Here is a 57671-nt window from a genome sequence, read left to right as displayed (position 1 = left end):
TGGTAATTAGTAATAACACCCAGATCCCCGACTTCTGCGTTCAAGTCACAATTTATTGACAGGATAATAAAAGGAAATTGGGGATCTGATGACTCTTAATTATTACTGCTCAAATTCTCATTAATTAACTGTTGAAATTCCTCTAAAGAATTGATGCTAATGCTGGGTAAAAGTAAGGTTTCTAATACAGACATATCATCAATTTGATTGATAGATTTGACGAGGTCATCTGGTAAAATATCAAAACGATTTTGCAGAATTTTGATAATATCTTGTTTGCGTGTTTCTTTTGCTCCTATTTGCTGACCAATTTGTTGCCCAATTTGTTGACCAATTTGTTGACCAATTTGTTGACCTCTTTCTAGTGCCATTTCTTCTATTGTGCTTAAAAAAGGCATATTGCGCTCCTTTTCGTATTGATTAAGTTTATTTTTAAATTCCAGTTCTAGTTGTGTTGGTAAAGTCATCATTTTATCAAGAAACTTACCTAAATTAATGATATCAAATTTAGTTAAGCCCCTTTCATACAAACTTCTGACTAAATTCCATTTCCATTGTTCTCTTTGGGTTAAATTGCTAGTAGTAGCTTTGGTTTTTAAATGCGCCATGACTACTGTAGCAAAAACATTATCACTAGCTTCTAATTGCTCCCACTGATAATCTAAGAGTTTCACGTTACTGAAAGTCATTTTAACTTGGCTTTCTCCCATGCCGTATTCATAAGAATTGGGTCGCCAAGTTTTACTCTCATCTCCTAGTATAGCTAAACTGATGACGGGTTTATGATATAAATCAAAGGCGCGATAGTTATAGATAAACATTCGCTGGGAAAATTCTTTATCATATTGGCTTTGTACCTCAATATGAATCAAAATCCAAACTTCTTGGTTATCTAGTAACCAAACCTTATACAATTTATCAGCATAGCGTTTTTCTGTTTGGGAAGATGCTGTAATTTGCTCTAATTCTTTATCGAGGGAAATGGGGGTTTTTTGCCAATTAATTTGTTGATGAAGATGGGGGTAAAAGAAAGATACAAAAGATTCAAAGTATTCTGATATTGCTTCTTTCCATGTTTCGTCATAATTAGCGGTAGTTTCATTCATTCAAGCACCTGGGAAAAATCTATTACTTACTAAGTATTTACTAAATATTAGGATCTATACCATGAGAACGTAATATTTCTTCTAAACGTTGCGATCGCAATCTTTCAGATTCAGCTTTTTTCCTTTCAAATTCAGCTTTTTTCCTTTCAAATTCTGCCCGTTCCCTTTCCTGTTGCAGTAGTTCTTCTGCTGTTAAATATCTCTTTCGTTGTTCATCATACCAATATAACCATTCTCTGGTAATTCCTTGATATTTTCCTTCTTCTCTACCTATTCCTAAATTCAATTCTGATAACCATACTGCTTCACCTGGCAATAATTGATATTTGCCATTTTCTAATTTATAAACCTCTAACTTTTGTTTCCTTTTTCTTAATGGGTTATAAATCACATAATATAAAATTCCTAATTCTGCATATTCTTGTTTCTTTTGGGTATATTCTCCCCTTCTAGTTTGAGATACTACTTCTAACACCATGATTGGTAGTTTTTGTTCTTCCCATAACACATAGGATAAACGTAAATCTGAGTCAATAATTCTCGGTACACCAATACTCAGAAATCCATCTGGTACTATTGCTGGTTTATCTGGATCATAATATATTCCCATATCTACGCCAAAAAACCAATCCATTCTTTCTGACCAAATTAAGGCGAGTATGGTTTTTAGTAACCCTGGTATTAAGTCTTGTAATTCGTTATCCACTGGTGTATCGTCTGAATCTGGTAAGTCTTCAGCAGAGGGTAAACATTGCCGAGTATCATATTTTAATAACATATCTTCTCAAACCAATCAATGTTTCTTTTTTACAATATAACATATATAATACATCAAGAATCATTGAATGCAGATAAACACAGATAAAGATGAATAATTAATTCAATGTCCAAAATATAAAATTTTCCTTAATTTTAAATTATATGTAATTAGCATTACAAATCTATCTGGGGCATGATTTATAATTATCCCCAGTTAGAATATTTTTATGAAAAAACTCAAAATCATGAAAACTAAAATTTCTGTCATTTTAACAATTGTAGCGGCTGTTTTTGGTGTGAATAGTGCCGTTTATGCACAATCAACTGAGCAAGTTAATCAAGGAAATTTTACTTTAAAAAGTGATTCTTTAGTTGATGTTAATGATCGTCGTGCAGAAAATGATTTTAGCAGATTTTTTAATCAACAAAATAATCAAGGTACGGAAAATAATACTTCTGAAGAATTGCCCTTGAGTGAATCAATCACAATTCCTGCTACTCTTATTTTTCTGCAACCAGCAAATCAAAATTTGAATGAAAATGATGGTCTGCAACTACAGTTAGATTTAAGTGATAACCAATAGGAATAATTGGTAATGGGTAATGGGTAAAAACTGTCACCTGTCACCTGTCACCTAATTTCTGACTCCCAAAAGATAATTTGGCAACATTTTGCAGTAAAATTAATACTTTGGAGAGAAGAGGTTTTTTTAATGACTCGTGTCATCATTGTGCGTCATGGTCAAAGTACCTATAATATTGAAAGACGTATCCAAGGACGTACTGATGCGTCAACTTTAACGAAAAAAGGTCAAGACGATGCTAGGAAAACGGGTAAAGCTCTGAGTAATATAGCATTTAAGGCTATTTACACCAGTCCCCTGAACCGCGCTAAAACAACAGCAGAAATTATTTGCAGTGAGTTAGTGGAAAAGTTTGGGGAAATACAAGTTTCCGAAAATTTAGTAGAAGTAGACTTACCGTTATGGGCGGGAATGTTATCTGTTGATGTCAAAGAGAAATTCCCTGATGATTATAGTATATGGAAAAAACGTCCCCATGAATTGCGGATGATGATTAATGATGCAGATGGGACAAGAGAACATTTTCCAGTTTTAGCTTTATACGCACAAGCACAGCAGTTTTGGCAAGAAATTTTACCCCGTCATCAAGGGGAAACTATTCTTATAGTTGGACATAATGGTATTAACCGAGCTTTAATTAGTACGGCTTTGGGTATTCCTCCTAGTGGTTATCATGGACTACAACAGTCTAACTGTAACATTAGTGTGTTAAATTTTGCTGGTGGTTTGGGTGAACCTGTGCAGTTAGAATCAATGAATCAAACGCAACACCTGGGAGATACTTTACCGAGTTTACGCCCCAATCATCAAGGATTTAGGTTATTATTAGTACGTCACGGCGAAACCGAATGGAATCGTCAAGGTAAGTTTCAAGGGCAAATTGATGTACCTTTGAATGATAATGGCAGAAGCCAAGCGGGAAAAGCTGGGGAGTTTCTCAAAGATGTGACATTTGATTTTGCTTTTAGTAGCACTATGGCACGTCCCAAAGAAACCGCAGAAATTATTCTTAAACACCATTCTCAGATTAATTTGCAGTTATTGGACGGTTTAAGAGAAATTAGTCACGGAACCTGGGAAGGTAAATTTGAATCAGAAATAGAACAGCAATTTCCCGGAGAGTTGGAACGTTGGCGCACTGTTCCGGCTGAGGTGCAAATGCCAGAAGGGGAAAATTTACAACAGGTACATGAACGCAGTGTAGCGGCTTGGCAGTCAATATTAGCAACTGCTGAGAAAAATCAGTTACAAACGGGCTTAGTGGTTGCCCACGATGCGACTAATAAAACTTTGCTTTGTCATATTCTAGGATTATCACTGGAAAATTTCTGGAATTTCCGTCAAGGTAATGGGGCTGTAAGTGTCATTGATTACCCTAATGGTGCTGGTGGTTTACCCGTATTGCAAGCAATGAATATTACTGGTCATTTAAGTGGTGGTGTGTTAGATAAGACAGCCGCAGGAGCATTATAATTGCGCTGATTAGCATATCTGGGGCGGGCAAGATGCCCACCCCACATTATATTCTTCCCTAATCACCAACTACCAATTAGAACAGATATTTTAAGTATTAAAACAGACATGATAAATGAACTTCTACAACAAGTAAGGGTAATTGATCCGGTTTCGGAAACTGACCAAATAGCCGATGTATTAATTGTTGAGGGTGAAATTAAAGCGATCGCTCCCCAAATTTCCGATATTAGCGCCGATACTGTTATTAAAGATTGTCGGGGTTTAGTTGTAGGTACTGGTTTAGTTGATTTATATAGTCATTCCAGCGAACCAGGGTTTGAAGAAAGAGAAACTTTGGTTTCTTTGCTGCAAGCTGCATCTGCTGGTGGTTTTACGAGGGTAACAGTATTACCAGACACAAATCCAGCTATTGATAATCCCGCTTTAGTGACACAGTTACAGCAAAAAAGAGTAGAGAAAGGTTCACCCCATCTTCAGGTTTGGGGGGGAATGACTTTAGATTTAGCTGGTAAACAGTTAACTGAGTTTGCGGATTTAGTTACTACTGGGGTTGTGGGTTTTACGGATGGGAAACCTTGGGAAAATTTGGGTATAGTCAGACGGGTTTTAGAATATCTGCAACCTTTTGGTAAAGTTGTGGCGTTTTCTCCCTGCGATCGCTCTTTGTCTTTAAATGGTACAATCCGAGAAGGTGCGGAGGCGTTGCGTATCGGTTTACCCCATGTTCCTCCTAGTGCGGAAACAAGTGCGATCGCTGCTTTATTGGAATTAGTCGCGGAAATTAGGACACCTGTACATATTATGCGGGTTTCTACTTCCCGGAGTGTGGAATTAATTGCTACTGCAAAATTTCAGGGTTTACCAGTGACAGCTAGTACCACTTGGATGCACCTGTTATTGAACACCGCAGATATTAAGAGTTATCATACTAGCTTGCATTTAGAACCACCTTTAGGTAATGCTACTGATGTGAAAGCTTTGCGTGCTGGTGTGCGTGGAGGTGTAATAGATGCGATCGCCATTGATCATGCAGCTTATACTTACGAAGAGAAAGTACAAGCTTTTAGTGAATCACCACCAGGAGCAATAGGATTAGAATTAGCATTACCCTTACTATGGGAAAATCTCGTAGAAACTGGAGAATTTACAGCTTTAGAATTATGGCAAGTTTTGAGTAATAAACCAGCAGCTTGTTTACAACAACAAATCAAACCGATTAAACCAGGGGAAAAAGCAGAGTTAACATTATTTGATCCTGAAAAAATCTGGAGAGTTAGTCGAGAAAGTCTTTATTCACAAGCTGATAATACACCTTGGTTTGGCAAAGATATTAAAGGTAGAGTTTTACAAACTTGGTGTTAATAGGGAACTACCAGATTATTTACTTTTGTAAAGTTTGATATTTCGACTTATGGGGGTATGAAGAGGGTTGAAATACCCTTATCTTATGGTTTTGGGGATTTGTAACGAAATGTAAAGCAATGTATTACTTTTGTCGCTAAGAGCTAGAAAGACCTATATTCAGCAATCTTGGGTAATTTGCAAAAAATATTAGTTTTTTGGGTTGACATCTTAGAGTTTTTGTTTTATAGTGTATTTATTGGCTGGAAACAGCAAACAGCACCTTGAAAATTAAATACTGATTAACCTTGTTACATTACCGTTTCCGTAGCTTGGCGCAAACGCCTTTTGAAAGCTAACTGTATCAAGGTCTCGATGACTATAGGGTTTTTCATAACCAATTCCCCGCAAGGGGATGGAAACAAACATAGTCTACCACACCCTACGACACAGGTATAAAAAATGTTTTTCATAACCAATTCCCCGCAAGGGGATGGAAACATTCCCACATTTCAAGTAAACCTTGATAGCTGACATTAATAGGTTTTTCATAACCAATTCCCCGCAAGGGGATGGAAACTGAATCGCTTTTCAATCTTGGTGAGTGCGATCGCCAAATTGTTTTTCATAACCAATTCCCCGCAAGGGGATGGAAACTCAGATGGTTTTAGATTTTAAATTGAGATTAGATGTTTCAAGTTTTTCATAACCAATTCCCCGCAAGGGGATGGAAACTTTAACCCTGTTTTAACATGAGTGTACCAGCCAGACTTTTTGTTATGATCCCGTTTTTCATAACCAATTCCCCGCAAGGGGATGGAAACTTTAACCCTGTTTTAACATGAGTGTACCAGCCAGACTTTTTGTTATGATCCCGTTTTTCATAACCAATTCCCCGCAAGGGGATGGAAACAAGTCTTTGATGTGTTCTGAGCTCTCTCCGTATACCTCAACCATGTTTTTCATAACCAATTCCCCGCAAGGGGATGGAAACAATACTCCTTCTACAACTTCAACTAACTCATCTGATTTGAGTTTTTCATAACCAATTCCCCGCAAAGGGATGGAAACCAGCAGACAGTTCCAGACAGGTGTCTGTAAGGGTCATCAGTTTTTCATAACCAATTCCGCGTAAGGGGATGGAAACTTGGCAAAGTCTTGATTCTGCTCAGAAGTTTTTCACAACCAATTACCCAGAAGAGCATGAAAACAAACCCCCGATCGCAACAATTAAAACAAATGCGATCGCGCTATTTTCCATAATTCCCAGCAAGGGGCTAAATATATTACAAATACGGGATTTCTTAAAGAAACCCCATATCTATCAGTAGTTATAAACTTGCAAATTTAAGTTAATTCTAACCAACCTTGATAACCGGTCACAATGCGATCGCCATCTTTGAGAATATGAACTTCTATTTGATCACTCGCCCAACTAATTTGATCTTTAAATTCTGGGTTAAAAACATGAACTTTTTGATTTCTGGAAGAAACCGGAGACAAAGGAGAATTAATAGCTAAAGACTGGACAAAAGGACCATCTATTAAAATATCTAATTCTGCTAATAATTCCTGAGAACCAGGAGGTGCAGATTCAGATTGTAATTCTTTTAAAGTAAAACCAGTAAAAGCCATCACATTTAAACCAGCGGCTTTAACTTTATGTGCTAAACTAGCTAATGCGGAAGCTTGCCAAAATGGTTCTCCACCAGAAAAAGTTACACCTGTATTATGGGGGTTTTTAATAATATCTTCAGCTAGTTTATCAATCGCAACTAATTGATTTATTTCAAATTCCCAAGATGCGGGATTAAAACAACCTTCACACTCACGCGGACAACCTTGCACCCAAACCACAGCGCGACAACCAGGACCATTCACTTCTGATTTATCAACATAACCCATGATGTTAAGATAACCATCGGGAATTTGTTTCAGTGCTGATAAGATTTCTGTTGTTGTTTTTGTTGTTGCCATATTTATTTAACTCGTGAAAAATATAACTGTAAGCAAGTAGGTAATAGGTAATAGGTAATAGGTAATAGGTAATAGGTAATAGGTAATAGGTAATAGGTAATAGGTAATAGGTAATAGGTAATAGGTAATAGGTAATAGGTAATAGGTAATAGGAAAAAATAAAATTGATTACCCAGTCACCAGTCCCCAGTCACCAGTCCCCAGTCCCCAGTCACCAGTCCCCAGTCCCCAGTCACCAGTCACCGTTTGTATTGCCATCCTTCCCTGATATTCTTGTCTAAATTGTGTAATTCCTTCAATAATATTTGGTAAATCAATTGTCTCTAGAGGACGATTAATTTGCTGTAGTTTATTTGACGAAACAGCATCCAGTTTAACGGCAACAATATCCGCTATTGATAAAGCTTGACGGACTAATTTATCACCTAACAATGTGCTATTAGTTAATACTTTAGTTAATACTACTGCTGGTTCTTTAAAGATTTCTTTTGTAGCTGTGAGAATTTCAGCTAAATTTAATGCTAAAGTAGGTTCACCACTACCACTAAAAGTTACTACATCTAATGGTATTTGTCGGAGTGCGATCGCTTGCAATTCTGAGATAATTTGGCTAGTAGGTATAAACATCTGTCGCTGAGTTGTTTGGTGTTGAATATTCCCTAACTGACAATAAACGCAGTTAAAGGAACAGGTAGATATTATCCCTATAGGATCAATACCAAGCGATCGCCCAAATCTCCACGATTTTACCAGTCCATAAACTGCGGTACAGTGAGGTTTTTCTACAGATAGTGACTCACTCATAACTACCTCACAACTTAGCCTAATTTGATATAGCAGGTGACAGTTTACAAATCAAATTACAAGTCAAAATTCATGCGTTCAAAAGTTGAAAGTTTTACCTATTGATAAATCAAGAGGATTGAACGATGTCTAAAGACTTACGCTTCACAAAAAGACTGTTTCAACCAATCTTATTGAGAATTTATCATTAGTTTGTGAGGAAGTTGTGAGGTAAATTTTCTTATCTTTTGGTAGTGAATACAGTTGTAAACATCATCACCATACCACCTAAAAGAATAGCGATCGCTAATCCTCCTGTGAGCAAATCTAACGTATTATTATCTATGTTCATTGTTTAATCAGTCCCAAATTTACTAAAAATTTACTAAAAATTTACTGTAATTTTCTGAGTAAATTACTATTTTTACAAATGCAATTATATCATATCTTGTGAAATACTTATCATATCTGTTGGGGGTGGTAATTGGTAATGGGTAATTGGTAATTGTAAGAAGGCAATTATAGCTGTAGTTAAGAATTTTCTTAATTGTAGAAAAAAATCATAGTTACGAATAAAAAAAATGATTACCTGGAAATTTATGTAAAGAAAAACCAGCATTTGTATGTTCTTGCCATGATTCTAATTCATAATCAGTAAATGCTGGATCTTGTAAACCGCCAAAAACACTCATAGGAAAATCAAAAGCTGGTTTTGTTGGTCATAATAGGGTTTGGGTGCTGTTAAATAATATTTTTTAAACATATTAACTGATAATCCCATAAAATGACTATACTATGGGCTAATACCAGTGTTTATCATTCAGGTTGGTGTGAGGAGTATTTGATGGGTGTTTACATTATTCGTCCTAAGACAACATCAGTAGCGCGTTCTTTAAAATTAGCATCGAGAAAATTTACGGCTGAAAGTCGTCCTTCACAAGTTGCAGAAGTGGTGAATTTTTGGCGAGAAGATTCTGTATATCAAGAAATTAGCAGTTATTTAGAAGATACAAACAAAGTTACCCAATCTTCAACATATTCAAACATCACAGGTTCTAAAGTTGTTGATATACCTGATGAAGATATTGAACAGCTATGTCAAGATTTACCTAATGCTTTAATTTTACGCGATTTCCCAATAGGGTTAATTCAGCCAGAACGAAATATAACAGGAAAAAAAGGCACAGTAGATGTAGATGATCTTTGGCATTTAGAAGCTATATCTCTGATTACCGCACGTCAGCAAGGATTTACAGGTACAGGTAAAGGAATAACTGTTGCTGTTCTTGATTCTGGTATAGATGCCAACCATCCAGAAATCAAAGATAAAATAATTGAATCTTATCGTTTAAATCCCAGAACACAGGAAATTCAAACCGTACCATTTGAAGATACAGTTGGACATGGTACTCATGTTGCAGGTTTAATTTGTGGAAATCAAGTTGGTGTTGCACCAGAAGCGCAAATCATCAACAGTATTATGTTTCCTAATGGTGTATGTAATCTCTCAGATTGGATATCTTGGTTTAATTGGTTAGCATTACAACCAGAAATCAATATAGTGAATATTTCTGCGGGTGAACTTTCTTTACCAGCAGGTTATTTTGAGCTATTTAATTCTTTAATTGATGATTTAATAGCTGTAGGTTTACTTCCCATTTGTGCTGTAGGTAATGAAGGATTTAACCGTTCTCGTACACCTGGTAACTGTAAAGGTTCACTTTCGGTAGGTGCTATCAATAATAAAAATAAAGTTGCATACTTTAGCGGTAACACTACCATTACCATCACAAATGACTCCCAATCTTATAATGTTCCTTATGTAGTTGCACCGGGAGAAAGCGTTTATTCATCTGTCTTGGGTGGAGGTTATGAAGCGTGGAATGGTACATCTATGGCCACACCGATTGTTTCTGGTGTAGCGGCTTTAGTATTAGAGAAGTATAATAAAAATATCTCAGTGCTAAATTTATTAGATGAAATTTTGACGAATTGTAAAGATTTAGGACTGGATAAAGAACGCCAAGGTAAAGGTTTAGTTCAAGTACCAAAAGCACTATATGAACCTTAAAGAACACCACATTGCTAAAATTGACCCTTTGCTAGAAGAAGCTTTAATGAATGCAAGGGGTGATGAAAAAATGCGGGTAGTTATGACCTTGGGTGATGACAATCAACTCAGGAATAATCAAGGTGTTTTAAATTTAAAACCTGCTGATTTTCCATCATCTACAGCCTACAGAAATGCGTTAATTGAACAGCGTAAAATTCAAATTTCTCAAGTTATAGGTGACACAGTTCAAGAACTACAAAAAATATCTTTAACGACCCAAGGCGGCACAATGAGCCGTGTTTTAGTTGTTGAAGGTTCAGCAACGGATATATTACGCTCATTAGAATTATCTGGAGTTAATCATGTTAGTTTAGATCAATTAATAGGATTACCAGAAATTGCCCCAGATGAAGCAGTTAATCATTTTGCAGAATTGTATATAAAAATTTTAAGAATTGAGTTAGATGAAAAAACCAAAAAATTAATTTATCAAGCTTCTAAACAGTACATTCTTAACTATCAAAAGCGATATAATCGGTTGCGAGTTTTGGGAATGTCGCAACCTGTTAATTTAGATGATATTTATACAGAAGTTCAATGTTTACAACCTGATGAGATTGGAAAATTTGAATCATTAACAGCATTAGAAAAAAATTATCGTCAAAATGGTAGTCATAGATTGACTAATGAAAAATCTGCAAGACAAGATGGAATGATAATTGCTAATCAATATGCACATTTAATGATTTTGGGACAACCGGGTGCAGGTAAATCTACTTTTTTAAGGAAAATAGGACTAGAAGCACTTAAAGGTAAATCTGGACAAATTCAGGGTGAATGTAGTCCTGTTTTACTAGAATTGAAACAATTTACTACAGATAAAGTTGATATTTACAATATTATTCAGCAAGAATTTATATCTTGTAATTTACCATTAGCAAAAGAATTTACTAATCAATTATTAAGGCAAGGTCAATTATTACTACTGTTAGATGGTTTAGACGAAGTACCAAATAGAAATTTTGAATTAGTGATTGATGGGATACAAAATTTTGTTAAGCAATACAAGCAAAATAAATTTGTGATTTCTTGTCGTACTGCTGCTTATCGACAGAAGTTCACTAACTTCAAAGAATTTATTATTGCGGATTTTAATGAGCAACAAATTCAACAATTTATTAATAACTGGTTTTATTCGGAAGTAGATAAAAAATTAGTAACTCCCCAAAAATGCTGGAATAAAATTAAAAGTGAAGATACTACTAAGGAATTAGCAAGAACTCCCTTATTATTAACTTTTCTTTGCTTAGAATATGATGAATCTCAAGATTTACCGAAAAAACGATCTACATTATATGGTAATGCTTTAGATATTTTATTGAGAAGATGGGCATCTGAAAAAAGATTACCAACTGAGCAGATTTATCGTCAACTGGGGATTGATTTAGAAAAACTTATGTTAGCTGAGATTGCTTATCATAATTTTGCAGCAGATAAACTTTTCTTTTCTCGACAAAAGGTTTTAATTCATATAAAAAAATTCCTATCTAGTAATGATAATGCACCTAAATATTTAGATGCAAGTAAAGTATTGGATGCTATTGCTATTGAACAGGGCATTTTAGTAGAACGAGCTAGAAATGTATTTTCATTTTCTCATCTGACCCTACAGGAATATTTAACAGCCCAATATATTGATGATCATGGTTTAGTTGAAAAATTAGTCACTGAACATCTGACAGATAAACGCTGGAAAGAGGTGTTTTTATTAGTGGCTGGGGTTATGCGTGGTGGTGCTGATGATTTGTTGTTATTAATGGAAAAGCAAGCACAAAAATACATCAACACCCCAAAATTAGAAGGTTTATTAAATTGGGCGGAACAAGTCACTGTAGGTTCTCAAGGTAATTATAAACCAGTAGGTAAACGTGCAGTTGCGATCGCCAACGCCCTTGCCAACGCCAATACACTTGCCAATGCCAATGCTCTTACTCATGCCAACATCAACTTTTACGATCTCTCCCACGCCCTTGTCTACGATATCGCCAACACCTACGCTAACAACTATGATTTAGTAAACACACTTATCTACGCCTACACCCTAACTTACAGTTATGCCTACTTTATTGAGTATATATACGAGTTAAAAAAGTTGGAAATTTACAATCAAAGTATCAATTTAAGTGTATTACTTACTCGACTAGAAGCACTAAAAGCTAAAATTCCTGATGAAAAAAAAACCAGAAAGATACATCGAGCCTTTGCTGACAAGTTTATAGAAACCATGCTGGATGGTTTTAATTTTACATCAGAAATTGTTGATTTATCTAAGGAAGAAATAACAGCACTAGAATATTATTTCTACGCTAATTATCTAATTATTCAATGTAAAGATGCTGCGGTGCGGGTGTCCCGTGAAACCTGGGAAGCAATAGAGGGGCGGATGTTGTTACCTCCTGGTAATTGAGTCACAATCATAGAATTCTTAGCCTTACTATCCCTCAACAGCAAGTTAGAGATATGATCAATATGTTTTGCAAATGTATAATCTGTGTCTAAATTCAAATCACTAGAATTATTTACAGGTGCTGGAGGTTTGGCGATGGGATGCGATCGCGCTGGCTTCCATCATCAAGCACTTGTGGAACGAGATAAACATAGTTTTTACACCATCCGCGAAAATCAACAACGAGGGATGCAACTTGTGAGTGACTGGTGTATCCATCAAATGGATGTGGCTGATTTTGACTACTCTAATGTGAGAGGAGAAATAGACCTTTTAGCAGGTGGTCCACCTTGTCAACCTTTTTCTATTGGTGGCAACCATAATGGTTATTTAGATAAACGGGATATGTTCCCTGAATTTTTCCGCGCTGTGCGAGAATTACGTCCCAAAGCTTTTTTAATAGAAAATGTCCGTGGTTTAGTACGGCGTAATTTTATTAATTATTTTGAATATATTCTTTTACAGTTAAATTATCCTGAACTGCAACCAAAATCTGATGAATCTTGGAATGATCATTTCCTCAGACTTCAACAACATCAGCGCAGTAATATCAAGAATAAACTTAGTTATCAGGTGACGTGGCAGTTATTAAATGCGGCTGATTATGGTGTACCACAGAAACGGGAACGAGTGTTTATTGTTGGTTTCCGTTCTGATTTAAAAATTAACTGGTCTTTTCCTGAACCAACTCATACAGAAGAAGCGTTAATTTGGGATAAATGGGTGACAGGTGAATATTGGGAACGTCATGGTATTGCTAAATTATATCGCCCAGAAATGCCCAAAAAAATACGCAGTAGCTATCAACGGAAAGGAGCAAGTTTACTTGGTAGTATAACTTCACCTTGGCTTACTGTGCGAGATGCTATAGCCGACTTACCACCACCTGAAAATACTAATTTAGCAGTAGAAATCCCTAATCATATTTATATCCCAGGTGCTAAAAGTTATCCAGGTCACACTGGTAGTCCTTGGGATGAACCAGCCAAAACCCTCAAAGCAGGTGTACATGGTGTTCCTGGTGGTGAAAATATGCTTGCTTTTCCTGATGGACAAGTCCGTTATGTTACAGTACGTGAGGCAGCAAGATTACAAACTTTCCCTGATGATTACTACTTTCCTTGCGCTTGGGGTGAGTCCATGCGTCAAATAGGTAATGCTGTACCTGTTAAACTCGCTGAGATTATCGCTACTAGCATCCGCACCAATTTACAAACTGTTGACTCTCAATGGAAAATTGAAACTGCTGTCTAGTTATGTTTATTTACAAGTATTCATGCCATTAGAAGTTTTTCAAGCACCTCCAACTCTACGGGATCAATTAATTGAGTTTCAAGCTAGACAGCATTGTTATCCACTAACTGAACTGGAAGAACTCAAAGAAGAATTAGCTGGTTATGTTGGTGTTTATTTACTTTATTACAGAAGAGAATTTCCCCTCTACTCAACCATAACTTACGCCAATCAAAATTCTTGTTGTCTACCTATTTATATTGGCAAAGCGGAAAATCCAGGAAAGCGTACTGGAAAAGGAACTATTACAGGTGGTTTAATTGGTCGTTTAAGAGAACATAGAAATTCTATTCGTCAAGTTAATAATTTGGATGTTGCTGATTTTAATTTTACAGTAGTAGCAATGTCTGTAGATTTAGTAGCTTGGGGTGAGTCTGTTTTGATTAGACATTTTCAACCTGTTTGGTGCAGTATCATTTCTGGTTTTGGCATTCATGCACCCGGTAAAGGAAGGGGTTTACAAATGCGATCGCTTTGGGATGAAATACACTCAGGAAGATCCTTTGCTACAACCTTACCACCTAATCCTATTACTATTTCTAGTCTACAACCACAGGTAAATCAACATTGTCAAAATCTTTGTTTGCGCTTGGGATGTCCATGTTTAGGTGAAAGGGGATAGAAAGTTGCTCCTATAAATACCTAACATCCTTCCCTGCAAGTGAAGGTGAGAAAATTAAAGCCTCTCTCCTACGATGAGAGAGGTTTTGAAAGAGGTCTTAATTTTTCCCTAATTCCTTACCAAATAAAGTTCTATACATCAACCGATAAATATCTGTATTATCCACCGTTCCATTTAACAGCCCAGCATTAAAACCATGCGCTTTCGCTATTATTCCTCCAGCATTATCACCAAAACCAGACCATGATATAGCAAAGGGAAAACGTCTACCCTGTTTATCAGGTGCAGAAATAAAAGGTAACGTACTTGTTCCTTCTTTCCCATCCCAAGGTGCGCCATTTTTACCTTTTTCTGGTAATGGTTTATTAAAAGGAAAATCTTTTTCTGTTGCTCCCACCAATTCTAACCCACCAGCATCACTATCAGCCGCAGTTACTAATAAAGTATTCGGGTTTTTCTCAATAAATTTCATTGCCACACCAACAGCATCATCAGCACGTTTTAAGGCAGTGAGACAACCAATGGCATTATTATAATTACCGAAATTATCGCTGCCTTCTTCCTCTAAAACAATCAAGAAATTTTTACCCTTTTGCGATAAAATCTTTAACGTTACATCCAACTGTTCCCCTACCGTCGGTGCAGTAGCAACATATAACGGTAAATTACGTTGTTTCAAGTTTTCTTCTGTTTCATCATTGTAGGTATCATCAGCCGCAAAAATTCCCAACACCTTTTTAGTATTTGTTGGTAACTTCAATAATTCATCACGAGTGTAAACAACGGTGTAACCTTTCTTTTTCGCTATTTCTACTAAATTTAACCCATCAGTTCTTTGACTTTGGGATGCGGTAGAATGTCTTCCCGCTACTCCTTTGGGAAGATACCACATTTCCCCACCACCTAAAATTACATCTGCACCAGATTCTACTATTTGTTTAGTAATATCTGCAAAATTGCGACGACTGGAAGATTTTGCTAAAAATGCACCTGTTCCCGGTTCATGAATCATCCCAGAATTAATAATAGCCGTTCCTTTGCCCGCTTTTATGGCTTCTTCCATAATTGTTTGTGGTTTTCCAGAAAGCGCCACCACTGGTTTACCGTTTTCATCCAACCCAAAAGAGTCAGCATTTACCTTTACCCCAGTAGCATGAGTTACCGCCCCACCATTGGAAGTTCCAGATAATTGATTTTTCATGTGTCCCAGGTAAACAGCCAAATTTGACATTTGATCCCAATTTAATCTGCCATCTGGTCCAGTGTAGAGTATTCTAGTTGCGCCCCAGTGCGCTGCACTCGTACCATCTGGATGGATAAAGATCACATTACCTTGGCTAGAAGTATTATTGGCTAAGATATGTGGTGTATAACTAAGGACAGATATCACCGCCAAAAGTAAGAAACCAATAACTTTTTGATTCAATCGTCGTAACATTGCTTTACATTTAAACTATAGGTACAATCAAACGTAAGAAGTCAAAAATCTTAAGGGCGAAGCATTCGGGCAACAAATTATCAATTTTCTGACCAGGCTATTTTCCTGTAAGGGCGAAGCATTCGGGCAACAAATTATCAATTTTCTGACCAGGCTATTTTCCTTTAAGGGCGAAGCATTCGGGCAACAAATTATCAATTTTCTGACCAGGCTATTTTCCGAATGCTTCGCCCCTACGTCGCTCGTACAGGTCTTTTGACAATACATACTTTAATCGGTAATTGTTAAGAAATGGTAATTAAGCTGTTGGACATTTAACTTACATACTATCTAAAATTAAAATGCAGACAATTGAAAAAAAGTCAAGTAAAAAAACCTGGGCAAAAGCCATATCCCAACCGGCAAAAGAATTTCCCCCCACTCAATTACCAATAATTGCGGGTAAAATTCCTGAAGGGTTACGTGGTACACTTTACCGCAATGGTGCAGCAAGATTACAACGGGGGGGTGTATCCGTAGGACATTGGTTTGATGGAGATGGGGCTATTTTAGCAGTTCATTTTACCGATGCAGGTGCTACGGGAATTTATCGCTATGTGCAGACTGCTGGTTATCAAGAAGAAACCACTGCGGGTAAATACCTATATGGTAATTATGGCATGACTGCACCTGGTCCGATTTGGAATCAATGGCAAAAACCAGTGAAAAACGCTGCAAATACTTCGGTTTTGGCATTACCGGAGCAACTTTTAGCACTTTGGGAAGGTGATAACCCCTATGCTTTAGATTTAGAAACTTTAGAAACCAAAGGTTTAAATAATTTAGGTGGTTTAACTAAAGGACAACCTTATTCTGCTCATCCTAAAGTTGACTATCAAACGGGAGAAATATTTAATTTTGGCATGACTCCTGGACTTAATGCCATATTGCATATTTATAAAAGTGATTTTACTGGTAGAATTATTCAACAAGCAAAGTTTACGTTAGCAGGTTTTCCGATCATCCATGATTTTGTTTTAGCAGGACAATATTTAATATTTTTTGCTCCGGCGGTATGGTTAAATATTTGGCCTGTTTTATTTGGGGTGAGTAGCTACAGTGATTCTTTAACGTGGCAACCAGAAAAGGGAAATCAGATTATAGTTATTGATAGAGAAAATTTATCTTTAGTCAGTCGGGGAGAAACAGAACCTTGGTTTCAGTGGCATTTTAGTAATGGATATGTTGATGATAGTGGTACTGTAATTGTTGATTTTGCTAAATATGATGATTTTCAAACTAACGAATATTTGCGAGAAGTAGCGACAGGAGAAACTCACACCTTTGCTAAAACTTCCTTGACACGGGTAAAACTAAATCCGCAAACTGGCAAAGTACAAGAAATTGCAACTTTATTAAATAGAACTTGTGAATTTCCTAATGTTCCAGTTAAAAATGTCGGTAATTTCTCTCGTTATAGCTATATGTCTATTTTTCGGGAAGGAACAGATACAGAAGGTGAGATATTAAATAGTATTGCTCGTTTTGATCATGAAAATGGAAATTTAACAGAAGCAAACTTAGGTGAAAATTTTTATCCTTCTGAACCTCTTTATATTGAAGATACTCAAAACTCTCAGCAAAGTTGGGTGTTGACAGTGGTTTATGATGGTAATAGTGATAGTAGCGAAGTTTGGATATTTGATGGCGATCGCCTCAATGAAGAACCTGTTTGTCAACTTGGTTTACCCAGCGTTATCCCCCATAGTTTCCACGGTACTTGGAAACCTGGTGACTGGTGACTGGTGACTGGTGACTGGGGAAGAAATATTTACCTCCTGCCTTCTGCCTCCTGCCCTCTGCCTCCTGCCTCCTTGAACTCCTGAAAACTCAATGTTTCAACTACAACACACCCAAAACACAAAACCAGGATGGTCTTTGGATGAACGAGATCCAAAGTTCATCGAAAATATCATGCCTATATTGGGCATTTTATACAACTACTATTTTCGCGTCCAAACCAGTGGCTGGGAAAATATTCCAGAGGGAAAAGTTCTGTTTGTCGGTTCTCACAATGGCGGTTTGGCATCCCCGGATACATCCATGATGCTGTACGACTGGTTACGTCGCTTTGGTACACAAAGACCTATTTACGGTTTGATGCACCCCAAAGTTTGGGAAGTTTTTCCCCCAGCAGCGGAAATGGCGATGAAAGGTGGTGCTATTATGGCACATCCAAAAATGGCTTATGCTGCTTTTAAGGCTGGTGCGAGTGTGTTAGTTTATCCTGGTGGTGCGGAAGATGTGTTTCGACCCCATCAAATGCGGGATAAAATCTATTTTGCAGAACGTCGCGGTTTTATTAAGTTAGCACTGCGGGAAAATGTGCCTATTGTTCCCGCTATTTCCTGGGGGGCGCATGATACCCTGATAGTTTTGGCTGATTTGTATAAAATTATGCAGCAATTCCATCAATGGGGAATGCCTTGGTTGTTTGATGTTGATCCGTTGGTATTTCCTGTTTATTTAGGTTTACCTTGGGGTTTAGCAGTAGGACCATTGCCGAATATTCCTTTGCCAGCGCGTATTCATACCAGAGTTTGTCCACCTATTGTCTTTGAACGCTATGGAAAAGAAGCAGCAAGCGATCGCAAATATGTGAATGAATGCTATGAATTAGTCAGAAGCAAAATGCAGGAAGAACTAGATAATTTAATCAAAGAAGCAAATAAATAAGGAGTCAGGAGTCAGAAGATAAATATTTCTTCCCCAGTCACCAGTCACCAGTTACCAGTTACCCTATAGGATAATTTCCAGGGTTAACAGCATGAATAAACTCACTACCAGAATGTGGTCTACCTCTTTTATAGGCTGCTTCTTCTGGTTTTCCCCAACCCATCTGTAAAATTAATTCCAAAAAATTCGCATTTTCCCACTTTAAAAAACTTGCCCATTCTGTCCTTTGGGCTATTCTTTCTACATCTAAAGTATTAATTTTTTCGTGTTGTCTACCATTACTCAAACTTAAATATAAATCCATATCTGTTGTAACTTGATCCCAAAATTCCAACATAGAATTTTTCGCAGCTTTCAATATTTCCAAATCAGTATTTAACGCTATTAACTGCGCGTCAACCTCTGGATAATGGAAAGTTTTACCCTTCACAGTCAAATCTTTCCAAACAATTCCAGAAACTTGATTTTCGCGTTGATATTCATGAATAGAAGCTTTAAAATCTTGATAGGCAGTGAATTTTTGTAGCCCTTCCGTTGGGATAAACTGGTCTATAACTGGATTACCTGAAACCGTCACATCCAACTTTAGGCGTTCTCCTTTCAAGCAAGCTTGCCGTTCTGCTGCTAAAATTTGAATGAGTTCCAGCGTAGTATAAACTTTGTTCATTAGTTATTGGTTATTAGTTATTGGTCATTAATTATTAGTCATTAGTAATTTAACTATTATGTCTTGGTAAAAATAAAAATGCAGTATCAGAACCAACTAAAAATCCAAATCTGAATATAAAACAAGTATATCGAAATTTTTACAGAGTAGTCTTGAGACAACTTTTGATATTAGCCTGAGAATTAATTCTCAGACCGTGGTACAATTACAAAATGTCTAGAGTTTACTGGCTCAACTCACTGCTATACTCATTAAATGAACGCTGTTTGAACTCAATAGACTGATCACGAGGTAACAAATTAAATACCTCCCTAAATTTATCATCTATTTCTTCAAAAGGTACTTGACCTTTTTTATTCAAAACAACTTTTCCCGACTGATCAAAAAGAACAACCTGCGGTACAACACCAGAATAATAATATCCTGGTTCTGTGGGTTCATAACTGTCTTTCACAGGAATAGTATCAACACTTACAGGAATAATTTCCGCAGCACGTCCATAAAATGCTTGAGTCTGGGAAATATACACCGCATACTGTTTACAATCGCTGCTATCATCCACATAAAAAGCCAGCATTGCGGGTTTATGTTCTGCTAAAGTCTGTCCTAAGGTTAGTTTGGAAGGAACAAGAGAACCATTCCCCGCAAAAACCACGAAAATATTACCTTCGTATCTGTCATCCTTCATACCTGCAAAAGCTGGTTGTATACCTACAATAAATAGGCAAAGCAGCAATAATAGGCATTTTGACAGCAACCGTCGCCAGTTAGCAGTTATGTTAGTTTGTAAAAAAAGCCAATTTATGCTACTCATCAACAAAAACCTTACTTAACACTTTTGCCTAGATTTATCCTAGATATATAATTACATCTGAGTGCTATTTTTTCACCATAACTTTTAGTAGTATTAACTTTAGCAACAATTGAAAATTCTAAACTACACAAAAAAATCACTCTTAAACCCTCTTAACTTTGCGTTCTTTGCGTACTTTGCGGTTTGTTATAAAGCTGAATACTGCTAACTAACTACTGATAGCTATAAATGACTGGTATTTTTTACCAATATTAGCTAAACTGACAAAATTAATTTTGTAAATAAAGACATTACTTAACAACTGCTGTGGGAAAGAAAATACAACTTATAGATAGAGTCAAACTGGGTTTAGCAGTATCCATTGCTAAAAGTGTGACATTTTTAGTACGTTCTTTACGTCTTGGTGCTGCTAGTGTATTACCAGGTTCTATTGCGCGACGCATCGAACCCAGACTTTTACAATTATTGAGTCAACAAGTTAAAAACGGTGTAATTTTAATTGCAGGTACAAACGGAAAAACCACAACCGCCCTGTTATTATGCACAATTTTAGAACGCACAGGTTACAAAATTGCCCATAATTCTACGGGTGCAAATTTAGAGAATGGTTTAGCGACTGCTTTAATAGAAAATTCCAGTTTATTAGGTGCTTTAAATGTTGACTATGCAATTTTAGAAGTTGATGAAAATATCGTTCCCAAGGTTTTAAAACCTTTACAACCAAAAATTATTATCTGTTTAAATTTATTCCGGGATCAACTTGATAGATATGGAGAAGTGGACATTATCAGTAAAAAATGGACACAGGTAATTTCAACCTTACCAGAAGAAACTGTAGTTATTCCCAATGCTGATGATCCAACTTTATCTTATTTGGGTCAACAGTTAAATCAAAAAGTGCTATTTTTTGGATTAAATGAACCAGAGAATTATTTAGAATCAATTCCTCATGCAGTAGATTCTATTTATTGTCCCAGATGTGGACATTCCTTAGATTATCAAGGGGTTTATTTATCCCATTTAGGAGATTTCACCTGTCCTAGTTGTGGGTTTAGTAAGAGTCAACCCAGTTTAGAAAGTAGTGAATGGTCACAAATTCTCGTAGGTTTATACAATAAATATAATACTTTAGCTGCTGCTACTGCTGCAAAAGAATTAGGAGTTGAGGAAACCAAAATTAGAGAAGCAATTAATAATTTTCAAGCAGCTTTTGGACGTGCAGAAGATTTGGTAATAGATGGTAAAAAAGTGAGGATTTTGTTATCTAAAAACCCTGTAGGAACAAATGAAACTATTAGGGTAGTTACTCAAAGTACAGATAAAACTACATTAATGGTTTTGAACGATCGCACACCTGACGGAACAGATGTATCTTGGATCTGGGATGTGGATACAGAAAAATTAGTAGAAAGAGGTGGAACATTGATAGTGAGTGGCGATCGCGTGTATGATATGGCGTTACGATTACGTTATAGCGAGAAATCTATTGACAGTAAAATTAACTTAATTGTTGAATCAGATTTAAAGAAAGCTATCACCATTGCTTTAGAACATACACCGAAAAATGAAACTTTGCACATTCTTCCTACCTATTCAGCAATGTTAGAAGTGCGGGAAGTTTTGACTGGGAGGAAAATACTTTAACAATTGATAATTGACAATTGACAATTGAAGGTTTACATCAAATACAATAGATCCCCAACTTATTGAATAAAGTCGGGGATCTAAATAAATTTACACTAAATAACTGGTATTTGGCACAATTTGAAAGAAAGCATATTCATACCAAGCATTCCAAATAAAACTTCTAATCCAACGTTGATATTTTTCAGGAGATAATTCATAATTAAACTCTCCCTCAGAAATATCAATAGAAGATAAATGAGAATTACAACCGCAACCGTGATGATAGGTAAAACCGTATTTTGAAGCAATACTTTGTACCTTCATTTGCACTGCAAAAACTTTACCTGAATGTAAAATTGCATCCCAAGAACGTTTATGTTCAATATCTCGTTTGTCAAATCTTAAAGCGCGTTCTTCAAATACATAATCTCGGTAAATTGGTGCTAAATGCACATGATAAAAACTCGCAGGTAAATCATATCCAAACTCATTAAAAAGGTCAATTCCAATTAAAGCAACCTTCACTTCATTGCTGTATTCTAAACCTTTCGATTTTACATTTTTGAGAATTTGTTGAAAATCTGGATATTGATCCTTTAAAAAATCATTTCCGTAAAATTCCAAAGTTTCATAAGCTAACTTTCCAAACAATTGAGAAAACGCAGATTTAAAACTAGCTAATTCTGGACGTTCATGAAATAAATCAACATCTCCTTGTTCTAGTTTATATTGAAATAACTGCGCCATTTTTACATAAACATCTGGATTTTTAAAACCTATATTTGCTTTTCTAGCAGCGATATTTTGCCAAATAGGAGGTAGTTGAGAAACAGAAACCGCATTTTCACCAGCAATTACAGTTAAATTGGGAGTTTCAATTAGTTTCATGGATGATTTACCTTTGAGGAGAATTAACAAGATAAGTAAGTATTCAGCTATAGTAACTGTTGATATCCAGATCCCCGACTACTGCGATCAATTCACAATTTATTGACAAGATTATAAAAGAAATCGGGGATCTTATCACTCTATTCCTGAATACTTACCAAGATGATTTGTGATTATGGTGACAAAATGCTCAAAAAAACTGTTACGTAAAATACTAAATTCACCCAAATACTAATTATGACAGGGTGTAAAACAATAAAAAAGGTCATATTGTAAATTAAATTAACCACTGAATATGAATTTTTACCCAATCATGCAATATTTATGTTATAATTTTTCAAGTCTAGAACAATAATATTATTAATCAAAATAGAAGCTAAACAAAATAAAAGCAAAGGAGTAAATAATGACTACTAAACTTATTGCAAAAGTCACCTCAGAAGGAAAACTAGAAATTCCCCCAGAAATCTTACAGCAGTTGCAACCTAATTCAGAATATGAAATTTCTGTCACAGAAAATGAAATTAAGTTGATAAAAACCCAGAAAAAGCTAACACTAGATGAGTTATTTCAAATAGTTGATGAATCTGAACCTGATCCAGAACAACCAACCTTAGAAGAAATTAGTGAAATAGTTAAAGAGGTGAGAAAAGAACTGTGGGGTAAAAAATGAAAGTCGTCGTAGATGTTAATGTTTTGATATCAGCTTTATTATGGGGAGGAACACCTCGCAAAACTCTTATTTTAGCACAAAATAATCAAATTTCAATTTTTGCGTCTCCAGACTTGTTTCAAGAATTAGAAACTACTTTAAAACGGACTAAATTTCAAGCCAAAATAAAATCACTGGGATTAACTGTAGAAGATATATTAGATGCTACTACAGAGGTTTTACAAACGTGTCCTAATATTTCCCTAGATATAGATATATCCCAACTAAGAGATATGAAAGACTATCATATCTTAGCTGCTGCTGTATCTGCTCAAGCTGAAGTTTTAATTACAGGTGATCAAGACTTATTAGTATTGAATAAATTTGCAGAAATATTAATTATGACACCTGCGGATTTTCTAAATACTTATTTCACATCTTCATGAATAAGAAAAATCAAACTTAATTCCTCTGCCTCCTCTGCGTCTGGATCGGTTCGTTCCTATCATACCCTATAAACACCAAACAAATTATCTAAAAAATATTGAAAACTCCCAAAAATGAGTTAACATAAAACGCAAAATAAACATAACTGTAAAACGATGGAAATAATAATTGGTTGGTTATATCCCAAATTAATGAGTACCTACGGAGACAGAGGAAACGTCATCACCATAGAAAAACGCGCTCAATGGCGGGGATATGATGTTAAAGTATTACCATTAGATCAAAATGCCACCGCAGATGATATAAAATCAGTAGATATAATTGTTGGTGGAGGAGCGCAAGATCGTCAGCAAGAAATAGTCATGCGTGACTTACAAGGTGCAAAAGCTGACGCAATGCGAGATAAAATTGAAAACGGTACACCAGGAGTTTTCACCTGTGGTTCTCCCCAACTTTTAGGACATTATTACGAACCTGGTTTTGGACAAAGAATAGAAGGTTTAGGAATATTAGACTTAGTTTCCATTCATCCAGGAGAAAATACTAAACGTTGTATAGGTAACTTAGTTATAGAAGTTACCGCTTCCCGACTCGCGCAAGAACTAGAAGCAATGATAGGGACAAAACCTTATTTAGTCGGGTTTGAAAACCACGGAGGAAGAACAAAATTAGGGAAAGTAGAAGCTTTAGGAAAAGTAGTTTATGGTTTAGGTAATAATGGAGAAGATGGTACAGAAGGAGCATTTTATAAAAATGCGATCGCTACCTATTCACATGGTCCTTTATTACCAAAAAATCCTTTTGTTGCAGATTGGTTAATTCAAACAGCGTTAAAGTTGAAATATCAACAAGAAATTACACTGACACCTTTAAATGATACCTTAGCAATGCAAGGTAGAGAAGCAATGTTTAATCGGTTGAAAGTAAATTTACCAACTGTTGCTAAACTTAAAGTTTAATATCATTAATGACTAATGATTAAAGACTACTAACGGTTGTTTTGGGTTTGGTTTTGTAACAAAGGACGCACAATCAAATAACCCGCACTAAACCCACCAATCATAATAAACACAATAGTAAAAAACAACCACCAACCATTCAACCCCCTAGACTCAGACTCTAGGGGTAAATAATAATGTACTTCTTGTTCTTCTATATACATTGGTTCTGATACCGGAAAATTCATATCCATCACAGGTACAGAAATAACTTCACGACGGACTTTTTTTGGTGGTTTGGAAGTTGGTTGACGTGGGGGAGGTGCTGTTTTTACTGTCTTCTTTTTAGGAACTTTACCTTCAGTATTTTTACGAACTTTATCTTGAGCTTTAGGCGTATTTATTACAGTTACATTAGGTCTAGGTGCAGCTTGATTATTTGGTCTATTATTTTGTGTATTATTTTGTGTATTATTTTGTGTATTGTTTACATAAGCATGATTTTGAGGAGTAGAGTGAGAAATTGGCGTACTAGGTTGAGTTTGAGAACTTGGTGCATGAGAACTTGGTGCAGAAGAGTCAATTAACTTTTGCAGTTCTAAACAAGACTGAACAAGTTTGTTAATTTCTTGACGTAGTTGCTGATTTTCCTGAGATAATTTTTGATTGTGGTTAGTGACTACATCTAACTTAGCTTGTACTGCTTGTAACTCTGCAACTAATTCCCGGTATACCGAAACAGGTACAGACGGGGAATATCTGGGAGTCGGTGGTTTAGTATGAACATTAGGGGTAGTTGCTCTCATCTGCATATTGGTATAAAAATTAGGTTTTTAGATTCACAAAATATACTATCAGAGTAAAGTTATCCCGGAGAGGAAGTTTCAACCAATTTTTAACGTTTTTCCAACAACGGGAAAAAATGTCCCACAGGTCCACTTCCCTTCCCAATATCCAAAGAATAAGTAAGTGCAGTTGTCACATATTCCTTAGCTTCTTGTACTGCATTCCATAAATCTTTACCCAAAGCTAAATTAGCAGTAATCGCAGCAGATAAAGTACAACCAGTACCATGAGTATTTTTCGTTTCTACCTGTTTCGTCCTCAAAACTTCCAACCTTTCCCCATCAAACCAAACATCCACCCCTCTCAACTCTCCAGACATTCCCCCACCCTTGACTAAAACCGCTTTTGTACCTAAATTTTTATGTATAATTTCGGCAGCAGTTTGCATATCCTCCAAAGAAACAATTTCCAACCCGCTTAAAATCTGCGCTTCATAACGATTTGGTGTAATAATAGCCGCTTGGGGAATCAATTCATCACGTAAAGTTTTCACCGCATCATCATCAATCAACTGCGCTCCTGTCCGTGATACCATCACAGGATCTACCACCAAATTATTAATTTGTAAAGTTCTGACTTCCTGCGCTACAGTTGAAATAATTTCTTGATTTAGCAACATTCCTGTTTTTGCAGCTTGCACACCAATATCTTCAACTACCGCCCGAATTTGTGCTATAACAGCCTCTGAAGGCATGGCATCAACCCGGATCACATCTAGAGTATTTTGGGCTGTAATACAAGTAATAGCACTTGTACCGTGAACACAGTGAAAAGCAAAAGTTCTTAAATCTGTTTGAATACCCGCACCACCACCACTATCCGAACCAGCTATAGTTAAAGCTACAGGTATAAATTTTTGATTTGTTTTTTTATTGGTAGTCATTAACATTAACTCTCAATTTTAACAACATTAGACATCTCCGTAAATTACATAAGCATAACCTGAAACCCTTGGTAGGGACAATTCATGAATTGTCCCTACATCTTTTTCGGACAAGTCTATTAACAATATAAAAATTTACTCATTTGCAGAATGTAAATTTCCCAGAAATCCCTGCAAAAATTTAGCCCATTCTGCTGCTAAAGGAATTTCTGTAAAGGGAACTCGTACTGATTTAGCAGATTCAGAAAATACAAATTCTAACTCAATCACACGACCTTTTAAGGGAGGATTTTCCATTTCCACTTGTTTATCATTTACCAACAAGCTGATTTTTTCAACATCTAATAAACTAAAAGTTTGCAGTTGAATAGGTCCTTTAGTAGTAGGTTTTCCCCAAGTGATATCATTACCTTTTTGAGCGAGTACAGCATAAATATCATACTTAGCCCGTTCAAACTGTTCTGCCCAAATTTTATAAGCTTCTAGTTTCTGATATTCCTGGGAACCTTGCCAGGCTAACCAGAAAAATGCGCCTAACAAAGGCAACCATAAAAGACCACGTTCCATAATTCGTAATTGGTAATTAGTAATTCGTAATTTTTTCTAGATTTTTTCTAGTCTCCACTGTCCCAAAAATACCACTATATGAGTTATCGTAGTGTGCAAACTGACAAAAAGCGATGAGTTGATATGAGAAGACTTATATTATTGTGCTTGTTTGTCATCGGCTTGGTTGCTGCCGTATTCGGATACCTGAATTTTCAGGGATTGGCAACCAAAGGTGAATTTGAGACAATATTACTGGATTTTCGGGAAGATTTACCAGCAACAGTCATAAAGCAAGACTTACAAGCGATCGCTCAACAATATAACGTTACACCCCTACTGGATAACCAATTTTCAGAGGCTGATAATGTGTATATTATCAAAGGCGATCGCCAACGGTTAAAAGACCTGAGAAAATCAGCTTATGCCCAAAACACAGAATTTATCGAGCCTAACTATATTTATCAAGCAGTTCCCATTGGTGAAACAGCCTGGTTAGGAGACTTTCTCCGTCCTCAAGATGGCGATGAAGAACCAAGCACCTCCTTAACAGGTCCCAACGACCAATATTACAGCAAACAATGGAATTTGCACAAAATTGGCGTAGAAGGTGCATGGACACGCACCAAAGGCAGCGGTGTAACAGTTGCAGTCATTGACACAGGTATCACCAAAGTCCGGGACTTGTATGAAACCAAAATAGTCAAAGGTTACGACTTTGTAAACGACACCGAAACCGCCCAAGACGACAACGGACATGGAACTCATGTAGCTGGTACAGTCGCCCAAGCCACCAACAATAAATATGGTGTAGCTGGAGTTGCCTACGAAGCAAGTCTCATGCCCTTAAAAGTATTAGGTGCTGATGGTGGTGGAACAGTAGCCGACATTGCCGAAGCCATCAAATTTGCCGCCAACAACGGCGCAGATGTCATTAACATGAGCTTAGGTGGTGGTGGCGAAAGCCAGTTAATGAAAGAAGCCATTGAATACGCCTACAGAAAAGGTGTGGTCATCGTTGCCGCCGCAGGTAACGAAAGCACCGACGGTTCTAGTTATCCCGCCCGTTATCCTCACGTCATTGGTGTTTCCGCCTTTGGACCCGACGGGGAAAAAGCAGACTATTCTAACTTTGGTGCAGGAGTAGACATTTCCGCCCCTGGTGGCAGTGATGCAGGTGCAATACTCCAAGAAACCATCAACGAAAACGGCGAAGGCGTATTTTTAGGACTGCAAGGTACAAGTATGGCCGCCCCCCACGTCGCAGGGGTAGCAGCATTAGTCAAAGCAGCCGGAGTTACAGACCCAGAGGAAATTTTAAAAGTCCTCAAACAGTCAGCTAGAGTCATACCAGAGGACGCATTAAACTATTATGGCGCTGGACAACTTAACGCCGAAGCCGCAGTTAAACTTGCTAGTGAAGGACAAATTAGCTTTAACGACTTTTTCCGGTGGTTAAGGGATAACGGCTACATCAACCCCGGCTTTTGGATAGATGGTGGCGTTGTTGCCCTACTACCGAAAATTTTAATGGTAGTAGGTTCTTATCTCCTCGCTTGGTTTTTACGGGTTTACTTCCCCTTCTCCTGGAGTTGGTCCTTATCCAGTGGTTTAATATTTGGTAGTTCTGGTTTATTCTTCCTCAGAGGAATTTATATCTTTGACCTTCCCCAGTGGCCATTCCGGGTTTTAGGTAGTTCTATTCCCGAACTAGGCAACAGTATACAAGGAACAGGTGCTTTAAATCCCCTCTTTGCCAGTGTATTAATTCCCATGCTTTTAATAGCATTGCTATTAGGACATCCCAACTGGAAATGGTTTGCCATAGGTTCTAGCCTTGGTGTAGCAGCCTGTTTAATAGTCAGTGCCATTTATGACCCCGCAGTTTGGGGTCTAGGAGATGGTACATTAGCCCGCATTTTCTTACTTGTCAATGCCCTACTGTGCTACGGACTAGCCCGTTTAGCATTGAAAAACGACGAACAACCAGCTTAGGAAGAGGTGACAGGTGACAGGTGACAGGTGACAGTGAAGAAAAACTTTCTATGATTTCTGACTCCTGACTCCTTGATCTCCTGACTCCTTGATCTCCTGACTCCTTGATCTCCTGACTCCTTGGTTTCCTGAACTCCTATGATCACAATTACAGGCAAAATAGAACGCCGAAATATTGGTCTCGGCGCTTGGGCTTTTGTTACAGATGATGGTGTTACTTACGAAATTCCTAAAAGTGCTGACAAAAATTTGCTCAAGTCAGGTCAAAAAGTTTCAATTACAGGAAAAATACGCGATGACATCATGACCACCGCTATGATTGGTCCTGTTTTACAGGTAGAATCTTTTGAAATAATTAATTCTGACTAGCTGCTGTGTCCAAAACCGCCTGAAGACGACTTCTAAACTCGCCTTTGGGATGTCCACCTTTGACTTCACCAACTATTTGAAATTCACCTTCGGGAGAATTGCATATAATATAGGTAGGCCATCCCATCTCCGATTTATCAGGATACTGGGTGAGCAGAATTTTCCGATATTTACGATAAGTTGCCGTATCCTGCATTTTCACATCAATAAATTGCAAACCTAGTTCCTCTGACACCTTTTTGTCATAAAAAGACATTTTGTGGCAGATGCCGCAATCTTCAGAAGAGAACTTAATCACTGCTAAACTCATTGGTCTCTGGGATTTTCTTAATGTTATAGCCGTGGACAGAGTGGTTAGGACATCAATTTATCATGAAAGAGGGCAACCACAGGGGGTTTGCCCTTACTGAATCTTGCTACAAGTACAACTTAATGAGATTTTAGAATACAGTATGAATCAGGTTTTTCGTAAAGCTTGGTTATTTTGGGCAAAACTTGTCCCATTTGATGTTTGAAGAAAATCATTACAACTGTTCCCTTTTCCCTGTTCCCTGTTCGCTGTTCACTGCCTCTACCGATCATGTTGGCAATCAAACCGGATTCCTCTTATGTCATAAAATGTTAACAGATATCTAGAAAATCACACAGGCATGAATTATATAAAAATTATTAAGATTCCTATTATATATCGCTATAATCATTCTGAACTTGGGCTGAAGCTGAAAATAAAATCACAGGAATTACAAAATTAGGCTTGGCATTTGGCAGCAAACAGGAGTAAACTGGAAGCCAACACTGAGTAGACAAAAGAAGAGAAAAGCACTTGTGGCGGACAACTCGCTTTTGTCTACAAAAAACCCCCAATCGGTGTTAACCAACTAGGGGAGATTAGTTATCAGGGTGCATCTACCAATTTAATGTTCCCAGGTACAGAACCATCGTCCGGATAAATTTGTTCCTGGAAGTTTGTTTTTATTTTTGAATAAAAAACCCCCAGTGGTGTTAGCCAACTAGGGGAGATTAGTTATCAGGGTGCATCTACTAATTTGGTTCTTCTTGGTTTTCACACCATCCTCCGGAACAATTGAAGTGCATCATTATTATTTATTGTTTATAAATTCTGGTTTGATGGGTTCTGAAACCAATAAAAAACCCCCAATTGATGTTAGCCAACCAGGGGAAATTAGTTATCAGGGTGCATCTACTAATTTGTATCTTCTTGGTTTTCATGTCAGACTCCGGAAAATTTGGTTGGTTTTTCATGATTGATATTTGGTAATTAAATAAAAAACCCCTAGCGGTGTTAGCCAACCAGGGGAGATTAGTTATCAGGGTGCATCTACTGGTTAAATGTTCATTGGTTTTAATATTATTTCCGGAAAATTGGGTTGTATTTACATGATTGATCCTTGTCAACCAAATAAAAAACCCCCATTGGTGTGAACCAAATAGGGGAGATTAATTATCAGGGTGCATCTACCATCTAAACGTTCTCATTTAATGCACTATGCTCCGGATAAATTTCAACAAATGTAGGTGCTTGTCACTTACCGAAAAAATCCATAAGGCTAGTAGCTGGGTAGGGGAGTTAGTTATCAGGATTTGATTTTCTATACAGTTGAGCAGAAATTCTTGGGTCAAACATTGCTTTTTTTGCCAAAATTGAAAAGAAAACCCCCAGTAGGTGTTAACCTACCAGGGGAGTTGAAGATCAAGGTGCATCTACCAATAAAGTGTTCTAGTTGGAAGTAATCCAATCCGGATAAAGTTGTACCAGCACTTTAAGGCGAAACAACCCGAAAACAGAAACATTGCTCGGCAAGATGCTTCTAAAGTATCAGTTAGAGAGAAAACACTAGAAACTTTTACGGTGAAAACCGGATTTTAGGAGGCAAACAGGAGAAGTTGTGACCCAGGAATTTCACATTTCCGTGACTCCAGTAGGGCAAAATGACTACTTGGTGCGGACGGAACAAGTCGCACCTGGGGTGCCATTGGCAGAAGAACTGGTGAGTTGGCCTGTGGCTGAGTGGTTAGCGGCCGCAGGACATTTAATGAATGACCCTTTACAGTCAGTGCTACAGGGGGATGCTATAGCCAGAAACTCTGTAAACTTGGTGGCACTGGGTCAACAATTATATAATGCACTGTTTCAAGGCACTCTCAGAGATAGTTGGATTACTGCCCAAGGCATTGCCCAGAACCAACAACAGGTACTGCGCTTGCGTTTGGGATTAAAAGATACTCGGTTAGCGCGGTTGCCGTGGGAAGTGATGCACGCAGGCGATCGCCCCTTAGCCACCGGTCCTTATATCGCTTTTTCCCGTTATCAAAGTGGAATTCCTTCCACATCAAGATTACCAACACGCAACCTACCCACACCACAGGACGAAAGCGGAATAAGAGTGTTAATGGTGATTTCTTCTCCTACAGATCAAGTCCGTCTGGATTTGCTCAAACAAGAAGCAATCAAACTACAAGAAGAAATGCATCGCCAAGTCCCCCGCTCTGTGGAAAATGGTATTTATCTGCCAGAAATTGAATTGACTGTCTTGGATCAACCAGGAAGAGAAGAGTTAACCCAAGCTTTAGAACAGGGAAGATATCATGTTCTTCACTACTCTGGTCATAGTAATGTGGGTGCTAATGGGGGGGAAATATATTTAGTTAGTCGCAGAACTGGGTTAACAGAAACTCTCAGTGGTGATGATTTAGCCGGGTTGCTGGTGAATAATAATATCCAAATGGCAGTGTTTAACTCTTGTTTGGGAGCATATAGAGCAAAGTCTGATGGTTCTGGGGATACAGGAGAACGTAACTTAACGGAAAGTTTGGTGAAAAGAGGGATTAGTAGCGTTTTGGCAATGTCAGAACGGATTCCCGATGAAGTGGCGCTGACGCTGACACAGTTGTTTTACCGCAACTTAAGCCAAGGCTATCCTTTGGATCTGTGTGTGAGTCGGGTGCGTCAGGGCTTAATTTCTGCCTATGGTTCTCACCAGATGTACTGGGTATTACCGATGTTGTATTTGCATCGGGAATTTGAGGGTTTTCTGAGACCTCAACTAGGTTTATCTGCTAGTTCGGAGTTCCTCAACGACTATCAGCCTCCTGTGGGAGCATCTACTAATGCCATGTATGCGGCGGCGATAGATGATTTGGAAATACCTTTAACTCTGGAAGAGATGATGTCCTCTGAGTTGGCAAGAGAGCCTTCTGAGTTAGATTGGCTGGAGGATGATACTTGGGGGGATCTCATGGATGAAATAGATTATGATCACCCCGGTTATGATGAGGATTCAACGATTGTTGCGGATTTATTTCGCCAGTTGGGGAATCAACAAGCGCCAACTGACGAAACGCCCATGAAGGCGGAACTAGAGACACCAGTCTCCGAAAATCATCTTCATGAACAGCAACCTGCAAAAGAGGAAGAGGAATTTGATTTTTGGGGAGATAAACCAACTCCAACAACGCCCAATAATGCGCCCAATAATGTTGAAGGTAATCAGGTAAATTATCAACAGATACCTTTACCATCTTTTCGGCAACCACGTCGCCGTCGGCCATGGCCAATTTTAGGCATTTTGGGCGCAAGTGCTTTGGCTGTGATCATTGGTTTAAGTTGGTGGTGGAATCAGCGCCAGTCTGTAGTTCCTAAAATTCCAGTTATTCCTACTCCGACTGTTCCTGAGCCAAAAACAACACCCTTTGATTTAAAAAAATCATCAACAGGTATTGTTACTGCTAAAGCTACAGCAGAACTGAGCCAAGGTAATTTACAGGCTGGGCTAGACGCTGTGGCAGAATTACTCCATCGTGGGGCTTTAGAATCAGCAGATACGGCTTTAGCACTGATTCCTGCTAAACAAAGCGAAGATCCGTCTGTGAATTTTTTCCGTGGACGATTGGCTTGGCAATTTGCCCAAACGAGAAATACAAAATACAGTATTGATGATGCCCGTCGTTATTGGGAAATTGCTGTGCGGGATCGCCCTGATTCGGTTCTGTATAACAATGCTTTGGGATTTGCTTACTATGCAGAGGGAAATTTGAATCGGGCTAATGATGCGTGGTTTAAGTCTGTGAATTTAGCACTTAAAGATCAGAATACAACCTTGATTGCAACTCCAGACGCTAATACTATCATGCCTTCAGAGGCTTTAACAGCTTATGCAGGATTAGCTTTGGGTTTATATAAATCTGCAAATAATCAATCTGCTGATAAACAAGGACAATATATTAAAGAAGCAATTAAACTGCGTCAAATGGTAATTCAGAATGAACCTGTTAAGTTTACAGTGGATAAATTAGCGCAAAATTGGCTGTGGACAGATCAGGCGATCGCAGATTGGCGATCGCTTCTTCAGGAACAAGAAAAGAGGTGATTGGTGATTGGTGACTGGTGATTGGTGACATAACTCATTGGAAACAAGTAGAGCTTGATTTACAGCTTTAGACAACGAATCTGGTTAGATATATAAACAACGCTCTGAGAAGTTAGGAATTGAAAAAAATGAAAAAAGTAGAAGCCATTATTCGTCCATTTAAGCTGGATGAGGTCAAAATTGCCTTGGTTAATGCGGGAATTGTGGGAATGACAATTTCGGAAGTCCGTGGTTTTGGACGGCAAAAAGGTCAAACTGAACGCTATCGGGGTTCAGAATATACCGTTGAGTTCTTACAAAAACTGAAGTTGGAAATTGTTGTAGAAGATAACCAAGTCGATATGGTGGTTGATAAAATTATCTCCGCCGCCCGTACTGGTGAAATCGGTGATGGTAAAATTTTCATTTCCCCTGTTGAGCAGGTTGTACGGATTCGGACTGGGGAAAAGAACACCGAAGCTGTGTAAGTTTTGAAGGTGTATAAATTGGGCGTTGTTGAATTTTCTTGTTCAACAGCGCCTTTTATTGCCTTTTATTGTTTGGTTGTGCTATACTGAGAAAGTTATAGATTACGTAACGCATAACATCTACCTTTATTTACAATATGTCTCCGTCAGAAAATTATCCTAAATATCGAGATAAAAAGACGGAACAATTTGTTTTGGGTGAGAGAGTAAAAGAGTTTCAAGCTTTTGCTAAACAAGCATATAAACGGCTTGATATTTTAGAGGCAGCAACTAGCAAAAAGGATCTAATGTTACTAACCAGTAATCATTTTGAGTCCTTAGAAGGTGATAGAAAAGGTCAATACAGTATTCGCATTAATAACCAATGGCGAATTTGTTTTAACTGGCCAGACGATGAACCAAAACCTTTCAATATAGAAATTACAGATTATCACTGAAGGAGAATTATATGGCACGTCCACCCATTCATCCTGGAGAAATTTTAGCTGACGAACTGCATGAATTAGGAATAAGTGCAAGTGAATTAGCTCGTTTGCTTCATGTCCCAAAAAATAGAATTACCGAAATAATTAATGGTAAAAGATCAATTACTGCTGATACCGCTTTACGCTTAGGTCAATTTTTTGGGACAAGTGCTGAATTTTGGATGAATTTGCAGAAAAATTATGAACTCAGACTAGCTGAACAAAAAATTGGTCAAGAAATTAAAGCAACTATTTCTCCTTGGATATCCACTGGGAATATGCAAGTTATAGCGTAAAACTTGGAACATTCCAATTTTGAAACAATAACCGCAGCAACACCAAAAACTCTCTGAAAATCTCTTGTCTTCGCTTCCTTCGTTTCTACCCTATGCCTTCGGCAAGTTACGCGAACGGGAACACCTTTAGTGAACGTGGTTCGTTAAAATTGTCCTCAATAGAAAACGAATAACCCAAAAAAATCCTTACTCGACCAACTTCATCAACTGAGGAACTAAATTTTTCAAAGCATTACCCCGATGACTAATTGACTTTTTTAATTCTGGTGACATTTCGGCAAAAGTCAACTGTTTTTCTGGGACATAAAAAATCGGATCATAACCAAAACCACCTTCTCCACGAATTTCATAGAGAATTTCACCTTTACAAATACCCTCAGATTGTAAAACTATTTCTCCTTGAGGATTCGCAACTGCTATTGCACAGATAAACTGAGCTTGACGATTTTTGGTATCTCCTAATTCCCGTAATAATCGCCCAATTCTTTCTGCGTCACTATTACCATAACGGGCAGAATATACACCGGGTGCGCCATTGAGTGTATCTACAGCTAAACCAGAATCATCAGCGATCGCCCATTTTCCTGTAGCTTTGGCAATTTCTGAAGCTTTTAAACAAGCATTTTCTGCAAAAGTTTCTCCAGTTTCATCAACATCTAAATCTGCTGGTTTTAAGGTTAATTCCCAACCAGAATCAGCTAAATAAGCTTGCATTTCCCGCAATTTACCGGGGTTTCCTGTAGCTACTACGAGTGTTTTAGTCATTGGTTATTAGGGAATAGGGAATGGGGAATAGGGAATGGGGAATAGGGAATAGGGAACAGAGTTTTTGACTTTTGACTTTTGACTTGATTCTTCCCAGTCACCAGTCCCCAGTCCCCTAATTTGATTCTGCCCAAGTTTTAGCCCAATTTAGGGTTTGATGGACTTGTTCTAAAGTTGGTGCTTCGCAATAAAGGCGTAATACTGGTTCAGTGCCACTAAACCTAATCATTAACCAACTTTGATCAGCAAGACGGAATTTATAACCATCTATTGTATTACAATCAATGACTTTTTTACCTGCTATTTCTGTTAAAGGTTGGGTTTGTAATTGTTGTAATAATTTTCCTCTTACTTCCATACTCGCTAAGGGTAAATCTATCCGATCATAAGCTGAGGAAAAATTAGTTCTTTTCTGCAATTGTTGATAATAATCACCTAAATCTAAACCCGATTCTACTACTGCTTCTAATACATACAATGCTGATAGTAAAGCATCTCTTTCAGGAATATGGCTACCATAACCAATACCACCTGATTCTTCACCACCTAATAATACTTCTGTGGCTAACATTCTATCGGCAATGTATTTATAACCAACGGCGGTTTCAAATACAGGTAAATTCAATAAGTTCGCAACACGGGGAATTAAATCAGAACCGCTAACGGTTTTAACGATTTCCCCTGTAAAATTGCGTCTGGTTTTGAGGTGATCTATTAAGATGGGAATTAAGATTTGCGAACTGAGGAAATTAGCATTTTTATCTACTGCGGCAATGCGATCGCAATCTCCATCAAATACTAAACCTACTGTTAAACCTGAGTTATTATTGTTATTTTCTTCCCCATGATTTTTGATTTCTGTAAATAAAAGGGAAAGATATTTTGGTAAAGGTTCGGGCGCACCTCCTGCAAATAAAGGATCTCGGTTGCTGTTAATTTCTTTAACTTTTTCACCTAATAATCTACCCAAACCACTAGCAGCCGCACCGTGCATGACATCGGCAAATAATGTTAATTTACCTGATGATATTGCTTGACGAATTTTGTCAATATTTACTTTTTTTTCTAATGCTTGACAATAACTAGGCCAGGGATCAAATGTCTCTTCTTTGCCCGGAGTTGTTGCGGTTGGTACTGCTTCTGTTAATAGTGCTTCTATTTCTTTGGTAACTTCTGGAGGCACAGAACCACCAAAAGCACTCTTGACTTTTAAACCTAAATATGCGCCAGGATTATGACTAGCGGTGATGACTAAAGCGCCTAAAGCATTGAGGTCTTTTGCAGCCCAACTAAAAGCGGGAGTGGGTGCGTAGGTTTCGCTAAACAGGACATCAAAACCAACGGCTTTGACAGCATCAGCGACAACACGGGCAAAATTTTCTGCCATAAAACGGCGATCGTAACCGACAATGATGGTACGGCTACTGACTGTGGAATAGTAGGTATTATATAATACTTTAGCGGCGACTGGGGCAACTATAGCTAGGCGTTCAAAGGTAAATTCATCACCGATAACACCCCGCCAGCCATCAGTACCAAACTTTATGGGGTTAGTTAAAATGGGCATGGAGATATCCTAAAAATTTCTAACAGAGGATTGTAGCATTTATAGCGGTGATTGGTGATTGGTGATTGGTGATTGGTAATTGGTAATTGGTAATTGGTAAAATATAATTCCCCCTGTCACCTGTCACCTGTCAACTGTCAACTGTCAACTGTCACCTGTCACCTGTCAGCGAGGGAAGCTATAGCTAATGGTAAAATACGGTGTTCCTGAATTTGGATTCTGGCGTGTAGGGTTTCTGCTGTATCATCTGGTAATACTGGGACTGCGGCCTGCATGATAATTGGTCCGCTATCCATTTCTAAACGCAGTAAATGTACAGTACAACCAGTTATTTTCACTCCGGTTTCTAATGCTTGTTCTACAGCCCGCACACCTTTGAAACTCGGTAACAAGCTGGGATGAATATTAATAATTTTATCAGGAAAAGCGTCAATTAATTCCTGTGTTACCAAACGCATCCAGCCAGCCATAATCACTAATTCTACATCATGTTGATTAAAAGTTTTGACAATTTCTCTGTCTAAATCTTCGCGCTTTTTATAGTCACGATGATTTAATAATACAGCCTTTACTCCGTGATTTGCTGCCCTTTCTGCGGCTTTTGCTGTGGGATTATTGTAAATTAAAACTTGAATTTGGGCGTTGAGTTTCCCTGCTTGGATAGCTTGGGCAACTACTTCAAAATTGCTACCATTTCCTGAAGCCATTACTCCCAGTTTCAAAACGTTGCTAGGTTGTGAATTTTCCAGAGAAATATCAGGAGAAACTAGACTAGGTGTGCCATCAATGGGGTAATATTGACTCATAAACTCTCATAAAATTATGAATATACTGTGAATGTCTAAGATTATCATGAAACCATCCCGTTTTTCTCCTTCGGAACTACTAGATAATGATACTGCTGCGGCTTGGGTTTTTCTCACTCCAGCACTGATTTTATTAGGTTTATTTATAATTTGGCCTATTGCCTATTTGTTTTATCTCAGTTTTACTGCTGGTAGTTTTACTTCATCTGGTATTTATTGGGTAGGTTTTAAAAATTATTGGCGGTTGTTGCTAAACTCTGATTTTTGGCAAGTTCTGTTTAATACCGTTTATTTTACTTTTGGTAGTCTTATTCCCAGTTTGGTGATTCCTTTGGGATTAGCGGTATTATTAGATCGTTCTTTAGCTTTGCGGGGACTTTTGCGAAGTGCCTATTTTCTCCCTTCTATTATCTCACTGGTTGCGGCTGGTTTAGGTTTTCGTTGGTTGTTTCAAAATACTGGTCCTGTAAATGGATTTTTAGATTTTTTTGGTGTTGCACCCATATCTTGGTTAGGTGATACTTTTTGGGCAATGCCTGTGATAATTTTATTTAGTATTTGGAAACAAATCGGGTTTAATATGGTGGTTTTTTTGGCTGGGTTGCAAGCTATTCCTCCCAGTCTTTATGAAGCAGCAGAATTAGATGGTGCAAATGGTTGGCAGAAATTTTGGCATATTACTTTACCAGGATTAAGACCTACTTTAATCTTTGCGACTGTCACCACGGGAATTTTTACATTACGAAGTTTTGAACCTGTTTATGTGATTACAGGAGGCGGTCCTTTAAATTCTACTAATTTGTTAGTTTATTACACTTATCAAGAAGCTTTTGGTCAATTTGATTTTGGTTACGCCGCCGCAGTTGCTACTGTGTTATTAGTGGTGACTTTGGTGTTAGTTTATTTGCAGTTACAAACCTGGGGAGATAATTGATAATTGACAATTGACAATTGACAATTGATAATTGATGATTCATAATTCATGATTATCAATTACTACCCAATCACCAATCACCAATCACCAATCACCAATCACCAGTCACCAATCACCAATCACCAGTCACCAATCACCAATCACCTTTAAAACTCTTTTTTCAAGAAGATCAAAATGGCGATCGCCAACAACATGAAACTGTAAAGTAAGCCATAACCAGCATTACTTAATAGTGTCATAGTATCCGGTATTGCTTGCAGTCCATAAACGGCATCATTTTTTAAATCTAAGCGAGATAAATCTGGGAGTATGAGATATAAACCTTGGGTAATTCTTTCTACCGCAGGGTTTTCACTGAGGCGACCTAATGCGACTAAATCTTTGGTAATATTGCCCATTAAATAGACGGCAAATGTTAAAGCTGTGGCTATTAAGGAACTGGTAAAAACTCCTAATGTGACAGCTACAGCCGTAATTAAACTTAATTGTAAAAATAAGAAAAGTATGGCTAAAAGAATGCTGGGTAGGGGATAGGACATTTTACCAAGTTGCAAAAATACCAAATAAATAAATGTCATAGATGCTAGAAGTACACCCAACACACCTGATAAACCTAAGTATTTACTGGTGATAAATTCACTGCGGCTGATAGGTTTAGCAATTAACATGAAAATAGTCCGTTTTTCAATTTCTTTGTTGACAAGTCCTGTGCCAATAAAGACTGCAACAATTAAACCAATGATATTCATTACTGCTAAACCCACATCTAAAAAGATTTTGTCTTGGGTTGTAGCTGCAAATTCAAAAATTGCCCGGTTAGCAACAGCAAGGATAATTGCATAAAAACCGATAATGTAGAGGATGCGATCGCGTATCACTTCTTGAAATACGTTTTTTGCCATTACAAATGTTCTGACTGCGTTCATATTTTTTGGTAATTGGTAATTGGTAAGTGATAACTAAATCTACTGTTGTGGTGGTGGTGAACCAAGGAAAAATCTGCTGTTGCGTTCGCATTTAATTGCTGCTACCGCATTTTTATTTTCTAGACTTTTAACAGTTGATACTGGCTGAATTTGACAAGATTTTTGCAGATAAAATCCCCTACCATTAGCAGTTGGTCCTTGCCAAATACTCAGAATATCTAATCTATAACCAGATTTGATATTGACTACACGCGGTTCTATTTTCCATAGTCCTTTTTCTTCGTATTCGCCGAGGTTTTGGTTAATCATTCTTTTACCCAAATTGCCTACTTGTTGGTTAGCTTCTAGTAACCATCTTTCTACTTCTGACCAAGTTCTTCTGGATATTTGTTCTTCTATTAGCGGTTGAATTTTATTTAAAATCATATTACCGTTTTCTGGTCTTTTTGATTTTGGTTCTAGTTTAATTACAAAGGCGCTGCGTTGAAAATTATCTGCGGATAAACTGGGATATTCTTTTAACCATTTATCTATAACAAAGTAAAACTGAATCCAGCAACTTATCAACATCGACCAAGCAAGTAAAATAATGATTTTTTGGCGTGCTTCTAACTTGGGAAGGGTAGCTTTTGTTGATGTACCTGTTCCTGAGAAAAATTCTGGGATGGCGGTAATTATAGCTGCAATTGTCGGCCAAAGAACTATAGTTCTAGGTGTAACTACATTTTCCTGATGTCCAAAAGCAAATATACTGACTAAAAACCCAGTGATTAATGCACCTACTGGCATAAAAGTTCCTGGAACTCTTGCAGGACCATCGGTGGTATACCAAGCTGTACCTGCAATTAAAAATCCCCAACCTGTTAAGGCAATTATATCTTTGATTAGTCCTGTGGCAAAATATGAATTTACCCACGCGAAAAGGCTTAAATAGATAAATGTCTGCCAAGAAAAAGCTTTGGGAGGCATGACAAGTTTTTGAATGCCCAAAAATAAATCTTGAACAAATTTAAATAGCTGTATTACTTCTTTAAACAATGATGAATTCATATTTGCACCTATTTTTAGCTATTTTTACCTGGCTGATGTTTTCACTTAGTTTCTCAATTTCTCAATTTAATTCCTAATCACAAAACCACGAATGACTAAAATTAATGAAATAGCGGTATAACTCAAGGAATTGGCGATTAAAGTAGTAGTAATTAAGCTGGTATTTTGTAATTTAATTCTTTCGCTAATAAGGATTTTTTGGCGCTGAGTGGTGTCTGTGCTTTCTTGTTTTTTACCCCCTTCATCTAAGGTAATAATCAACAGTTTTAACAATGCAAACTTGACTAAAAATGTACCAAAGAAAACCAGAAAGCCAATGAGAATTAGAGAATTCTGTATGCTGGCGCTTTTAAAGGTATTAAAAAATATATAACTAATCAATTCTGACTTGATACCTACAGCTAATATTGGTTCGACCATAAAAAATACATTCCAGCCAATGACACTGGAAAAAACGTTCATAGCTATGGCGTAAAAAATGCTGGTTTTTTTGTCAAATTTGAGTGATCTATTGAGAACGTACCCTTCTAGGGGAATGGCAATTAGTAAAAATAAAGTTTCAAACAAAATTGCCCCAAGGGGTAAAATTCTCGGTAATGTTAATTCGTCTGACATAAAGCTTCTATAAATGATAAAGTTTGAGATTTTTCAGGACGCAGGAGATAGGAGGCAGAAGGCAGGAGGAAACCACGTTTAAAAACGTAGGATTGAGTATAACATTGAATGAATCAATTTCTTGATATACCATGAAAGTATAACTGAGATTATACGGATGATGGGGGAAATTATCTCATTTTTCTGAGCATTTTTTCTCTAATTGTGCCAGGGAGTGGAAGTCGTGGCTACACAGACAAAATTTATCTACGTGGGTTTTAGGTTTTGACTACTGACTGCTGACTGTTGGTGAATTAGTTGGTAATACGTCCTGAGGTTCGGTAAGATCAGAAACAGCCACGTTACAGCTTTTCTAAAGTTTTCCAAAAATGACAAGAAATGGCATCGGTATTCGCACAGCACAAGCGCGTTCTGAACGCCTCACGGGTCAAATTCATGTTTATGATGGTGCGGGTAAAGGTAAGTCCCAAGCAGCTTTAGGGGTGGTTCTGCGCTCTATTGGGCTAGGTATCAATGCTGAGAGTAATTTTGATCGTGTGTTACTGTTGCGGTTTTTAAAGGGTCCAGAACGTGATTATGATGAGGATGGAGCGATCGCCGCTTTGCAGCGTGGTTTTCCCCATTTAATTGATCAGGTTCGCACTGGTAGAGCGGAATATTTCGGCCATGATGAAATTACCCCTTTTGATCGCGCAGAAGCAGCACGGGGTTGGGATGTAGCTAAAGGTGCGATCGCCTCTGGTTTATATTCTGTTGTGGTTTTAGATGAAATTAACCCTGTTTTAGATTTGGGTTTGCTTCCTGTGGATGAGGTGGTAAACACTTTAAAATCTAAACCCCAGGAATTAGAAATTATTACCACAGGTCGGGCAGCACCGCAACAATTACTGGATATTGCCGATCTGCACTCGGAAATGAAACCCCAACACCACCCCACAGCCAAAGAATTATTGATTGAAGGTATAGAAATTTATACTGGCGCTGGCAAAGGTAAATCTACTAGTGCTTTAGGCAAGGCTTTACAGGCAATAGGTAGGGGGATTAATCATCCTGGTTCTACCCGTGTATTAATTATGCAGTGGTTGAAGGGTGGTAGTGGATATACTGAAGATGCAGCGATCGCCGCTTTGCAGCAGTCTTATCCTGAAGTAGTGGATCATTTACGCTGTGGAAGGGATGCGATCGTGTGGCGTAATTCTCGGCAAGAATTAGATTATGTAGAAGCGGAAAGAGGTTGGGAAATTGCCAAAACAGCGATCGCTTCTGGTGTGTATAAAACTATCATCCTCGATGAACTTAATCCCACCGTTGATTTAGAATTACTCCCTGTTGAACCAATTGTACAGGCTTTGCTGCGTAAACCAAAAGACACAGAGGTAATTATTACTGGGCGTTGTCAAAATCAACCTGCATACTTTGATTTAGCAAGTATTCATTCTGAGGTTTATTGTCATAAACATTACGCTAATCAAGGTGTGGAATTGAAGCGGGGGGTTGATTTTTAAGAAGTTTTATTCATGTAGGGATAATTCATGAATTACCCCTACATAAAATTATATTTTTGTGTATTTTTCCTCCTCCTTAGCGCCTCTGCGCCTCTGCGTGAGAAAAAACATCCCTTTCCTGATATCCTAAAACCGAGAAAAATAAAAATACAGGAAAATGGAAAATTTCTAGGAGTTACTTCAGCCCGGAGAGTGTCAATAGAAGTTGAGACTGCGCTTTGTTCCCACAACATAATTATTGCCATTAGGTATGATAGTCAACATACCACTTTTCAAAGTATTTCCTTTTTGTAGTTGCTGTTTAAGCACAGTTGCAGATGAAACACCAGCGGGAATTGTAATTTTTCCATAACGCTCTTGAGTGCTTTCGTTTGTCTCAACAATGAATAATTTGTAGATAATTTCTTGTGCTGTCTTTGTGTTACCTTTACGAGTAAAGATAAAACCTGGTTTGTCAGTTTGTGGTGATTTCTCTACTGTTACTTCTGTCAAAGATGGTAATAGTCCCAGTGCGACTTTGAGACGAACGGGATCGATGCGAGTTACTATAGCGTTTTGTCTGTTGGCAATAGATATCTTATCAATACCGTGATAACTGGCAAAACTGGTGAAATAAAACCTGCCGTCACTGTCCCAAGCATTGTATCCTGTATGGCGGTTACTCAGAGCAAGTTTGGGGTCTAAGTCTGACAAACTGGCTAATTTCCGGGTAGTTTTGGTAGTAAGGTCAAATTCATACAGCAAATTAGGCTTTTTTGAGTCAGGGGGTATGGGTCCCAAGCTACTGGTAACAAGATATGCATTTTTACCATCAGCACTTACATTAAAAGAAAAAATTTCAGCAGGAACAGTTTTTACTTGACCAAGATAAGACCAAGATGGTTTAGAGTCATCAAATCGGTAAATGTTACCCCGATCATCAGAGAAAAAACATTGCTGCTGATGCGGTAAACATTGTCCTAATTCAATAGCTCGTGGCTCCTGCAATTTCCAGTTTTTTAATTCTCCAAAACCACTAAGAGGATCGTAATAGTAAATATGACCATAGATAGACGGGTCATAATTTCCCCAAGACTGGTTTCCTGTGCTGAAATACAGCCGACTCCGGGAGTCTACCCACATCACCCGACCTGTATACGGGTACTTTTTGTCATAATTTGATGGTCGTCCCAAGTTTTTTGTACGACCTGTGGTGATGTCGTATTTGTAGATATCGGCAGTAGGAACTGCTGCTCCATAAAGTACATTGAGTTGAGGATCAACAGTGGTAGCGACAATAGAGACGTGTTTTGCACCAGCCTTGAGTACCTTTGCTGGTTAAACCATCAGCGGTTGTTACCCCAAACAAAGACATTCCTGCTACCAACAGGAAATAGTCCCATTTTGTCCTCTTGATCATTTTCACAGCCACACCTCCATCACAAAAACTTTCAGTTGTAACCTACGTTGAGACTTTATGATATCTAGCAGCACCCAACCGCAATAAAATCAAAATTCGTTATCTTGCAAATTAAACCCCATTATGACCACCAAAACCACCTTCAACTCCTGGGTAACTTGCCCCAAACCCAACCCCCAAGCAAAAATGCGCCTATTTTGCTTACCCTACGCAGGAGGTAGCGCCATGATATTTCGTACCTGGCCTAGTCATTTACTTCCAACCATCGAAGTATGTCCTATAGAAATTCCTGGTAGGGGAAAACAAATGAAATTTCCTCCCTACACAAAAATGCAGCCTTTAGTTGAAGAAATAGCGAAAAATCTCATCCCATTTTTAGATAAACCCTTTGCTATTTTTGGACATAGTATGGGTGGACTCGTTGGTTTTGAATTAGCTCGTTTACTGCTCTCAGATTATAATTTAACACCATTACATTTATTTGTTTCTGCTCGCAATGCTCCCCAAGTTACACCCACAAAAAGAAAAATTTACAATTTACCAGATGATGAATTTTGGCAAGCAATTTGCAATTTTAATGGTACTCCTGATGGTGTCATAGGAAATGAAGAACTGATCCAAATTTTTCTGCCTATTCTCCGGGCTGATTTTACAGTTTTAGAAACTTATGTTTACACCCATCAACCACCTTTTGATTTTCCCATTAGTGTTTTTGGTGGACTGCAAGATCCCGCATTTACTGATTATGAATTAGAAGCATGGCAAGAACAGACGACAGCAGCTTTTTCTTTACATAAGTTTTCTGGTAATCACTTTTTTATTCGTGAACATGAAAAAGTTTTACTACAATATATATCTCAATATATCTCATAAGTTAGAATGAATATATTTTTTTTACTTTATAACTCTACCTAAGAGGGATTTTTATTTTTTGTTTTTTTGATAGAAATTTCACTGCTGCATAGCCTTCAATAATGGACAATTACCTCTTCCTTTAAGGAAGAGGCTTAAAAAAGCGGCATTTTTGGCTTTTTCCCTGGAAAAGAGAGGTTTTAAAGCTGGAATTAAACAATTAATTATCAATTATCAATTGTCCATTGTCCATTGATAACTGAGGGTAATGTTGAGATATTTACAACTAACATAAGGTGCATTTTTTATAGCCATACTTGTAACAAAGTGTGAAACAATGTAGCAGGTACGGCTATTGCGATTTCTATAGCTATAAAACCGAACCTACTAAATTTAAATCTTGGTGTTATTGTTGAATTAGGAAGCAAAAGATAAAGCTTCACGCAATAAAAAATTTAAAAAATATACGAGTATTGTTTGCCATATGTGAAGCTGAAAATTAAGCCTCCGCAAGCCAAATACAGCATTGTATAGGAGATAGTTATGGCATTAGTTCGTTGGGACCCTATCCGCGATCTTGAACGCTTAGAACCTTTCCGCGAACTTGAACGTTGGGACCCTTTCCGCGAAATTGATACTTTACAAAGGCGGATGAATCGTTTGTTTGAAAGAATGATACCAGGTGATGGAGGTGAAAGGGGAGGGTTAACTTTTATCCCTGCTGCTGAACTCGAAGAAACTGATGATGCCTATAAATTGAAATTAGAACTACCTGGTTTAGAAGCCAAAGATGTGAATGTTGAAGTAACTCCTGAAGCTGTTTCTATTACTGGTGAAAGGAAGTCTGAAACAACAACTGAAAGAGAAGGTTACACTCGTTCCGAATTTCGTTATGGTAAATTCCAACGAGTAATTCCATTGCCTTCTACTGTGCAACATGAACAAGTTCAGGCTGAATATAAAGATGGTATTTTGCGGTTGAACTTGCCGAAAACAGAACCAGAAAAACAAAAAGCTTTCAAAGTTAATCTCGGTTAATTTTCTAAGCTATTAGCTATCAGCCGTCAGACTATTTCTAGCCTGAGAAAGGGACTTCCAAATAAAAAAATATTCAATTAATTCTTGTGGGATAGGCCGGACAGCCTGCCCTTACACTCGGACGGGCTAGAAGCCCATCCCACAAGATTGGATAATTTATTTCTTGGAAGTCCCTAAATGAAATGTTGAAACTTTCTATTAAAAGCTGACTGCTGATAGCTGATTGCTGACTTCAAAACTTCTACTCAAGTCCAGGGGGAAGATATGGCAAAGGTAGTAGGAATTGATTTAGGAACTACTAATTCTTGTGTTGCTGTGATGGAAGGTGGGCAACCTTTAGTAATAGCTAATTCTGAAGGTCAACGCATCACTCCTTCTGTGGTAGCTTACACTAAAACTGGTGAACGTTTGGTAGGTCAAATTGCTAGACGACAAGCGGTAATGAACCCAGAAAATACTTTTTATTCTGTGAAAAGGTTCATTGGTCGCAAACATGAAGAAATTACCCATGAAGCAACGGAAGTTTCCTATAGGACTCTGCGTGATAGTAATGGTAATGTAAAACTCAGTTGTCCCGCAGTTAATAAACAATTTGCACCAGAAGAAATTTCTGCCCAAGTTCTGAGAAAGTTAGTTGATGATGCTAGTAAATATTTAGGAGAAAAAGTTACTCAAGCAGTAATTACTGTTCCTGCTTATTTTAATGATTCCCAACGCCAAGCTACTAAAGATGCAGGTAAAATTGCTGGTTTAGAAGTTCTCCGCATTATCAATGAACCAACAGCAGCAGCATTGGCTTATGGTTTGGATAAAAAACAAAATGAAACTATTTTAGTATTTGACCTTGGTGGCGGTACTTTTGATGTTTCTATTTTGGAAGTTGGGGATGGTGTGTTTGAAGTTAAATCTACCAGTGGGGATACTCATTTAGGTGGTGATGACTTTGATAAAAAGATTGTTGATTGGTTAGCACATGAATTTCAAACTAATGAAGGTATTGATTTAAGGAAAGATAAACAGGCATTACAAAGATTAACGGAAGCAGCAGAAAAGGCAAAAATTGAACTTTCTAGCGCCACTCAAACTAATATCAATTTGCCCTTTATTACGGCTACCCAAGCAGGTCCTAAACATTTGGATATGACATTAACAAGGGCTAAGTTTGAGGAGATGACGGCGGATCTTTTAGATCGTTGTCGTAAACCAGTACAACAAGCATTGCAAGACGCAAAACTGACAAATGCCCAACTTGATGAAATTGTTTTAGTTGGTGGTTCTACTCGTATTCCCGCTGTGCAAGAATTAGTGAGAAGAATAACAGGAAAAGACCCCTGTCAAGGTGTGAATCCTGATGAAGTTGTAGCGGTAGGTGCTGCTATTCAAGCGGGTGTTTTATCAGGTGAAGTTAAAGATATTTTACTGCTTGATGTCACTCCTTTATCTTTAGGTGTGGAAACTCTGGGCGGTGTGATGACTAAAATCATTGGCCGTAATACAACTATTCCTGTGAAGAAATCAGAAATTTTCTCTACTGCGGCTGATGGTCAAAGTAATGTGGAAATTCACGTTTTACAAGGTGAAAGAGAGTTAGCAAAAGATAATAAAAGTTTGGGTACTTTCCGTTTAGATGGTATTCCTCCAGCACCCAGAGGTGTACCACAAATTGAAGTTACCTTTGATATTGATGCTAATGGTATTCTTTCCGTGACTGCTAAGGATAAAGCCACTAATAAACAGCAGTCAATTTCTATTACTGGTGCTTCTACTCTTGATAAACGAGATGTAGAAAAAATGGTGCGGGATGCGGAAGCTCATGCACAGGAAGATAGAAAAAGACGTGAACAAATTGATACTAAGAATTTAGCTGATTCTTTAGTTTATCAAGCTGAAAAAGAACTCAGAGACTTGGGTGATAAAGTCAGTGCTGGTGATAGAAGTCGAGTTGATGAGTTAGTCAAAGATTTGCGGGAAGCTATCAATCAAGATAATTTTGATCGGATCAAGTCTCTTAGCAGTGAATTACAGCAAACTTTGATGCAAATTGGTAGTGCGGTTTATGCCCAAGCGGGAAGACCAGATGTAAGTCCTGATGGAAGCAGTCGAGAAGCACAAGGTGGTCGGGGTGAAGATGTGATTGATGCTGATTTTGTGGAGTCCCAATCATAGGATATCAAGGAGTCAGGAGTCAGAAGATCAAGGAGATCCCCGACCACAAGTCAGGGATCTATTTCTCAAACAAAATAAATAGGGTTTGCTGAAAAAGTCTTGTCGTGAAGACAGGGAACAGTTTGAAGAGTTCGATGAGAGCGATTTTTCCTTTGTGTAGAAATTAAATGCAAGGTTTTTGAGATCCCACCTCGTAAAGTCTTGCACTTTTTTAACTTCCAGCAGGCTAAGACCCTTTACTTGTAATATTTTCACATTTATTCAGCAAGCCCTAAATAATGAATCATAAATTACAACAGATGAACAAATTCATTAGGTGATTTCATCCATGAGGAGGATGGTTTGACTATCAAATTTATGCAAAGTTATCCAGATGATCAGTAGATAGAGATGAACAAATAGAAAGATTTAAATTAAATATCAAATGTCATCTTCAGGAAAGGGGAGATTAGCGGCAAAATCTCAGAAGTTGAGATGGCGTTGCTGTTTATTCTTAACTATACAAATGTTTATCCTATTTGACTTTATTTTAAGGATTTGAATAAAACTTGCAGTAAAACACACACTGAAATTGTTTTGTTTGCTTGAATAGCTATATTAAGAGTACAGAACTGGGCAATTCTTAAATTATGGCTACCAAGATCATTGATGTGAGAGAATATACTGTTAGAGCGCATAAAAGACAGATTCACACTCGTGTTTTTCATTTTGTTTGTAAAGAATGTAATCAAGCGACAAAACGGGAAACCTTTGGACCTAGACCTTTATATTGTGAAAGTTGCCGTCCTCCTCAACCTCCGAAAAAATCTGCTCATGATCCTAGAAAACTGAAGCCTCATGCGATGAATTACAAAAGTGACATTGAATTAGAATAATTGAAGTAATATGAACACCCAAGAACAATTACAACCTCCTTCAGAGGTATTTATTAGACCATTGTTGGAATTACGAGACTATTATGCTGGTCTGGCACAAGAGTACCAACGGCTATTTATTGAAGCGCGATCGCAATTAGATCATGTGGAAGCTTTGTTGTCTCCTTGGTCCTGTCCTGATGAACATGAGGTTTCAGAATTAGCAACTGGTAATCAACAAGGTTCTCGTTTGTTTTTGGCATCAGATCATCAGTCTGATTTAGACTTGTTGGAGTCTGTAGAGTCAGAACCTTCTCACTCTCAAGAATGGAAAACAAATGGTTCAAGTGCTGCGTCTACAAAAGCAGCAGTTTCTCATGCGAGAAATACCTCTTTGGATAGTTATGAACATTTTACGAAGGGGGCGGAAATTCCCATGCTTCCTGAATATCAATCTCTGACTCGGATGGAAGCTTTGAGAATTTTATTGCATGAATATGCTGGTACTGTATGCCATATAGATTTTATTGTGCGATCGCTCTATGGTGAGTTAGAATCTACTATCTTTAAAATCGTCAAAGGTAGGGTTCAATCTTCTCTGACTCAAGGTAGAGAAAGGGGTTATTGGTCGGCTATTCCTAACGAACCTGGTTGTTATACTCTGGCTTTAAGTTTGTTAGATCCCAATCATCATAATGGCTCATCTACTCGTAGTAAAAGTAGAAGAAAAAAGCCTGTGGCTGTAACACACTCCAATGATATTCCCATGCTTAAAAAATATGAGGGTCAATTTTTAATTGATGCTTTGACATCTTTTTTAGGTGAACATAGAGGGCGGGTTTTTGGTGTGAATGAAGTCATTAATGGTATCTATGGAGAACTTGATGATCGGGACATGAGAGAGGTAAAAAATAAGGTTCTCAATGAATTATCTAGAGGTCATCGCACAGGTAGATTTTCTAGAGTTCCTAACCAAATTGGTTTCTATACCTGGGATGCAAGGATGATATCTAAAAGGATGTAGGGCATTGGGCATTAGGCATTGGGGTTATTCATCTTCCCCTGCCTCCTGCCTCCTGCCTCCTGCCTTCTGTCCCCAGTCAGCTATCTCATATCATAACCAAACAAATTGGGGTCAACTTCTCCTAGTTTTAAATCTGCTAATCCGTATTCTGCCCAGCGTCTTTCTACCATTGCGGCAACATCAGGATCAGATTCTAAAGGTGCGCCCCATTCATGTTCTGTTTCTGGGGGAATTTTGGTGGTTGCATCTATGCCCATTCTCCCCCCTAAACCAAGTTTTTCACTCGCAAAATCTAAGGTGTCAAAGGGGGTATTTGGTAATATAAATACATCCCTGGTTGGGTCAACTTTGGAACTAATTGCCCAGACAACTTGACGCGGATCACGAATGTTGATATCTTTATCCACAACTATCACAAATTTAGTATATGTGAATTGGGGTAAGGCACTCCAAAAAGCTAAAGCTGCTCGTCTTGCTTGTCCAGGGTATGCTTTATCAATAGAAATAATTGCTGCTTTGTAACTTAATGCTTCCATTGGCAGGAAGAAGTCAACTATTTCTGATACTTGTTGCCGTAAAATTGGGGTATAGATGCGGTTAAGGGCGATCGCCATCATTGCTTCTTCTTTGGGTGGACGACCGCTAAAGGTGGTAAGATAAATCGGGTCTTTGCGGTGAGTCATACACTGAAACCGCACTAAAGGCGAATCTTCCACACCGCCATAATATCCCATGTGATCGCCAAAGGGACCGTCGGGTAAAACTTCCCCTGGGGTGATAGTTCCTTCTAAAACAAATTCTGAATCTGCGGGTACTTCTAAATCTACTGTTTTACACTTGGCTAATTGTACCCCAGAACCGCCATAAAGTCCCGCAAATAACCATTCTGATAAATCTACGGGAATGGGTGTGGCTGCTGCCATAATGATTAAAGGATCGACTCCAAGGGCGATCGCCACTTCTAATTTTTTACCACGTTCCGCCGCTTTGCGTAAATGTCTCGCCCCCCCCCGCACCGATAACCAGTGTACGGTCATAGTATTACTAGATTGCAGTTGCAGACGATACACACCTACATTTGGCGTACCTGTTTCACAATCCTTGGTAATTACCAATCCCAGTGTAATTATCTTTCCGGCATCTCCCGGATAAGGACGTATTAAAGGTAACTTAGTTAAATCTAAATCATCACCTTCCACAACCACCTGTTGACAAGCGGGGAAAAAATCCCTTCCCGGTTTCGCTTTGACAACATCAAACAGCACCTTACCAAAGTCTATCGCTTGGGAAATCTTTTTCGGGGGTTTAGGTTGCTGAAGCATACTTAACTTCTTACCCAAGGTTTCCAACTCCTCTGGTTTTTCCATGTTCATAGCCCAGCATATCCTTTCTACCGTCCCCATCAAATTCACTGCAACGGGGAAAGATGCACCTTTGACATTTTCAAAGATTAAACCTGGACCACCTTTTTGCAGCATTCGGTTAGAAATTTCCGCAATTTCTAGTTCAGAGTCTACTAAAGCCGAAATTCGCTTTAATTGTCCTCTTTCTTCCAGAATTTTAATAAATCCCCGTAAATCTCGTGCCATATCCCTCAGAGTTAAGAAGTGTAAAGTCTCCTTGATCTTAACTTGATATTTGGGTAGTTTGTTTGTACTGAATAAATTAGGATTGGCAAAATTAAACGCAGATACTTTAATTAGGTGTCAGTCTAAAAGTTCGATTAGTTCATCTTTTGTTAAATCTGCATCTCGCATTATTTTTAATAATAGACCTTTACCAATGGTTTTACCACTATGACAAGGAATAGAAACAACTCGATCATCTTGATGTTTCATTCTGACATGACTACCTTTTTGTCTCACTATATAAAAACCTATTTTTTGTAATGCGGTAATTAATTCTTCTCCTGTAATTGCTGGTAATTTAGTGATGATAAAACTACTTTGCTTACTCCTATAAATTCTGTTATTGACTCTTCTCCTAATTCCTCTAAACACATTTTAATTACTTCTTTAATATTAGTGATCAATTCATCAATGGTTTCTCCTTGACTATAACAGGCTTTCAGTTGAGGCACTTCACCAATATACATACCATCTTCATCTCTTTCAATTACTACATAAAATTCTTTATTTTTCATGGTTTTGTTTGTCACTGCTATAGTTTTCTGGCAGGTTCATTATGTCGGATTTTTATTATAACACAAACGAAAGATACCCGACTTCCTAATTGAATATTTGGTAAAGAATGTTAATTTATCAAAGAAGTCGGGTATCTAAATGCAGTTTTAGTTAGCATCATTACATTTGAGATATTTAGTAAAACATTTCTCACTTTGCTGATAAGCAAAAATTAAGAAATATAAAGATTTTTACCCTTACATTGATATTTTTATAGTATTTATGTACATTTCATGGTATGCTAAAATAAGAGATATTTTTTTTCAAATGGCGAAAAATATGGAAAATTTACTTCCTCAAAACATTTTGCAATTAAGTATTGCTGAAAGAATCCAATTAGTACAAGATATTTGGGATAGTATCACCATAGAGTCTAATGATCTAACTATTAGTGATACTCAAAAACAAGAATTAGAAAGACGTTTAGAACTCTATTATCAAAATACTCATCAAGTATCAACATGGGAGGAAGTTAAAAAAAGATTTAATCGTTAGTAATTCATTGTTTATTGAAATATGACTTATAAAATTTTGATTACACCAGAAGCAGAACTTGATTTAGAGGATGCTTTCAATTGGTATGAACAGCAAATATCTGGATTAGGTTCTGAATTTATTCGTGTGGTTGATGCTAGTTTTTCTGCAATTCAAAGAAATCCTTTTGCTTATCCAATTATTCATCAAGAAGTGAGGAGAAAGTTAATTCGTAAGTTTCCTTATGGATTACTTTATGTGATTATAGATGACAATATTTCGATTATTGGTTGTTTTCATGTGAAGCGTGATCCGCAGCAGTGGGAAAGACGTTTATAGGATTTTATATTATTCATAGTGACAGATCCCCGACTTCTTAATTTCATCTTGGGTAAATAATCATCATTTATCAAAGAAATCGGGGATCTTGTTTTTAAATTAAGAAATATAAAGATTTTTACCCTGACCTTGACATTTTTATAGTATTTATGTACTATATATGATATAGAAACAATCAAAACATCTCTAATTAGATTCTTTACAACATATTATAACATCACCCCAATCAGGTATAAATTGATTGATCCTGGACAATATTCCTTGTAAAATTACCATCGGCAAAATTATGACAAGTCAAAAAACCAAGTTTGCTGTTTATAATCTCGCGGGTAAGGAAAAAGCTTTTTATTTAACTGAAAAGGTAAAACTGGAAATTAAGCCAGATGCAATTCCTAAAAAAATGATTGCTCATAGTATCATGATTGTTGATCGTTCCGGTTCAATGTATTATGATATTGAGGCTTTAAAAGAAACATTAATCAAACTTTTGACACTGGATGAATACAGCAACTCAGAATTAGTGGTAACGCTAATTTCCTACTCTTCTAAAGGTGACTTAACCTGTCATTTTCAGCGTGTACCGATTCAGGAGGTAATGCAGCCAGATTCAGATTACATTGCTGATATCAAAGCTATTCGTGCTACTTATTTAACTTGTATTTCTCAATCTTTGAAATTAGCTAATGAATTGATTCATCCTGATGAATTAACTGCAATTACTTTACACAGTGACGGCTATGCTAATGATAGCAGTTTTAATTCTGAATCTAAGGCAATAGAGGGAATTTGTAATGATTTGAAAAACAAGGAAGTTTTTGTTAACACCATTGCTTATTCTTGCTCTTCTGATTTTAAATTCCTCGCTAAAATCGCTAATTCTGTTTCTGGTGTTTGTATCCAAGCTGGGAATATTAAGGAAGTTTATGATGCTCTTTATAACACTGTAAATGTGTTAAAAGAAGCGACGGGAATAGTCATAGAAGAAACCTTAGCTAGTGACTACAGTTATCAAGTTTTCTTTTCTCCCACTGCTGAAAAAATTCATGGTACAAACCAAACATTAAAAGTTTTTGGTTTAAAACCAGAAGACGAAGCTTACATCTATAAATATAAGCAAATTACCAAAGCAGCTTATGAACAATTAACAGATGTTCTGGTGGCACAAAATGATCCATCTGTTTATATTTTTGCCAAAGCAAATTTAGCTGATGGAAATTTGAATACTGCGAAATACGCGCTTGCGAGTACCTTCAATGCAACCTTAACCGCAAGACACGCAAAAGCTTTAACTAATGAAGACATTGCTGATTTTACCAAAGATTTAGAAATTGCCATTTTTTATCCTCATGTTTTAGCTGAACATGAAATTTTAGATTATGTCAAAGTTAATGATAAAATCTCAATTTTGGCATTGATTGATATTTTATCAAAACATCACCAACATATCATTATTAACCTCAAACATCTGAAAGAAACTTATCAAAGAAAGGGTATTAAGCGGGTTAATGGTACAAGGGGAGAAAATGGAGAATTAATCAAACCTTGGTTAGAAATAGAATATATTGAACCAGGTGATTATGTGCAGATGGGAACTTTTGATATTAACCGCAATACCGCAACTATTAATATGCTGCTTACGCAAAAAGTGAAGCTGGTAAAAGCGGAAGATAAAACCCCAATTACTGAAGTTGCGGGTGTGTTATTAAATGATTTAACGACTTTTAATAATTATACCATTGTCAGTGATGGAGAAATTAATGTTAAGACTTTAAAAGTGAAAATTAGCAGTAAAAAAGCATTTGATGAATTGCAAGCGGTAGGGGTTATTGATAGGGAGGAATTTGATTTTCAAAAAGAATATACTTTGCAATTAGCAGATTTACCTTTAGTCAGTTTTGAAGGTAATTATAGCAGTGTGGAAGGTTTATTTACTCAACTGGCAGAAATTAAAACTTTAATGAGTATTTTATCTGCTCATTTACGGGAAGAGTCAGATGTATTTATTCCTGCACAAATTGAAGAATTGAAAAAACATTATCTTTCTAAAAGTCTGTATCTGAATTTTCCCACCACTAACGAATATACAGATTTGAAAGCAGCTTTATCTGATGGTACTGTAGATTCAAGGGTGAGTTATAAGATTGATATTGGCAGTTTAGAAATTGTAAATTTTAATAAATTGTCTTCTGCTAATCAATTTCTTGATAAAAGATATGAAGTTTATGATTCAGAAACTGGGGAAATTTTCAAGAAACCAACTTTTGAATTAGCTTTTCAGGAAAATATTGCTTTTCGTAGTAAAGCTGTTGCTTCTAGGAATAAATTTACAAAAGCAGATGATTTAATGAAAGCTGTTTTTGATGATTTTCTGGGAATAGAAACAACGGGTAAATTTGCAGAAATTTTAAACTTGGTTGGTGCTGGAATTTTGGCTTTATTACTACAAGCAAAACACGCAGGTACACCTGTGGATAAACAGGAAATTATCGATGCGATGACAACAGCAAAACAGAAGTTAGAGAGTTACACAGAAAAAGTTTATCGAGAGAAAATTTCACCTTTAGTATTTTATATTGGTGCGACGGGTTTGTTACCTGATGACATGAACACTCAAGCGATGACTGCGGATGAAATTAGTAGTAAATATCCTGATTTGCAGTTTTCTAAATCTGAGCAAGAAGGGACATTTTTCGTAGTTGGTGATACTGTAATTAGTGTGTATGCAGAAAATGAATATTACAGTAAAAAACCTGTGAGTGTGAGTTAGGTAATTTCGGTAGCAATGCGATTTTCTGGGATGACTCCAACGGGAGAGCGATCGCTAATTAGGGGTTGTTGAATAAATCTGAAAAAAATCAAGGGATTGAGGATGCGTAACCATACTTCTGGACCCTCACAGATAACTTGATCAATTGATTCCAGGAATTTAGTAATTTACTATTATAGATGTCTGATTTTTATAATTTTAGTAGTTGGAGCTTGAGAAGGATGATATTAACGAAACGGAAGAGTAGAAGCATTGCTGCTATTTTAGCCTTTTCTGGCACACTAACAATTTCAGGTTTACATAAATTTTACTTGGGACAGCCATTATGGGGAATTTTGTATGTATTGTTATCTTGGACACCAATTCCCAAAGTAGCTAGTGCTATAGAAGGGGTTTGGTATTTAGCGCAAGATGAAGAAGCTTTTGACCGAAACTTTAATTTTGGGAAGTCGGCAGTTAAAGTTTCACCACAGGTCAGTAATCAAGTAGAATCGGTAGCTAATGCCTTACGTGAGTTAGATGCTTTGCGCCAAGATGGCTTAATTTCTGAGTATGAATTTGAGCAAAAGCGCCGTCAGATGTTAGACCAGATTTCTTGATGTAATTAATATTTGTCTATAAATTCGGCGAAGTTTTACAATACCATGATAAACTGGCTACCTTTAAATCTCAAATTACAAAAACTCCGAGCTAAACTGCTCAATGATCCCTATTATCGTCTACAATCTGGGGCAGAAATTCAGATGGCCGTACAACTGGGGATGCGTATTGATGCTAATCAAGCGACTGTAGATGATTGGTTACGTTTGCCAGGGTTATCTATTCATCAAGGGCGATCGCTCGTAGAACTATCACGTTCAGGTGTTAAATTTTATTGTATTGAAGATATAGCAGCGGCTTTGAGTGTTCCTGTACAAAGGCTAGAACCACTGAAACCACTGTTAAATTTTAGCTACTATGATGATGGATCTCTCGCTAATACTACGCAAGTAAATCCCAATACCGCAACGGTAGAGAGTCTGGCGAAAATTCCATTGATAGATTTGTCTCTAGCTGAAGCGGTAGTGCAAAATCGCCTCACTGCTGGTTATTACCGTAATTTGGTTGATTTTCAGCAACGGTTAGGACTGTCAGGTGAGGCGATCGCTCAATTAATGTATTATCTGCGGTTTTAGGTAGGAGGTAGGAGGCAGGAGGCAGGAGGCAGAAGGCAGGAGTTTTTTATTTTGGATTTTGGATTTTGGATTTTGGATTGTTTTTGTGATCTCCAATCTAAAATCTAAAATCTAAAATCTAAAATTTTCTTCCCCAGTCACCAGTCCCCAGTCCCCAGTCTCCAATCACCAGACACCAGGGAACTAGGCCTCGGCGCCGAGCCCAACGCACCTGTCCTCGTGCCCACGTGAATGAAACCATTACCCAGATTCACGCTTCCCACATCGCATAGAGCGTTCAACCAGCAACTACC

Annotated in this window: 54 protein-coding genes and 1 CRISPR repeat array; of the genes, 31 read left to right on the top strand and 23 right to left on the bottom strand. The window is 37.5% G+C overall.

All coding sequences use genetic code 11. The features are described 5' to 3' along the window. Positions 1–95: 95 nt before the first annotated feature. Together FFR48_RS01400 and FFR48_RS01395 are read right to left on the bottom strand one after the other, a co-directional pair. Positions 96–1106, bottom strand: coding sequence for an RpnC/YadD family protein (locus FFR48_RS01400; RefSeq protein WP_137666107.1), 1011 nt, complete (start codon positions 1104–1106; stop codon positions 96–98). 40 nt (positions 1107–1146) lie between these two features. Continuing rightward, positions 1147–1884: a Uma2 family endonuclease gene (locus FFR48_RS01395; protein WP_137666106.1), complete on the bottom strand. Its 738-nt coding sequence runs from the start codon at positions 1882–1884 to the stop codon at positions 1147–1149. Between the two features lie 226 nt (positions 1885–2110). On the opposite strand from FFR48_RS01395, the gene FFR48_RS01390 reads away from it, so the two are divergent. The 3 genes from FFR48_RS01390 to FFR48_RS01380 all read left to right on the top strand — a co-directional run bounded on the left by FFR48_RS01390 (position 2111) and on the right by FFR48_RS01380 (position 5287). Then, a complete protein-coding gene (locus FFR48_RS01390) occupies positions 2111–2449 on the top strand; it encodes a hypothetical protein (RefSeq protein ID WP_187040129.1) in 339 nt (112 codons plus the stop codon). A 129-nt stretch (positions 2450–2578) separates the two neighbouring features. Beyond that, positions 2579–3922, top strand: coding sequence for a histidine phosphatase family protein (locus FFR48_RS01385; RefSeq protein WP_137666104.1), 1344 nt, complete (start codon positions 2579–2581; stop codon positions 3920–3922). A 108-nt stretch (positions 3923–4030) separates the two neighbouring features. Continuing rightward, the gene (locus FFR48_RS01380) at positions 4031–5287 is read left to right on the top strand and encodes a dihydroorotase (RefSeq protein ID WP_201277553.1); all 1257 of its coding nucleotides are present in this window, start codon (positions 4031–4033) and stop codon (positions 5285–5287) included. Between the two features lie 365 nt (positions 5288–5652). Then, a CRISPR array of direct repeats spans positions 5653–6414; the repeat unit is 38 nt; unit sequence GTTTTTCATAACCAATTCCCCGCAAGGGGATGGAAACT. Between the two features lie 199 nt (positions 6415–6613). Here FFR48_RS01380 and FFR48_RS01375 read toward each other — a convergent pair. The 3 genes from FFR48_RS01375 to FFR48_RS29955 all read right to left on the bottom strand — a co-directional run bounded on the left by FFR48_RS01375 (position 6614) and on the right by FFR48_RS29955 (position 8718). Then, positions 6614–7243 (bottom strand): 4Fe-4S single cluster domain-containing protein, encoded by a 630-nt coding sequence (locus FFR48_RS01375; RefSeq protein ID WP_137666103.1) that lies wholly within the window; start codon positions 7241–7243, stop codon positions 6614–6616. A gap of 168 nt (positions 7244–7411) precedes the next feature. Next, positions 7412–8047, bottom strand: a complete 636-nt coding sequence (locus FFR48_RS01370) for a radical SAM protein (RefSeq protein WP_137666102.1) — start codon at positions 8045–8047, stop codon at positions 7412–7414. 545 nt (positions 8048–8592) lie between these two features. Further along, positions 8593–8718, bottom strand: a complete 126-nt coding sequence (locus FFR48_RS29955) for a hypothetical protein (protein WP_265586217.1) — start codon at positions 8716–8718, stop codon at positions 8593–8595. Positions 8719–8810: 92 nt separating this feature from the next. Between FFR48_RS29955 and FFR48_RS01360 the strand changes: the two genes are divergently transcribed. From FFR48_RS01360 to FFR48_RS01345, 4 genes are all read left to right on the top strand, one after another. Then, positions 8811–10097 (top strand): S8 family peptidase, encoded by a 1287-nt coding sequence (locus tag FFR48_RS01360; RefSeq protein WP_137666101.1) that lies wholly within the window; start codon positions 8811–8813, stop codon positions 10095–10097. Next, positions 10087–12546, top strand: a complete 2460-nt coding sequence (locus tag FFR48_RS01355) for an NACHT domain-containing protein (protein WP_137666100.1) — start codon at positions 10087–10089, stop codon at positions 12544–12546. Before FFR48_RS01360 ends, FFR48_RS01355 begins: the two co-directional genes overlap by 11 nt. Positions 12547–12630: 84 nt before the next feature. Beyond that, entirely contained in the window at positions 12631–13839 is a 1209-nt protein-coding gene (locus FFR48_RS01350; RefSeq protein ID WP_137666099.1) for a DNA cytosine methyltransferase, read from the top strand. Further along, positions 13823–14500, top strand: coding sequence for an Eco29kI family restriction endonuclease (locus FFR48_RS01345; protein ID WP_236103965.1), 678 nt, complete (start codon positions 13823–13825; stop codon positions 14498–14500). Before FFR48_RS01350 ends, FFR48_RS01345 begins: the two co-directional genes overlap by 17 nt. 97 nt (positions 14501–14597) lie before the next feature. Here the strand turns inward: FFR48_RS01345 and FFR48_RS01340 are convergent, their stop codons facing one another. Then, entirely contained in the window at positions 14598–15938 is a 1341-nt protein-coding gene (locus tag FFR48_RS01340; protein ID WP_096571825.1) for an alkaline phosphatase, read from the bottom strand. Between the two features lie 341 nt (positions 15939–16279). On the opposite strand from FFR48_RS01340, the gene FFR48_RS01335 reads away from it, so the two are divergent. Together FFR48_RS01335 and FFR48_RS01330 are read left to right on the top strand one after the other, a co-directional pair. Further along, complete coding sequence (locus tag FFR48_RS01335; RefSeq protein WP_137666098.1) at positions 16280–17719, top strand: carotenoid oxygenase family protein; 1440 nt, start codon at positions 16280–16282, stop codon at positions 17717–17719. Between the two features lie 91 nt (positions 17720–17810). Beyond that, on the top strand, positions 17811–18653 hold the full coding sequence (locus FFR48_RS01330) for a lysophospholipid acyltransferase family protein (RefSeq protein ID WP_096571827.1): 843 nt from the start codon (positions 17811–17813) through the stop codon (positions 18651–18653). Positions 18654–18711: 58 nt separating this feature from the next. Here FFR48_RS01330 and FFR48_RS01325 read toward each other — a convergent pair whose 3' ends face one another. Further along, the gene (locus tag FFR48_RS01325) at positions 18712–19320 is read right to left on the bottom strand and encodes a hypothetical protein (protein WP_137666097.1); all 609 of its coding nucleotides are present in this window, start codon (positions 19318–19320) and stop codon (positions 18712–18714) included. A gap of 223 nt (positions 19321–19543) precedes the next feature. Further along, positions 19544–20134 (bottom strand): thylakoid membrane photosystem I accumulation factor, encoded by a 591-nt coding sequence (locus tag FFR48_RS01320; protein WP_096571829.1) that lies wholly within the window; start codon positions 20132–20134, stop codon positions 19544–19546. Between the two features lie 306 nt (positions 20135–20440). Here FFR48_RS01320 and FFR48_RS01315 point away from each other — a divergent pair, with 306 nt between their 5' ends. After that, positions 20441–21778, top strand: coding sequence for a Mur ligase family protein (locus FFR48_RS01315; protein WP_137666096.1), 1338 nt, complete (start codon positions 20441–20443; stop codon positions 21776–21778). A gap of 90 nt (positions 21779–21868) precedes the next feature. Here the strand turns inward: FFR48_RS01315 and FFR48_RS01310 are convergent, their stop codons facing one another. Beyond that, on the bottom strand, positions 21869–22648 hold the full coding sequence (locus FFR48_RS01310; RefSeq protein WP_137666095.1) for a hypothetical protein: 780 nt from the start codon (positions 22646–22648) through the stop codon (positions 21869–21871). A 406-nt stretch (positions 22649–23054) separates the two neighbouring features. Between FFR48_RS01310 and FFR48_RS01305 the strand changes: the two genes are divergently transcribed. The 3 genes from FFR48_RS01305 to FFR48_RS01295 all read left to right on the top strand — a co-directional run bounded on the left by FFR48_RS01305 (position 23055) and on the right by FFR48_RS01295 (position 24706). After that, positions 23055–23321, top strand: a complete 267-nt coding sequence (locus FFR48_RS01305; protein WP_096571832.1) for an AbrB/MazE/SpoVT family DNA-binding domain-containing protein — start codon at positions 23055–23057, stop codon at positions 23319–23321. Further along, positions 23318–23746, top strand: a complete 429-nt coding sequence (locus FFR48_RS01300; protein WP_137666094.1) for a putative toxin-antitoxin system toxin component, PIN family — start codon at positions 23318–23320, stop codon at positions 23744–23746. The genes FFR48_RS01305 and FFR48_RS01300 overlap by 4 nt, the downstream gene beginning before the upstream one ends. A 156-nt stretch (positions 23747–23902) precedes the next feature. Then, a complete protein-coding gene (locus FFR48_RS01295) occupies positions 23903–24706 on the top strand; it encodes a type 1 glutamine amidotransferase (protein WP_137666093.1) in 804 nt (267 codons plus the stop codon). Between the two features lie 29 nt (positions 24707–24735). On the opposite strand, the gene FFR48_RS01290 is transcribed toward FFR48_RS01295, so the two are convergent. The 3 genes from FFR48_RS01290 to FFR48_RS01280 form a co-directional block, all read right to left on the bottom strand. Further along, positions 24736–25491, bottom strand: a complete 756-nt coding sequence (locus FFR48_RS01290) for an FtsB/FtsL family cell division protein (RefSeq protein WP_137666092.1) — start codon at positions 25489–25491, stop codon at positions 24736–24738. An 89-nt stretch (positions 25492–25580) separates the two neighbouring features. Then, complete coding sequence (gene thiD, locus FFR48_RS01285; protein ID WP_096571836.1) at positions 25581–26414, bottom strand: bifunctional hydroxymethylpyrimidine kinase/phosphomethylpyrimidine kinase; 834 nt, start codon at positions 26412–26414, stop codon at positions 25581–25583. A gap of 135 nt (positions 26415–26549) precedes the next feature. After that, positions 26550–26981 (bottom strand): hypothetical protein, encoded by a 432-nt coding sequence (locus FFR48_RS01280; RefSeq protein ID WP_096571837.1) that lies wholly within the window; start codon positions 26979–26981, stop codon positions 26550–26552. A gap of 123 nt (positions 26982–27104) precedes the next feature. Here FFR48_RS01280 and FFR48_RS01275 point away from each other — a divergent pair, with 123 nt between their 5' ends. Together FFR48_RS01275 and FFR48_RS01270 are read left to right on the top strand one after the other, a co-directional pair. Next, positions 27105–28955 carry a S8 family peptidase gene (locus tag FFR48_RS01275; protein WP_137666091.1) on the top strand — a complete coding sequence of 617 codons (1851 nt, stop codon included), beginning with the start codon at positions 27105–27107 and terminating at the stop codon, positions 28953–28955. Between the two features lie 138 nt (positions 28956–29093). Then, positions 29094–29324, top strand: a complete 231-nt coding sequence (locus FFR48_RS01270; protein WP_137666090.1) for a hypothetical protein — start codon at positions 29094–29096, stop codon at positions 29322–29324. Here the strand turns inward: FFR48_RS01270 and FFR48_RS01265 are convergent. Next, complete coding sequence (locus FFR48_RS01265; RefSeq protein ID WP_096571840.1) at positions 29311–29634, bottom strand: thioredoxin domain-containing protein; 324 nt, start codon at positions 29632–29634, stop codon at positions 29311–29313. The genes FFR48_RS01270 and FFR48_RS01265 overlap by 14 nt on opposite strands. 1597 nt (positions 29635–31231) lie before the next feature. Between FFR48_RS01265 and hetF the strand changes: the two genes are divergently transcribed. The 4 genes from hetF (at position 31232) to FFR48_RS01245 (ending at position 34939) form a co-directional block, all read left to right on the top strand. Continuing rightward, a complete protein-coding gene (hetF, locus tag FFR48_RS01260; RefSeq protein WP_137666089.1) occupies positions 31232–33712 on the top strand; it encodes a cell division protein HetF in 2481 nt (826 codons plus the stop codon). 128 nt (positions 33713–33840) lie between these two features. Then, positions 33841–34179, top strand: coding sequence for a P-II family nitrogen regulator (locus tag FFR48_RS01255; protein ID WP_096571842.1), 339 nt, complete (start codon positions 33841–33843; stop codon positions 34177–34179). 137 nt (positions 34180–34316) lie between these two features. Beyond that, positions 34317–34616: a type II toxin-antitoxin system RelE/ParE family toxin gene (locus FFR48_RS01250; RefSeq protein WP_096571843.1), complete on the top strand. Its 300-nt coding sequence runs from the start codon at positions 34317–34319 to the stop codon at positions 34614–34616. Positions 34617–34627: 11 nt separating this feature from the next. Further along, positions 34628–34939 (top strand): HigA family addiction module antitoxin, encoded by a 312-nt coding sequence (locus FFR48_RS01245; RefSeq protein WP_137666088.1) that lies wholly within the window; start codon positions 34628–34630, stop codon positions 34937–34939. A gap of 186 nt (positions 34940–35125) precedes the next feature. On the opposite strand, the gene rdgB is transcribed toward FFR48_RS01245, so the two are convergent. The 3 genes from rdgB to purN form a co-directional block, all read right to left on the bottom strand. Next, positions 35126–35704, bottom strand: coding sequence for an RdgB/HAM1 family non-canonical purine NTP pyrophosphatase (gene rdgB, locus FFR48_RS01240; RefSeq protein ID WP_096571845.1), 579 nt, complete (start codon positions 35702–35704; stop codon positions 35126–35128). Positions 35705–35819: 115 nt separating this feature from the next. After that, positions 35820–37271, bottom strand: coding sequence for a phosphoglucomutase/phosphomannomutase family protein (locus FFR48_RS01235; RefSeq protein WP_137666087.1), 1452 nt, complete (start codon positions 37269–37271; stop codon positions 35820–35822). Between the two features lie 158 nt (positions 37272–37429). Next, positions 37430–38077: a phosphoribosylglycinamide formyltransferase gene (gene purN / locus FFR48_RS01230; protein ID WP_137666086.1), complete on the bottom strand. Its 648-nt coding sequence runs from the start codon at positions 38075–38077 to the stop codon at positions 37430–37432. A 46-nt stretch (positions 38078–38123) separates the two neighbouring features. Between purN and FFR48_RS01225 the strand changes: the two genes are divergently transcribed. Continuing rightward, complete coding sequence (locus FFR48_RS01225; RefSeq protein WP_096571848.1) at positions 38124–39011, top strand: carbohydrate ABC transporter permease; 888 nt, start codon at positions 38124–38126, stop codon at positions 39009–39011. A 146-nt stretch (positions 39012–39157) separates the two neighbouring features. On the opposite strand, the gene FFR48_RS01220 is transcribed toward FFR48_RS01225, so the two are convergent. The 3 genes from FFR48_RS01220 to fraC form a co-directional block, all read right to left on the bottom strand. After that, entirely contained in the window at positions 39158–39937 is a 780-nt protein-coding gene (locus tag FFR48_RS01220) for an ABC transporter permease (protein ID WP_137666085.1), read from the bottom strand. 39 nt (positions 39938–39976) lie between these two features. Then, positions 39977–40987, bottom strand: coding sequence for a septal junction protein FraD (gene fraD, locus FFR48_RS01215; protein ID WP_137666084.1), 1011 nt, complete (start codon positions 40985–40987; stop codon positions 39977–39979). A 66-nt stretch (positions 40988–41053) separates the two neighbouring features. Next, the gene (gene fraC / locus FFR48_RS01210) at positions 41054–41602 is read right to left on the bottom strand and encodes a filament integrity protein FraC (protein WP_096571851.1); all 549 of its coding nucleotides are present in this window, start codon (positions 41600–41602) and stop codon (positions 41054–41056) included. Positions 41603–41970: 368 nt separating this feature from the next. Here fraC and FFR48_RS01205 point away from each other — a divergent pair, with 368 nt between their 5' ends. Beyond that, positions 41971–43107 (top strand): cob(I)yrinic acid a,c-diamide adenosyltransferase, encoded by a 1137-nt coding sequence (locus tag FFR48_RS01205; RefSeq protein ID WP_137666083.1) that lies wholly within the window; start codon positions 41971–41973, stop codon positions 43105–43107. A gap of 195 nt (positions 43108–43302) precedes the next feature. Here the strand turns inward: FFR48_RS01205 and FFR48_RS01200 are convergent, their stop codons facing one another. Next, entirely contained in the window at positions 43303–44229 is a 927-nt protein-coding gene (locus FFR48_RS01200; RefSeq protein WP_162501824.1) for an SMP-30/gluconolactonase/LRE family protein, read from the bottom strand. Between the two features lie 400 nt (positions 44230–44629). Here FFR48_RS01200 and FFR48_RS01195 point away from each other — a divergent pair, with 400 nt between their 5' ends. The 5 genes from FFR48_RS01195 (at position 44630) to FFR48_RS01175 (ending at position 50440) form a co-directional block, all read left to right on the top strand. After that, positions 44630–45379 (top strand): thioesterase II family protein, encoded by a 750-nt coding sequence (locus tag FFR48_RS01195; RefSeq protein ID WP_137666081.1) that lies wholly within the window; start codon positions 44630–44632, stop codon positions 45377–45379. Between the two features lie 522 nt (positions 45380–45901). Continuing rightward, entirely contained in the window at positions 45902–46396 is a 495-nt protein-coding gene (locus FFR48_RS01190) for an Hsp20/alpha crystallin family protein (RefSeq protein WP_137666080.1), read from the top strand. Between the two features lie 264 nt (positions 46397–46660). Continuing rightward, complete coding sequence (gene dnaK, locus FFR48_RS01185; RefSeq protein WP_137666079.1) at positions 46661–48562, top strand: molecular chaperone DnaK; 1902 nt, start codon at positions 46661–46663, stop codon at positions 48560–48562. Positions 48563–49191: 629 nt separating this feature from the next. After that, positions 49192–49437 (top strand): hypothetical protein, encoded by a 246-nt coding sequence (locus FFR48_RS01180; protein WP_096571856.1) that lies wholly within the window; start codon positions 49192–49194, stop codon positions 49435–49437. 10 nt (positions 49438–49447) lie between these two features. Next, positions 49448–50440: a hypothetical protein gene (locus tag FFR48_RS01175; RefSeq protein ID WP_137666078.1), complete on the top strand. Its 993-nt coding sequence runs from the start codon at positions 49448–49450 to the stop codon at positions 50438–50440. Positions 50441–50520: 80 nt separating this feature from the next. On the opposite strand, the gene FFR48_RS01170 is transcribed toward FFR48_RS01175, so the two are convergent. The 3 genes from FFR48_RS01170 to FFR48_RS01160 form a co-directional block, all read right to left on the bottom strand. Next, positions 50521–52029 carry a UbiD family decarboxylase gene (locus FFR48_RS01170; protein WP_137666077.1) on the bottom strand — a complete coding sequence of 503 codons (1509 nt, stop codon included), beginning with the start codon at positions 52027–52029 and terminating at the stop codon, positions 50521–50523. A gap of 117 nt (positions 52030–52146) precedes the next feature. Further along, positions 52147–52305 (bottom strand): type II toxin-antitoxin system HicA family toxin, encoded by a 159-nt coding sequence (locus FFR48_RS01165; protein WP_236103964.1) that lies wholly within the window; start codon positions 52303–52305, stop codon positions 52147–52149. Positions 52306–52337: 32 nt separating this feature from the next. Next, on the bottom strand, positions 52338–52583 hold the full coding sequence (locus FFR48_RS01160) for a type II toxin-antitoxin system HicB family antitoxin (RefSeq protein WP_137666076.1): 246 nt from the start codon (positions 52581–52583) through the stop codon (positions 52338–52340). Between the two features lie 307 nt (positions 52584–52890). Here FFR48_RS01160 and FFR48_RS01155 point away from each other — a divergent pair, with 307 nt between their 5' ends. The 5 genes from FFR48_RS01155 (at position 52891) to FFR48_RS01135 (ending at position 57378) form a co-directional block, all read left to right on the top strand. Next, entirely contained in the window at positions 52891–53118 is a 228-nt protein-coding gene (locus tag FFR48_RS01155; protein WP_236103963.1) for an addiction module protein, read from the top strand. Positions 53119–53139: 21 nt separating this feature from the next. Then, complete coding sequence (locus tag FFR48_RS01150) at positions 53140–53436, top strand: type II toxin-antitoxin system RelE/ParE family toxin (RefSeq protein WP_137666075.1); 297 nt, start codon at positions 53140–53142, stop codon at positions 53434–53436. Between the two features lie 286 nt (positions 53437–53722). Then, positions 53723–56203, top strand: coding sequence for a vWA domain-containing protein (locus FFR48_RS01145; protein WP_137666074.1), 2481 nt, complete (start codon positions 53723–53725; stop codon positions 56201–56203). Positions 56204–56427: 224 nt separating this feature from the next. Beyond that, positions 56428–56802 (top strand): NINE protein, encoded by a 375-nt coding sequence (locus FFR48_RS01140; protein ID WP_096572842.1) that lies wholly within the window; start codon positions 56428–56430, stop codon positions 56800–56802. Between the two features lie 45 nt (positions 56803–56847). After that, on the top strand, positions 56848–57378 hold the full coding sequence (locus tag FFR48_RS01135; RefSeq protein WP_137666073.1) for a ComEA family DNA-binding protein: 531 nt from the start codon (positions 56848–56850) through the stop codon (positions 57376–57378). Positions 57379–57671: the final 293 nt, after the last annotated feature.

It is taken from the genome of Sphaerospermopsis reniformis (assembly GCF_005402885.1).
In the GTDB taxonomy this organism is placed as follows: Bacteria; Cyanobacteriota; Cyanobacteriia; order Cyanobacteriales; family Nostocaceae; genus Sphaerospermopsis; species Sphaerospermopsis kisseleviana.
The sequence above is the reverse complement of the archived record's forward strand: the minus strand, read 5'-3'. Positions and strand labels throughout refer to the sequence as shown.

Bases quoted from the DNA above. Each gene is read 5' to 3' on its own strand.
- FFR48_RS01400 (WP_137666107.1), bottom strand. From the start codon at position 1,106: ATGAATGAAACTACCGCTAATTATGACGAAACATGGAAAGAAGCAATA.
- FFR48_RS01395 (WP_137666106.1), bottom strand. From the start codon at position 1,884: ATGTTATTAAAATATGATACTCGGCAATGTTTACCCTCTGCTGAAGAC.
- FFR48_RS01390 (WP_187040129.1), top strand. From the start codon at position 2,111: ATGAAAACTAAAATTTCTGTCATTTTAACAATTGTAGCGGCTGTTTTT.
- FFR48_RS01385 (WP_137666104.1), top strand. From the start codon at position 2,579: ATGACTCGTGTCATCATTGTGCGTCATGGTCAAAGTACCTATAATATT.
- FFR48_RS01380 (WP_201277553.1), top strand. From the start codon at position 4,031: ATGATAAATGAACTTCTACAACAAGTAAGGGTAATTGATCCGGTTTCG.
- FFR48_RS01375 (WP_137666103.1), bottom strand. From the start codon at position 7,243: ATGGCAACAACAAAAACAACAACAGAAATCTTATCAGCACTGAAACAA.
- FFR48_RS01370 (WP_137666102.1), bottom strand. From the start codon at position 8,047: ATGAGTGAGTCACTATCTGTAGAAAAACCTCACTGTACCGCAGTTTAT.
- FFR48_RS29955 (WP_265586217.1), bottom strand. From the start codon at position 8,718: ATGAGTGTTTTTGGCGGTTTACAAGATCCAGCATTTACTGATTATGAA.
- FFR48_RS01360 (WP_137666101.1), top strand. From the start codon at position 8,811: ATGACTATACTATGGGCTAATACCAGTGTTTATCATTCAGGTTGGTGT.
- FFR48_RS01355 (WP_137666100.1), top strand. From the start codon at position 10,087: ATGAACCTTAAAGAACACCACATTGCTAAAATTGACCCTTTGCTAGAA.
- FFR48_RS01340 (WP_096571825.1), bottom strand. From the start codon at position 15,938: ATGTTACGACGATTGAATCAAAAAGTTATTGGTTTCTTACTTTTGGCG.
- FFR48_RS01335 (WP_137666098.1), top strand. From the start codon at position 16,280: ATGCAGACAATTGAAAAAAAGTCAAGTAAAAAAACCTGGGCAAAAGCC.
- FFR48_RS01330 (WP_096571827.1), top strand. From the start codon at position 17,811: ATGTTTCAACTACAACACACCCAAAACACAAAACCAGGATGGTCTTTG.
- FFR48_RS01325 (WP_137666097.1), bottom strand. From the start codon at position 19,320: ATGAACAAAGTTTATACTACGCTGGAACTCATTCAAATTTTAGCAGCA.
- FFR48_RS01320 (WP_096571829.1), bottom strand. From the start codon at position 20,134: ATGAGTAGCATAAATTGGCTTTTTTTACAAACTAACATAACTGCTAAC.
- FFR48_RS01310 (WP_137666095.1), bottom strand. From the start codon at position 22,648: ATGAAACTAATTGAAACTCCCAATTTAACTGTAATTGCTGGTGAAAAT.
- FFR48_RS01305 (WP_096571832.1), top strand. From the start codon at position 23,055: ATGACTACTAAACTTATTGCAAAAGTCACCTCAGAAGGAAAACTAGAA.
- FFR48_RS01300 (WP_137666094.1), top strand. From the start codon at position 23,318: ATGAAAGTCGTCGTAGATGTTAATGTTTTGATATCAGCTTTATTATGG.
- FFR48_RS01295 (WP_137666093.1), top strand. From the start codon at position 23,903: ATGGAAATAATAATTGGTTGGTTATATCCCAAATTAATGAGTACCTAC.
- FFR48_RS01290 (WP_137666092.1), bottom strand. From the start codon at position 25,491: ATGAGAGCAACTACCCCTAATGTTCATACTAAACCACCGACTCCCAGA.
- thiD (WP_096571836.1), bottom strand. From the start codon at position 26,414: ATGACTACCAATAAAAAAACAAATCAAAAATTTATACCTGTAGCTTTA.
- FFR48_RS01280 (WP_096571837.1), bottom strand. From the start codon at position 26,981: ATGGAACGTGGTCTTTTATGGTTGCCTTTGTTAGGCGCATTTTTCTGG.
- FFR48_RS01275 (WP_137666091.1), top strand. From the start codon at position 27,105: ATGAGAAGACTTATATTATTGTGCTTGTTTGTCATCGGCTTGGTTGCT.
- FFR48_RS01270 (WP_137666090.1), top strand. From the start codon at position 29,094: ATGATCACAATTACAGGCAAAATAGAACGCCGAAATATTGGTCTCGGC.
- FFR48_RS01265 (WP_096571840.1), bottom strand. From the start codon at position 29,634: ATGAGTTTAGCAGTGATTAAGTTCTCTTCTGAAGATTGCGGCATCTGC.
- FFR48_RS01255 (WP_096571842.1), top strand. From the start codon at position 33,841: ATGAAAAAAGTAGAAGCCATTATTCGTCCATTTAAGCTGGATGAGGTC.
- FFR48_RS01250 (WP_096571843.1), top strand. From the start codon at position 34,317: ATGTCTCCGTCAGAAAATTATCCTAAATATCGAGATAAAAAGACGGAA.
- FFR48_RS01245 (WP_137666088.1), top strand. From the start codon at position 34,628: ATGGCACGTCCACCCATTCATCCTGGAGAAATTTTAGCTGACGAACTG.
- rdgB (WP_096571845.1), bottom strand. From the start codon at position 35,704: ATGACTAAAACACTCGTAGTAGCTACAGGAAACCCCGGTAAATTGCGG.
- FFR48_RS01235 (WP_137666087.1), bottom strand. From the start codon at position 37,271: ATGCCCATTTTAACTAACCCCATAAAGTTTGGTACTGATGGCTGGCGG.
- purN (WP_137666086.1), bottom strand. From the start codon at position 38,077: ATGAGTCAATATTACCCCATTGATGGCACACCTAGTCTAGTTTCTCCT.
- FFR48_RS01225 (WP_096571848.1), top strand. From the start codon at position 38,124: ATGAAACCATCCCGTTTTTCTCCTTCGGAACTACTAGATAATGATACT.
- FFR48_RS01220 (WP_137666085.1), bottom strand. From the start codon at position 39,937: ATGAACGCAGTCAGAACATTTGTAATGGCAAAAAACGTATTTCAAGAA.
- fraD (WP_137666084.1), bottom strand. From the start codon at position 40,987: ATGAATTCATCATTGTTTAAAGAAGTAATACAGCTATTTAAATTTGTT.
- fraC (WP_096571851.1), bottom strand. From the start codon at position 41,602: ATGTCAGACGAATTAACATTACCGAGAATTTTACCCCTTGGGGCAATT.
- FFR48_RS01205 (WP_137666083.1), top strand. From the start codon at position 41,971: ATGACAAGAAATGGCATCGGTATTCGCACAGCACAAGCGCGTTCTGAA.
- FFR48_RS01200 (WP_162501824.1), bottom strand. From the start codon at position 44,229: ATGTGGGTAGACTCCCGGAGTCGGCTGTATTTCAGCACAGGAAACCAG.
- FFR48_RS01195 (WP_137666081.1), top strand. From the start codon at position 44,630: ATGACCACCAAAACCACCTTCAACTCCTGGGTAACTTGCCCCAAACCC.
- FFR48_RS01190 (WP_137666080.1), top strand. From the start codon at position 45,902: ATGGCATTAGTTCGTTGGGACCCTATCCGCGATCTTGAACGCTTAGAA.
- dnaK (WP_137666079.1), top strand. From the start codon at position 46,661: ATGGCAAAGGTAGTAGGAATTGATTTAGGAACTACTAATTCTTGTGTT.
- FFR48_RS01180 (WP_096571856.1), top strand. From the start codon at position 49,192: ATGGCTACCAAGATCATTGATGTGAGAGAATATACTGTTAGAGCGCAT.
- FFR48_RS01175 (WP_137666078.1), top strand. From the start codon at position 49,448: ATGAACACCCAAGAACAATTACAACCTCCTTCAGAGGTATTTATTAGA.
- FFR48_RS01170 (WP_137666077.1), bottom strand. From the start codon at position 52,029: ATGGCACGAGATTTACGGGGATTTATTAAAATTCTGGAAGAAAGAGGA.
- FFR48_RS01160 (WP_137666076.1), bottom strand. From the start codon at position 52,583: ATGAAAAATAAAGAATTTTATGTAGTAATTGAAAGAGATGAAGATGGT.
- FFR48_RS01155 (WP_236103963.1), top strand. From the start codon at position 52,891: ATGGCGAAAAATATGGAAAATTTACTTCCTCAAAACATTTTGCAATTA.
- FFR48_RS01150 (WP_137666075.1), top strand. From the start codon at position 53,140: ATGACTTATAAAATTTTGATTACACCAGAAGCAGAACTTGATTTAGAG.
- FFR48_RS01145 (WP_137666074.1), top strand. From the start codon at position 53,723: ATGACAAGTCAAAAAACCAAGTTTGCTGTTTATAATCTCGCGGGTAAG.
- FFR48_RS01135 (WP_137666073.1), top strand. From the start codon at position 56,848: ATGATAAACTGGCTACCTTTAAATCTCAAATTACAAAAACTCCGAGCT.